This is a genomic window from Streptomyces sp. NBC_00057, from assembly GCF_045041165.1.
In the GTDB taxonomy this organism is placed as follows: Bacteria; Actinomycetota; Actinomycetes; order Streptomycetales; family Streptomycetaceae; genus Streptomyces.
The window spans coordinates 569,811-627,481 of record NZ_CP108256.1 but is presented as its reverse complement, the minus strand read 5'-3'; the positions used below and the strand labels follow the sequence as shown (position 1 = coordinate 627,481).

37 protein-coding genes and 10 pseudogenes (1 of these 47 only partly in view) are annotated in these 57,671 nt (G+C 68.5%); 12 read left to right on the top strand and 35 right to left on the bottom strand.

Translation table 11 applies throughout. The annotated features are described in order from the left end of the window. A protein-coding gene (locus OG953_RS03155; RefSeq protein WP_405682355.1) for an alpha/beta hydrolase crosses the window boundary here: on the bottom strand, positions 1–432 show its beginning. It extends 567 nt beyond the left edge of the window; 432 of the gene's 999 nt are visible here — the first part of the coding sequence; the start codon lies at positions 430–432; the stop codon falls past the left edge of the window. A 520-nt stretch (positions 433–952) separates the two neighbouring features. On the opposite strand from OG953_RS03155, the gene OG953_RS03150 reads away from it, so the two are divergent. Further along, on the top strand, positions 953–3,697 hold the full coding sequence (locus OG953_RS03150; RefSeq protein WP_405682354.1) for an AAA family ATPase: 2,745 nt from the start codon (positions 953–955) through the stop codon (positions 3,695–3,697). A 50-nt stretch (positions 3,698–3,747) separates the two neighbouring features. Here OG953_RS03150 and OG953_RS03145 read toward each other — a convergent pair whose 3' ends face one another. The 10 genes and pseudogenes from OG953_RS03145 to OG953_RS03100 form a co-directional block, all read right to left on the bottom strand. Further along, positions 3,748–4,395: a hydrolase gene (locus OG953_RS03145; protein WP_405682352.1), complete on the bottom strand. Its 648-nt coding sequence runs from the start codon at positions 4,393–4,395 to the stop codon at positions 3,748–3,750. A gap of 285 nt (positions 4,396–4,680) precedes the next feature. Then, on the bottom strand, positions 4,681–5,409 hold the full coding sequence (locus OG953_RS03140) for a hypothetical protein (protein ID WP_405682350.1): 729 nt from the start codon (positions 5,407–5,409) through the stop codon (positions 4,681–4,683). 286 nt (positions 5,410–5,695) lie between these two features. After that, positions 5,696–6,013: pseudogene (locus tag OG953_RS03135) on the bottom strand (lipase); the annotation flags it as partial. Positions 6,014–6,515: 502 nt separating this feature from the next. After that, entirely contained in the window at positions 6,516–7,382 is an 867-nt protein-coding gene (locus tag OG953_RS03130; protein ID WP_405682349.1) for an NAD-dependent epimerase/dehydratase family protein, read from the bottom strand. Positions 7,383–7,408: 26 nt separating this feature from the next. Continuing rightward, positions 7,409–9,631, bottom strand: coding sequence for an FAD-dependent oxidoreductase (locus OG953_RS03125; protein ID WP_405682348.1), 2,223 nt, complete (start codon positions 9,629–9,631; stop codon positions 7,409–7,411). Positions 9,632–9,643: 12 nt separating this feature from the next. Continuing rightward, the gene (locus OG953_RS03120) at positions 9,644–11,935 is read right to left on the bottom strand and encodes a hypothetical protein (protein WP_405682347.1); all 2,292 of its coding nucleotides are present in this window, start codon (positions 11,933–11,935) and stop codon (positions 9,644–9,646) included. 104 nt (positions 11,936–12,039) lie between these two features. After that, complete coding sequence (locus OG953_RS03115; RefSeq protein WP_405682346.1) at positions 12,040–12,918, bottom strand: carbohydrate ABC transporter permease; 879 nt, start codon at positions 12,916–12,918, stop codon at positions 12,040–12,042. Next, positions 12,915–13,865: a carbohydrate ABC transporter permease gene (locus tag OG953_RS03110; RefSeq protein WP_405682345.1), complete on the bottom strand. Its 951-nt coding sequence runs from the start codon at positions 13,863–13,865 to the stop codon at positions 12,915–12,917. The genes OG953_RS03115 and OG953_RS03110 overlap by 4 nt, the downstream gene beginning before the upstream one ends. A gap of 7 nt (positions 13,866–13,872) precedes the next feature. Further along, the gene (locus OG953_RS03105; protein WP_405682344.1) at positions 13,873–15,213 is read right to left on the bottom strand and encodes an ABC transporter substrate-binding protein; all 1,341 of its coding nucleotides are present in this window, start codon (positions 15,211–15,213) and stop codon (positions 13,873–13,875) included. Positions 15,214–15,327: 114 nt separating this feature from the next. Next, positions 15,328–16,329 carry a LacI family DNA-binding transcriptional regulator gene (locus tag OG953_RS03100; protein WP_405682342.1) on the bottom strand — a complete coding sequence of 334 codons (1,002 nt, stop codon included), beginning with the start codon at positions 16,327–16,329 and terminating at the stop codon, positions 15,328–15,330. A gap of 235 nt (positions 16,330–16,564) precedes the next feature. Here OG953_RS03100 and OG953_RS03095 point away from each other — a divergent pair, with 235 nt between their 5' ends. Next, positions 16,565–17,707, top strand: coding sequence for a mandelate racemase/muconate lactonizing enzyme family protein (locus OG953_RS03095; protein ID WP_405682340.1), 1,143 nt, complete (start codon positions 16,565–16,567; stop codon positions 17,705–17,707). Between the two features lie 574 nt (positions 17,708–18,281). Further along, on the top strand, positions 18,282–20,375 hold the full coding sequence (locus OG953_RS03090) for a DUF6351 family protein (protein ID WP_405682339.1): 2,094 nt from the start codon (positions 18,282–18,284) through the stop codon (positions 20,373–20,375). A 418-nt stretch (positions 20,376–20,793) separates the two neighbouring features. On the opposite strand, the pseudogene OG953_RS03085 reads toward OG953_RS03090, so the two are convergent. The 3 pseudogenes from OG953_RS03085 to OG953_RS03075 all read right to left on the bottom strand — a co-directional run. Beyond that, a pseudogene (locus OG953_RS03085) lies at positions 20,794–20,925 on the bottom strand (SDR family oxidoreductase); the annotation flags it as partial. A 110-nt stretch (positions 20,926–21,035) separates the two neighbouring features. After that, positions 21,036–21,195, bottom strand: a pseudogene (locus tag OG953_RS03080) (SpoIIE family protein phosphatase); the annotation flags it as partial. A gap of 85 nt (positions 21,196–21,280) precedes the next feature. Beyond that, positions 21,281–21,457: pseudogene (locus tag OG953_RS03075) on the bottom strand (enoyl-CoA hydratase); the annotation flags it as partial. A 732-nt stretch (positions 21,458–22,189) separates the two neighbouring features. On the opposite strand from OG953_RS03075, the gene OG953_RS03070 reads away from it, so the two are divergent. Beyond that, complete coding sequence (locus OG953_RS03070) at positions 22,190–22,600, top strand: RidA family protein (RefSeq protein WP_405682338.1); 411 nt, start codon at positions 22,190–22,192, stop codon at positions 22,598–22,600. A 286-nt stretch (positions 22,601–22,886) separates the two neighbouring features. Here the strand turns inward: OG953_RS03070 and OG953_RS03065 are convergent, their stop codons facing one another. The 3 genes from OG953_RS03065 to istA all read right to left on the bottom strand — a co-directional run bounded on the left by OG953_RS03065 (position 22,887) and on the right by istA (position 25,779). Further along, positions 22,887–23,195 carry a hypothetical protein gene (locus OG953_RS03065; RefSeq protein WP_405682336.1) on the bottom strand — a complete coding sequence of 103 codons (309 nt, stop codon included), beginning with the start codon at positions 23,193–23,195 and terminating at the stop codon, positions 22,887–22,889. 284 nt (positions 23,196–23,479) lie between these two features. After that, positions 23,480–24,271, bottom strand: coding sequence for an IS21-like element helper ATPase IstB (gene istB / locus OG953_RS03060; protein WP_266795039.1), 792 nt, complete (start codon positions 24,269–24,271; stop codon positions 23,480–23,482). Then, the gene (istA, locus tag OG953_RS03055) at positions 24,271–25,779 is read right to left on the bottom strand and encodes an IS21 family transposase (RefSeq protein WP_405691590.1); all 1,509 of its coding nucleotides are present in this window, start codon (positions 25,777–25,779) and stop codon (positions 24,271–24,273) included. Before istA ends, istB begins: the two co-directional genes overlap by 1 nt. Before the next feature lie 115 nt (positions 25,780–25,894). Between istA and OG953_RS03050 the strand changes: the two genes are divergently transcribed. Continuing rightward, the gene (locus OG953_RS03050) at positions 25,895–27,283 is read left to right on the top strand and encodes an IS1380 family transposase (RefSeq protein ID WP_405682334.1); all 1,389 of its coding nucleotides are present in this window, start codon (positions 25,895–25,897) and stop codon (positions 27,281–27,283) included. 708 nt (positions 27,284–27,991) lie between these two features. Then, positions 27,992–29,386, top strand: a complete 1,395-nt coding sequence (gene ltrA / locus OG953_RS03045) for a group II intron reverse transcriptase/maturase (protein WP_405681812.1) — start codon at positions 27,992–27,994, stop codon at positions 29,384–29,386. Between the two features lie 753 nt (positions 29,387–30,139). Here the strand turns inward: ltrA and OG953_RS03040 are convergent. Beyond that, positions 30,140–30,415 (bottom strand): annotated as a pseudogene (locus tag OG953_RS03040) (HAD-IA family hydrolase); the annotation flags it as partial. Positions 30,416–30,691: 276 nt separating this feature from the next. Here OG953_RS03040 and OG953_RS03035 point away from each other — a divergent pair. Further along, a complete protein-coding gene (locus tag OG953_RS03035; RefSeq protein ID WP_405682333.1) occupies positions 30,692–32,080 on the top strand; it encodes an IS1380 family transposase in 1,389 nt (462 codons plus the stop codon). Between the two features lie 673 nt (positions 32,081–32,753). Here the strand turns inward: OG953_RS03035 and OG953_RS03030 are convergent. Both OG953_RS03030 and OG953_RS03025 read right to left on the bottom strand, forming a co-directional pair. After that, positions 32,754–33,656, bottom strand: coding sequence for an IS5 family transposase (locus OG953_RS03030; RefSeq protein WP_405682330.1), 903 nt, complete (start codon positions 33,654–33,656; stop codon positions 32,754–32,756). A gap of 693 nt (positions 33,657–34,349) precedes the next feature. Then, positions 34,350–34,508 (bottom strand): annotated as a pseudogene (locus OG953_RS03025) (IS6 family transposase); the annotation flags it as partial. Between the two features lie 140 nt (positions 34,509–34,648). On the opposite strand from OG953_RS03025, the pseudogene OG953_RS03020 reads away from it, so the two are divergent. Further along, positions 34,649–35,889: pseudogene (locus OG953_RS03020) on the top strand (IS256 family transposase). A 58-nt stretch (positions 35,890–35,947) separates the two neighbouring features. Here OG953_RS03020 and OG953_RS03015 read toward each other — a convergent pair. From OG953_RS03015 to OG953_RS03005, 3 genes and pseudogenes are all read right to left on the bottom strand, one after another. Continuing rightward, positions 35,948–36,464: pseudogene (locus OG953_RS03015) on the bottom strand (IS6 family transposase); the annotation flags it as partial. A gap of 115 nt (positions 36,465–36,579) precedes the next feature. Further along, positions 36,580–37,251 (bottom strand): hypothetical protein, encoded by a 672-nt coding sequence (locus OG953_RS03010; RefSeq protein ID WP_093900453.1) that lies wholly within the window; start codon positions 37,249–37,251, stop codon positions 36,580–36,582. Between the two features lie 2 nt (positions 37,252–37,253). Further along, positions 37,254–42,098: a polymorphic toxin-type HINT domain-containing protein gene (locus OG953_RS03005; RefSeq protein ID WP_405691589.1), complete on the bottom strand. Its 4,845-nt coding sequence runs from the start codon at positions 42,096–42,098 to the stop codon at positions 37,254–37,256. A gap of 487 nt (positions 42,099–42,585) precedes the next feature. Between OG953_RS03005 and OG953_RS03000 the strand changes: the two genes are divergently transcribed. Next, positions 42,586–43,488: an IS5 family transposase gene (locus OG953_RS03000; RefSeq protein WP_405682330.1), complete on the top strand. Its 903-nt coding sequence runs from the start codon at positions 42,586–42,588 to the stop codon at positions 43,486–43,488. Here OG953_RS03000 and OG953_RS02995 read toward each other — a convergent pair whose 3' ends face one another. Both OG953_RS02995 and OG953_RS02990 read right to left on the bottom strand, forming a co-directional pair. Next, the gene (locus OG953_RS02995; protein ID WP_405682329.1) at positions 43,489–44,262 is read right to left on the bottom strand and encodes a PIG-L deacetylase family protein; all 774 of its coding nucleotides are present in this window, start codon (positions 44,260–44,262) and stop codon (positions 43,489–43,491) included. A 39-nt stretch (positions 44,263–44,301) separates the two neighbouring features. Further along, positions 44,302–44,577, bottom strand: a complete 276-nt coding sequence (locus OG953_RS02990; RefSeq protein ID WP_405682327.1) for a hypothetical protein — start codon at positions 44,575–44,577, stop codon at positions 44,302–44,304. Between the two features lie 322 nt (positions 44,578–44,899). Between OG953_RS02990 and OG953_RS02985 the strand changes: the two genes are divergently transcribed. Beyond that, positions 44,900–45,778: a hypothetical protein gene (locus tag OG953_RS02985; protein ID WP_405682326.1), complete on the top strand. Its 879-nt coding sequence runs from the start codon at positions 44,900–44,902 to the stop codon at positions 45,776–45,778. Positions 45,779–45,982: 204 nt separating this feature from the next. Here OG953_RS02985 and OG953_RS02980 read toward each other — a convergent pair whose 3' ends face one another. From OG953_RS02980 to OG953_RS02950, 7 genes are all read right to left on the bottom strand, one after another. Then, positions 45,983–47,332: a hypothetical protein gene (locus OG953_RS02980; RefSeq protein ID WP_405682324.1), complete on the bottom strand. Its 1,350-nt coding sequence runs from the start codon at positions 47,330–47,332 to the stop codon at positions 45,983–45,985. 364 nt (positions 47,333–47,696) lie between these two features. Continuing rightward, positions 47,697–48,812, bottom strand: a complete 1,116-nt coding sequence (locus tag OG953_RS02975; RefSeq protein WP_405682322.1) for a hypothetical protein — start codon at positions 48,810–48,812, stop codon at positions 47,697–47,699. A gap of 17 nt (positions 48,813–48,829) precedes the next feature. Then, positions 48,830–49,078 carry a hypothetical protein gene (locus tag OG953_RS02970; RefSeq protein WP_405682321.1) on the bottom strand — a complete coding sequence of 83 codons (249 nt, stop codon included), beginning with the start codon at positions 49,076–49,078 and terminating at the stop codon, positions 48,830–48,832. 211 nt (positions 49,079–49,289) lie between these two features. Further along, entirely contained in the window at positions 49,290–50,408 is a 1,119-nt protein-coding gene (locus OG953_RS02965; protein ID WP_405682319.1) for a recombinase XerD, read from the bottom strand. A 33-nt stretch (positions 50,409–50,441) separates the two neighbouring features. Then, entirely contained in the window at positions 50,442–50,750 is a 309-nt protein-coding gene (locus tag OG953_RS02960; protein ID WP_405682318.1) for a hypothetical protein, read from the bottom strand. Positions 50,751–50,850: 100 nt separating this feature from the next. Continuing rightward, positions 50,851–52,470, bottom strand: coding sequence for an MFS transporter (locus OG953_RS02955; protein WP_405682316.1), 1,620 nt, complete (start codon positions 52,468–52,470; stop codon positions 50,851–50,853). Next, entirely contained in the window at positions 52,467–52,694 is a 228-nt protein-coding gene (locus OG953_RS02950; RefSeq protein WP_405682314.1) for a hypothetical protein, read from the bottom strand. Before OG953_RS02950 ends, OG953_RS02955 begins: the two co-directional genes overlap by 4 nt. A gap of 513 nt (positions 52,695–53,207) precedes the next feature. Here OG953_RS02950 and OG953_RS02945 point away from each other — a divergent pair. Beyond that, on the top strand, positions 53,208–54,518 hold the full coding sequence (locus tag OG953_RS02945) for a hypothetical protein (protein WP_405682313.1): 1,311 nt from the start codon (positions 53,208–53,210) through the stop codon (positions 54,516–54,518). Continuing rightward, complete coding sequence (locus OG953_RS02940; protein ID WP_405682311.1) at positions 54,515–55,534, top strand: hypothetical protein; 1,020 nt, start codon at positions 54,515–54,517, stop codon at positions 55,532–55,534. The genes OG953_RS02945 and OG953_RS02940 overlap by 4 nt, the downstream gene beginning before the upstream one ends. A gap of 164 nt (positions 55,535–55,698) precedes the next feature. On the opposite strand, the gene OG953_RS02935 is transcribed toward OG953_RS02940, so the two are convergent. From OG953_RS02935 to OG953_RS02925, 3 genes and pseudogenes are all read right to left on the bottom strand, one after another. Then, the gene (locus tag OG953_RS02935) at positions 55,699–56,268 is read right to left on the bottom strand and encodes a DUF6262 family protein (RefSeq protein WP_405682309.1); all 570 of its coding nucleotides are present in this window, start codon (positions 56,266–56,268) and stop codon (positions 55,699–55,701) included. After that, positions 56,265–56,858: pseudogene (locus OG953_RS02930) on the bottom strand (site-specific integrase); the annotation flags it as partial. The gene OG953_RS02935 and the pseudogene OG953_RS02930, both read right to left, overlap by 4 nt. Before the next feature lie 124 nt (positions 56,859–56,982). After that, positions 56,983–57,158 (bottom strand): annotated as a pseudogene (locus OG953_RS02925) (ATP-binding cassette domain-containing protein); the annotation flags it as partial. Positions 57,159–57,671: the final 513 nt, after the last annotated feature.

Here is a 57,671-nt window from a genome sequence, read left to right as displayed (position 1 = left end):
GTAGGGGTGCTCCGGGGCGAGGCGGTATTCGACCGAGACGAGGACGACTTCGAGCTCCTGCACCCAGTCGAGCATCTCCCCGATGAGGCTGCGGTTGTCGCCCAGGACCATTCCGCCGCCGTGGGTGAAGTACACGGCCGGCCTGGGGGTGGCGACGGTACGCGGGCGGCAGATCAGCAGTGAGACGTCGGGGGCGCCGGGCGGCCCCGGGATCCGGCGCTCCTGCACCTCGATCGCCCCGCCGCGCGCAAGGTCTTCGTCCGATGGCCGCTGGCCGGCGATGGAATGACGCACGGAGGAGATCATGGACGGCAGGATCGCCGACGGCAGGACTTCCGCCAGTGGCGCGAGCGCCGGGGCGAGCTCGGGGTCGAAGGGCGGCGGCGGGCCGGGGTTCGTGGTCTGGGGTTCGCGGGGTGCGAGTGTCGTCATCGGTTCTCCTGGACATGCGCTGGGCGGCTCTGGCCGGGTGGCCGGGGCGTGGGTGTGTCGGCGCGGGGGCACGGGATGCCGGAGCGTGTGGACGTGGGTGCGTCGCGGCACATTCAGCCGGCCGTCCGGCCGCCGCCGGCCACGTACACGGGCTTGGGGTGTCCTCGACAGCTGCCTCCTCCAAGCGGGCGTACGACTGAGCGACAGGGCTTTCTCGGATGTCTCCGAGGTCCTTCGGCGTGCGTGCGACGACACGCGGACAAGATCATCACTGCTTGTTGACATGTCAACAAGGCCGGTGGGACTCTCAAGACGCGCCGGCTTGTGTCGCATTCGGGAAACGAGCAGGGAGTCCCATGACCAAACTCGCAGGCGGAGCCCGTGTTCGCGTCGGCAGAACCCACCTAGACGGCCGACATGGCGGCACATCGGCGAGTGCCCGCACCTGGGCCGAAAGGCAGTGCGCACCGTCAGACGCGCAGCCGATCGACATTGACGTGTGCACCGAACGGGCCCTCTGATGCGGGGATTTCGCCCGCGAACCGAACGCCCGGGGCTCCTCGGCCGACGGAGCGAGTCGGAGGTGTTGGACCGGCTGCTCGACGGCATCCGGTCCCGGCGCGGCGGCGCCTTGGTGGTGCGGGGAGAGCCAGGCATCGGAAAAACCGCGCTCATCGACCATGCTTTGGCGGCACCGGGCCTGAAGGTGCTGCGCGCCGTCGGCGCCGAATTCGAGTCGGAACTCGCGTTCGCCGCACTCCACCAGCTCTGCAAACCGACCCTGCGCTGGCAGGAACGGCTGCCCGCACCGCAACGCGAGGCACTTGACGCGGCGTTCGGGCGGACCGGGGACGGCGCGCCCAACCGCTTCCACGCAGGCTTGGCGGTGCTCAACCTCCTCTCCGAGGCCGCGGCCGAGCAGCCCGTGCTGTGCGTCATCGACGACGCGCATTGGCTCGACGAGGCGTCGACGCAGGCCTTGGCCTTCGTCGCGCGCCGAGTCCAGGCCGAACCCGTGGGGCTGCTGTTCGCCGAGCGCGATGCGAGCGAACGCCACGAACTGGCGTGCCTTCCTGAACTGAAGCTTCGCGGCCTGGCCGACGGCGACGCCCGTCGGCTCCTCGCGTCGCAGATCCACGCGCCTCTCGACGGTGCCGTAAGCGACCGCATCATCGCCGAGGCGCGCGGCAATCCACTGGCCCTCCTCGAACTGCCACACACCACCGACCTCGCGGGCGGGTTCGCTCTGCCCGCGGCGTCGCCCGCCTCGGGGAAGGTCGAGGCGAGCTACCGGGCGAGACTGGCCGAACTCCCCGTCGAGACACGGACCCTGCTGTTGATCGCGGCAGCCGAGCCGACCGGCTGCCCGATCCTCCTGCGCGCGGCGGCGGAGCAACTCGGCGTCCCCGACGACGCGGTGACGCTCGCCGAGGAGACCGGTCTGGTGGCCATCGGCGGCCGGGTGCGGTTCCGCCACCCGCTGGTGCGTTCGACCGTCTACCGGTCCGCTGCCCTCGACCAGCGCCGCGCGGTCCACCGCGCATTGGCCGAGACCATCGCGGACACCGAGCCCGACCGCAAGGCGTGGCACTACTCGCAAGGTGCATGCAAGCCGGATGAGGACGTCGCCGCAGCGCTGGAACGTTCGGCCGACCGGGCCCAGGTCCGCGGCGGCGTCGCCGCAGCAGCGGCCTTCCTGGAGAAGGCCGCGAATCTGACGCCGGATCCCACCCGCCGCGCCGTACGAGCCGTCGTCGCCGCCCGCGCCAAACGGGACAGCGGCGCCGCCGACTCCGCGTCGTCCCTGCTGTCCATGGCGGAAGCCGGACCGCTCGACGACCTCCAGCGTGCCACGGTGGCCACGCTGCGCGCACGGATGGCGTTCGACAGGAACCGGGACGACGCCGCGGTCGAGAAGCTGCTTCGGGCGGCCCAGCTCATGGCACCGCTCGACACCTTCTCGGCCCGCGAGACATTCCTCGAGGCCTTCGCCGCAGCAGTGTTCGTCGGCCGGTTCACCACCGCTGACCGCATGCTCGACATCGCCGAGACCGCCCGTGCCATGAGCCCCACCCCGTCGGAGCCGCGTCCGCTCGACCGGCTGCTCGACGGATTGACCACCCAGGTCAGGCACGGGTACACGGCGGCGGTGCCGGAACTACGGCAGGCCGTGGACGTCTACCGGGGCGGTGCGGGACGCGACGCGTACGACGTGGGCCAGTTATGGGTGGCCTGCGGTCCCGCGATGGACCTGTGGGACGACTCGGCGTGGCGGGCGCTGGCCGCCCGTCAGCTCGAACTCGTCCGCAGCGCGGGCATGCTGGCCGAACTGCCCGTGGCCTTGAGCTACCGCGCCCTCGCGCACGTCCACGCGGGCGAGTTCGCCGACGCCGCCGCGCTGGTCGACGAGGCGCACGCGATCGCGGCGGAACTCGGCACCCCGGCCATGCTCCACGTCGACGTCACCGTGGCCGCGTGGCGCGGCGACGAGGAACGCACCACCCGGCTCGCCCACATCGCCACCCGCGACGCCGACGCGCGCGGCGAGGGACGGCTCCTCAGTGCCACGGAGTACGCCCGGACCGTACTGCTCAACGGCCTGGGCCGCTACGACGCCGCCCTCGAGGCGTGCCAAGAGGCAGGCGATCTCGACGAGATCAGCTTCCACTCCTGGATACCCGTGGAGCTCATCGAGGCCGCGACGCACGCCGGACGTCCCGATCTCGCGGAGCCCGTCATGAAGCTCCTGTCCGAGCGCACTGCCGCGAGCGGCTCCGAGTGGGCGCTCGGGACCGAGCTGCGCTCGCGAGCCCTGCTCACCGAGGGGCCGGCCGCCGAGAAGCTGTACCAGGAGGCGATCGAGCGTCTTGCCCGCAGCGACGGCGCCCCCCACGTCGCGCGCGCCCGACTGGTGTACGGCGAATGGCTGCGCCGCGAGGGCCGGCGGTCTGAGGCGCGGGTGGAGCTGCAGGCGGCGTACGAGCAGTTGTCCGTGCTCGGGGCAGCGGCGTTCGCGGCACGGGCCGCCCGGGAGCTCGCCGCGACCGGCGCCCGCGCGCGGAAACGGGTCGGCGACGCGCCTACCCGTCTCACCGCGCAGGAGTTCCAGATCGCTCGGATGGTCGCCACGGGCGCGACGTCGAAGGAGGTGGGCACGCAGCTGTTCCTGAGCCCGCGCACCATCGACGCACACCTGCGGAACATCTTCCGCAAGCTCGGCATCACCTCGCGCCGCCAGCTGCGCGACCTGCCGCTGACCACATGACCACGGTGGGCGGCGTCAAGGCACCGTCCACCGCGCCCACGTGCGGGTTGTCAGTTCTTGCCGAGGAGCTGAAGCTCCCAGGCCAGGCTGGTGCCGAAGCTGCCGCCGTGGTCGAACATGATCTGGCTCGTGCCGGGGACGGTCGCCTCGCGCGCCCAGTCGCGCTGCCATTCCGAGATGACGGTCCCGGCGGTCATCGGGATGACGCCCGCCTGGATCATGCGCTGGACTCCGCGCTCATGTGCCTCGACCGTCGTCGCACCGGACGCGTCCGTCACCGCGTAGACCCGGTAGCCGTCGGCCATGGCGTGGATCGCCGGGAAGGCGAGGCAGATGTCTGTCCACAGGCCGGCTATGACGAGATCCTTGCGGCCGGTGGCAGCGACGGCGTCGACGACCCGCTGGTCCTCCCAGGTGTTGATCGTGGTGCGGTCGATCGGCTTCTGGTCGGGGAACACGTCCTGGATCTGCCGGATGATCCGGCCGCCGCGGTCCTCGACGACCGTGCTCAGGATCGTCGGTACGTCGAACAGCTTGGCGCCCTTCGCCAGAGCGGTCACGTTGTTGACCACGAGGTTGGGGTCCATGCTGTGCATCCCGGCGAACTGCGCGCCCTGGTGGTCGATCAGCAGGAGGACCGACCTTTCGGGAGCGAGCAGTGCGTCCAGGCCGGTGTAGGTGACGCCGTTGGCTGCCATGTATGAGTCTCCGGTATCGCTGGTTCCCCGAGAGGCCGATCGGCCCTCGCCGAACCGAAGCTCCCATCGTGGAGCGCGGCCTCGCATCGGCGATAGCTACTTAGACTCGTGTTACGTACTCGCCCTGGTCCGGCGCGACCGGGTTCCGCCGCGGCTGGAACTCCTGCTCGTTCCACACACCTTTGGTTTCCAGGTCGTCAGAGGGGTCCGCACATGTGTAACGGCGCTTGCCGTAGCGGGTGGCCACCGAGGACGTACGCGCGGATCGCTTCCACGTAGTCCGACTTACCAGACGACTGGGCCGGCCTGGTCGAAGAGGCCGCCGCTCGGGCCGTGGGCTCCGATGGAGGCCATGCGGACGATGATCTCGGCACCCCTCCGACGCTGTTGGTGCCCTGGTGCCCTGGCGGCCGTTGAGGTCCGTGGCGGTGTAGCCGGGGTCGACTGCGTTGAAGCGGATGGCGGGTACGCCTTGGCGTATTGCGAGGTGACCATGACCAGCGGCGTCTTGGAGGAGTTGTAGTCAAGCAGCGCCACGTGGAACTCGATGCGGCTCGGGTCGGCGGTCGCCGCCAGCGAGCCCGGACGGCTACTGACGTTGACGACGACCGGGGCGTCGCTACCCTCCAGGAGCGGCAGGAAGGCATGAGCGACGCGCGCCCGGCGTGCGAGGCCAGAGAGGTCGCGTACGTCTCGACGGCGGCGTGGTTCCGGCAGGCGCAACCGGATAGCCGCCCGCAAGACCCGCCCCACCAAGCCGCGGGCCCGCTCCCTACCGAGGCCCGCACCGAGCGCGGCCCGCGCCCGAGCAGCTGCTCCTCCTTGGCCGAGGCAGTCGAGCTGCTCGGCGGTCAGCTCAACGGCCTCCAGGTCGGTGTGCAGCGCAGCGAGGTCGACCGCTGGACAGGCCGTTGCCGCGGCCGGCTGCTCCTGGAGAACAGCCCGTGCTGCGGGCCAATGCCGACGGAGATCTTCGAGAGCGGCCGCTGGTTCACGCCCAGGGGCAACCGCCACGGAGAACAGATCACCGTGCGCATGAACAGCTGCTCGGTCCTGGTGCGGTTGATCGACCGGCAGGTGCGGGTACTGCCGCACGCCAACGACTGCGACGCACGTCGGTCAGCCGGTGTTCTGTGTGCCGAAACGCAGGCCGTCGAAGAGGATCCCCGTGATGCACACGGCTTCGTCCTGCCAACCCTCCGCGGCGTGCATTCCGCAGACGCCTCCCAGCGCGCCGCGCTCCGTGCCGACTCAATGGGCGCCGTCGGCCCCTGCGGCCCCCCGGACCGGAGCGATGTGGTCAGCCGGTCTTGGTGGCGAAGGGGCCGCCATCGCCGAACACGAGCCGCGCGAAGTTCTCGCCGATGCGGCGGTGAGCTGCGGGATCGGGGTGGACCTCGTCGGGCAGCGGGAATTCGGCGTAGTCCTTCTCGCCGTAGAGGTCACGGCCGTCGAGGTGATGCAGGTTCGGGTCGTCTGCCGCCCGTTGTTCGACGATCCGGGCGAGTTCGTCGCGGATGACGTCGAGCGTCAGGCGCCCGGCGGCGCGTTCCGCGGGATCGCCCGTGGCCTTGAACCGCAAGGTCCCGCTGTCGAAGTCGGGCATGAGGGGGCCGGGGTGTCCTCTGCGTGGCCTGGATCGGTGGCGCCGACCTCGCGGCCCCGGTAAAGCCCCGGAGAGAGCGGGGCCCTCGACCGGCTCCAGGGTCAATGGGTGCGGCCGAGGCGCAGGGGTGGGCGGTGGCGGAGTGTGATCCTGGCGAGCGGGGCGCCGGACGGGTCCTCGACGTGGTGGACGCCGATGCTCCCAAGTGAGCCGAGGGGCCGCCGGTCGTCACCCGCGCGATCGGGGTGCCGCCCGTCGGGGATGATGTGGAAGGTGCGCAGTGAGCGAGGGGCGTCACGCTCAGGGCCGCCTGGGTCACGGCGCAGGCGGCTGATCTCACGGGTCGCATCGATGGCAGAGGCGGCCGACCTCACGGGTCGCGTCGCGCCGTTCACCTTCGCCCCGGCTGACGACGACTGGTGGAGTCGTCGCGTATGCCACTCGGTACCTCACTCGGCCTCGGGGAACGTCCTCTTCTCTCCCGTTCTGCGGCGGCCCGGCGGCCGTCGTGATCTCAACTCGGGGTAACCGCCCCGCGGCCGAGGAGATTTTGTGCCGTGAATCCGAGCAGCCTGCGCGCAGCCGAGGTGTCGACCGGCGCCGCGCGACCCGGCAGCGGGCGCCGCAGAACGGTGGTGGGGTGGTAGCGGCGCAGCAGTTCCTCCGTCGGGTACGGCACGATGATCTCGGGGGCGCAGAGGTGTACCGCGTGCGCCGCACGGCCGGGTACGTCCAAGGCCAGCAGCGCGGCTCTCGCCGCGTCATGGACCTCGAGGTACGTCCACAGGTCCCTTGCCCCCGCCGCCGGGTCGGCCGTGAGCCGGGCGGCGTGTGCGTGCAGCCGTTCCTCGAATCCACCCACGTACGGATAGCGCAGGCACACCACGCTCATCCCGTGCCGCCGTGCCATCATCTGCGCTGTCAGCTCGTCGACCTGTTTGGAGAGGCCATAAGGGTCGGCCACCTGGGAGACCATCGCCTCGTCGACCGGTGCGTATGGCGGATGCGGATCCTCAACGTCCGTCCAGGGCAGGCCCGTGACACCCCAGGAGCTCGCCACCGCCGCATGCCGGATCCCGGCCCGGCCGGCCTCCTCCAGGACGGTGAAGGTGGAGAGGCTGTTGCCCCCGAAGACCTCCAGCGCGGTGTTGCGCTCGGGAGTCGGGATCGCCGCCAGGTGGATGACCGCGTCGGCGCCCTCCAGAGCCGCCCGCACGGTCTTCGCGTCGGCGGCGTCACCGGTCACGACCAGGCGCGCCGCCAGATCGCCGGGGTCGTCGAGGACCAAGGCGTTCGCCTCGATCCCGCGCTCGGCGAGCAGCGCGAGGACCGCTCGCCCGATCCGCCCGGCGGCCCCGGTGACCATCACTCTGCCGACCATCCAGTCACTCCCCTGCGTCGGTGCTTCTACTTGTAGGCGCGCACGGCGACGACGTGCGCCGACGCCGCCCCGTTGGTGGCTTCGACGACGACCCGGATCGCCGATGTGGTGAGCGGCTCCGCCGGCGTGTACGCCTCGCGTCGCCGCCGATTCTGCGCCGCACGGGCGATGACGCGCCAGGTGCCGTCAGCATCCAGTGCCTCGACGCGGTAGTCGCGAAGGAGGGTGGGGAGGGTGTCGAAGGGCGTGCGGTGGTGGTGCAGGTTGATCAGGTCCTCGTTGACGTCGTCGTCGGCTATGACCTCGATCCGGCCCAGGGCGACCGGTTCGGGCCAGGCCAACTCGAGCCAGGGGGAAGGGACGTCCGCCAGTGGTGCGGAGACCCACATGTGCGGTCCCGCGTACGGGCGGGCATAGCCGTCAGTGGCCTTGGCGGGGGAGTAGGCCGCGGTCTCTCCCGTGCGGAAGCAGAATGTGCGGCGCAGCAGACCCGTGTCCGTCCACTCGCGCAGCAACTGCGGTGATTCGTCCGACGGGCGCGGCGGGACGCGCGTGAAGCACAGGACGCCGGGGGTCGGGCGGTCGGAGCGGTGCAGGGCGAGGGCATCGTTGGCGCGGACGACCAGGAAGGCGTTGCGCGGGGTCTCGGGAGACCAGTCCAGTCCCGTCTTGAGCCACTGCCGGGCACCGGCGGCGACGGGCAGGGTGGTGGAGGCGACGAGGCGGCGCGGGACGTAGTTCTGGCCGAGTTCGGGGTCGTACAGATCGATCACGATCTCGGTGTCGCGGTCGGCGTCGATGAGTAGTTCCACCCCGGAGAGGTCCGGGTCCGCGGGGAGGACGAGTCCGGCGTCCGCCGCGAGCGGCCATCGCTCGTCGGGGTCCTCGACCGCCAAGCCGCTCAAGGTGGATGAGGCGGTGGCCGTCGCCCGCAGGGCCAGGTCCTCCGGGTCCGTCGAGGCGAGGCCGATGAGCGAGGCATCCTGGCGCAGCAGCGCCGTGTGCAGCTCGGGTACGGGGAGTTCGCGCGGGGTGACATCCCCGGTGGCGCAGAGTGCCGCCGCCGTGCCGGCCGCCTGGCCGATCGTGGCGCAGGTCGCCATGACGCGGGTCGAGCCGAAGGCGACATGGCTGGCGGAGATGTTGCGCCCGGCGAAGAGCAGGTTCTCGGTGTTCACCGAGTAGAGGCTGCGGTACGGAATGTGGTAAATGCCGTCCGCGTAGAGCTGCCTGGCCCCTGCCTCGGTGGCGTACATGCCCTGCGGCGGATGCAGGTCGATCGACCAGCCGCCGAAGGCGACCCGGTCGGCGAACTCGGTCTGGCCGAGGATGTCGCCCTGGTGCAGGACGTAGTCGCCGAGGAAGCGCCGGTACTCTCGTTTGCCGGGGACCGAGCCCACCCACTCCAGGGTCATGTTCGCCGCGTCGAACTCGCCGGAGTTCTTGATGTGGTCCCAGATGCCGTAGATCACCGACCACAGCTCGTCGCGGATGCGTTCGTTGTCGTGGACGGTGTCGAGCTCGCCGCCGAACTCGATCCACCAGTACGCGCAGCCGTTGTCGCCCGCCTTGATGATGCGGCGCTGCGGGATGGAGGTCTGAGTGATGTCCTTGGCGAAGTTCGGCGGCACGAACTTGACGGGGTGGCCGGCATCCTTCGTATAGAAGAGGAGAGTCGAGCCCAGGGTGATGCCGTCGGCCGTCTCCGGGGCCCATGCCTCGTCGTACTCGGCGCGTGATTCCCGGCCGATGCGGTGGTGGGCGCCCGCCAGGTGGCCGATCAGGCCGTCTCCCGTGCAGTCGAGGAACAGGGAGCTCTCGAAACGTATCCGCCGCTCCGAGCCCATCATCCAGCCGGTGACAGAGGTGATCCGCCGGGCCTCGTCGGGACCTTCGGCGTCGACCTCGCGCACGTCGGTGTTGAGGTAGAGCGTGATGCCGGGCTCGGCGCGCACGGCGTCCAGAACCACGGCATCCCAGTAGTAGGGGTTCCCGTCCGGGTTGCGGAACTGGTTCTCCACGAGCAGCTCGCCCATGATGCCGCCCTCACGGGCATGGTGATTCTTGCCGTGGCCGGTCGCGCCGCACACCCATACCCGGACCTCGCTGCTCGCGTTGCCACCGAGTACCGGCCTGTTGTTGATCAGCGCGACGCTCCGGCCGAGCCGGGCCGCGGCGATCGCCGCGCAGACCCCGGCCAGGCCGCCGCCGACGACGGTGATGTCGTGCCGTGCGGTTTCATTCCTCATGTCGTACGTCACTTACTTCCAGTCGGGATTGGCGGCGAGACCGTAGTAGATGCGCGGGGCACCGTCGAGGGTGAGGGTGATCTTGCCACCGGAGGCCTTCAGAGAGCGCTCCTGGCCGATGCAGTTCAGCTCCCGCACCGTGCCGTGGACCGTCCCCGAGTGGGCGACGACCGCGGTCCTGGTCGTCCAGGTGTCGATCCAGGGCTCCGGCGACGCGTACCAAGGATCCTCGCCGTGATCGGAGTTGAGGATGTAGCCGTCCTTGCGGCTCCAGATGATCGACACCGGTCCGCCGGGAGTGGTGAAGAGGAGCCCCTTGATGTCCTGGTCCGCGAAGGCGAGATGCCGGACGAACTCGGCCTCGTCCAGGACCCGGGCGGCGGTCGCGAAGGCGAGGAGCGAGGGCTTGGCGCTGGTGTCGCGGTTCATCAGGCCGTAGTGGTACTCGGGGTTGGCCGGGTCGGCCTCCTGGGGGTGGTGGATCGTCGAGTCGTGCAGCTGGTACCAGTTGACGGCGCGCACCTTCTCGGACTTGGCGAGAGCGAGCGTGAGCAGCGTGTTCTCGGCGGCGTGCCGGTAGGTGTCGCTCCACCATGCGTTGGGCCGGGTCGGTGCGTACGCCTCGGTGAGCCACAGCTCCTTGTCGCCGCCGTACTCCTGAAGGACCTGGTTCGCCTTGCGCAGCGCGCCGAGAAAGTTCCAGTACGAGCCGGACGACCCTTGCGTCCACTCCTCGGGCGGCGGGGCGAAGTCGGGCGTGAAGTTGCCGCGACCGGGGTGGAAGGCGAAGGCGTCGATGAGGTCCCAGCCGCCCGCGTCATGGAAGTTCTTGGTCCATACGTAGTCCATGCCGCCGAGGCCGGCGTTCATGACCTTCATCCGCGAGCCCGCCGCGTCGAGGCGCGTGGTGACCTGGCGCAGACCGTCCCGGACGTAGGCGTCGGCGCCGCGGCCGGACATCCAGGGCTGGTTGACCTCGTTGCTCACCTCGAAGTACGCGGCCTCGGCGTCCAGGGCCTTGGCGACATTCGTGTCGGCCCAGGCCGCGATCTGCTCCGGACTACCGCCCACGGGGATGCCGCTCAGCTCGACGTTGTGCCCGATGCCGTTCGCGTCCAGGGTCGCGGTGTCGATGCCCGGTGCGCCTGCGTAGGCGATGCGGATCCACTTGATGCCGAGAGTCCTGACCAGCCCGAGTACGGCGTCCTTGCCGGGCTTGAGCAGCCAGGGGTAGTTGGCGAGGCCGAACATCGACTCCTTGCCCGCCTTGTACGCGAACTCCGGGAGCACGCTCAGATTCGTGCGGGCCAGCGCCTTGTCACTGCCGCTGACCGCCTCCACCTCGGTGAACACGATGTTCTGTGACGGCGAGGTCACGGGAAAGGAGGCATTCCACGCGGCGCCCGCCGCGAGGCTCTTGCAGAGCGTTCCACCGGCGATCTTCTTGCCGCCGAAGTCCCGCGCCCACCACGTCAGGGTCACCTTCCTGGCCGTGGCGGAGCCGTTGACGACCTGCGCCTTGAGCGTCATCGTCTGCCCGGCCGCCTTGTAGAGGTTGAACGGCTGGTCGGTCCACACCTCCACGCCGAGGGGCCTCTTGGCAGCGAGCGCTCCCGCCCCGCGCGGCCGCAGATCGCCGAGGACCAGATCGGCCTCGGTGACCGCGGTGCTCGCGCCGGTCGAGGTGCCGGGGGAATGGACCCACGTGGCGTTCGTGTTCGCGGGGTTGGTGGACGAGAGGCAGAAGAAGCCCTTCGATCCCGCCCACGTCTCCACGTACGCGCCGCCCGCGTTCACCTCGTAAGGAATGCCGCCTCGGGCGTCCCGCTCCCAGACGGTCAGCGCTTCATACGACTCCGCCGCGCTCGCTTCGTACACCGTGCGGGAGAACATGAAGCCGGCCGGTGTGAGCGTGCTGGAGCCGCCGACCTCCCACTTCATGTGTGCCTTGCGAGGGGTGACGTCGAAGGTGCCGCGCACCGTGACTCCGGACGTGCCGCTCGCCATCGTGTATGTGACCTGAATCGCGGCCCGCCCGTCGGGGAGCGTGATCCGGGCGGGCGTACCGCCGAAGGTGCGCTGCTGGCCGAGCGCGGTGTCCTTGAACATGAAGTGGCTGAGCAGGATGCGGTCGGCGCCCGCACCGTCCTGTACGAGGACGCTGCCGTCGCTACGGCCGACCAGGGTGATGCCGTCGGCCTCGATGGTGACCGGGTCCGCGGCGTATGCGGGAACGGTCGGCAGCAGCGCGGCGCCGGTGGCGACGGCCGTGCCCTGGATGAATCTGCGGCGGGCGACTGACATGGAGGTGCCCTTCTCTTGGTCGGGGTGTTCCGGATGCTCCGAATGTTCCGAAGCGGAAGGCGTGGTGAGAGAGTTGAGGGTTCGGCCGTCGGCTCCGGTGGGACTCAGCCCTTGACTCCGGTGAAGCCGAGCCCGGCGACGATGTACTTCTGGCAGACGACGAAAACGAGCACCGGCGGGGCGACGGCGAGCACCATCGCGGCGATCAGCTGGTCCTGCGGAGCCTGCGTGGCGAGCTGGGCGAGAGCGACACTGATCGGCTGCTTCTCGGGGTCGGTGATGGCCACCAGCGGCCAGATGAAGTCCTTCCAGGAGTGCATCACCGCGAGCAGACTGATCACGGCGAGCACCGGCTTGCTCATGGGTAGCACGATCTTGGTGAGCAGTTGCCGGGTACTCGCCCCGTCGACCCGCGCCGCGTCGAACAGCTCCTTCGGCAGGGCGTCGAAGAACTGCTTGGCGAGCAGCACCGTGAAGGCGTTCGTGCCGGCCGGCAACCAGATCGCCCAGTAGGTGTCGCCCAGGTTGAGGTGCAGGAACGGCACATCGATCACGGTCATGAAGAGGCTGACCATGTTCACCGTGTACGGCACGAACATCGTGGCGAGGATCGCCCCGTAAACGGCCTTGCCGAACCTCGGCCTGAGTACCGAAAGGGCGAAGCCCGCCGTGGCCGAGACGAAGAGCTGCACGAACCACGATCCGCCGACCACCAGGAGGGTGTTCATCAGATAGTGGCCGACACTCAGATCGGTGTACGCCGTCGAGAAGTTGCCCAGGGCCGGCCGGTCCGGCCAGAGGGCCAGGGGCTGAGTGGTGAGCTCGGTGGGCGGTGAGACCGCGCCCTTGACCATCCAGTACAGCGGTCCGATGCCGATGAGCAGCAGCAGGATCAGGGTGAACACCTGGATGGAGCGCACCGCGGCGCGTACGCCGGGGCGTTGGCGGTCGCTGGTGGAGACGAAGGTGGTGAGCGTGGTCATGACGTGCTCCAGCTGCGGGTGGCCCGCAGATACACCGCGGAGAGCAGGGCGAGGGCGAGCACCATCAGGAAGGAGAGCGCGGCGGCCTGGCCGTACTCGCCGTCCTGAAAGGCGTACCGGAAGATCAGCAGCAGGACCGTGAGGGTGGAGTTCTCGGGTCCGCCGCCGGTGAAGACGTACGGCTCGGTGAAGACCTGCACCGTGTTGATCAGCTGGACGAGCAACAACAAGCCGATGACAGACCTGAGTTGGGGAAGCATCACATGCCAGATCCGCCGCCAGATCCCGGCGCCGTCCACCTCGGCGGCCTCATAGAGTTCGCCGGGGATGCCGACCATCGCCGCGAGGTAGATCAGGACCGCGCCGCCCATGCCCGCCCAGGTGGCCTCCAGGACCAGCGAGAGCATGGCGCTGTCGGAGGACTCCAGCCACGAGTACGGGCCGAGCCCGACCTTGCCGAGGACGTTGTTGAAGAGCCCGCTCCCCGGATCGTAGAACCACTTCCAGAGCAGGATCGCCACCACTGGCGGGATGACCACCGGCAGATACACCAGGAAGCGGTAGACGCCCGCGCCGCGCCGCACCGTCGACATGATCGCGGCCAGGATCAGCGGTGCCGGGAAGCCGATCAGCAGGCCGAGGACCACGAAGAACAGCGTGTTCCCGACGGCGGTGCCGAGCAGCGGATCGTCGAACAGGGCACGGAAGTTGTCCAGGCCGACCCAGACCGCGGGCTCGACGAGGTTGGTCTTCTGGAAGCTGAGCAACAGGCTGCGCACGATCGGCCACCAGGCGAAGAGCCCGAAGACCAGCAGCGCGGGGACGAGGAACAGCCAGGCCGTGAGCTGCTTGGGGGTGCCAGTACCACGTCGCCGCTGCGGCAGGGTTCGCGGCGTGGGCTCCTTGGACACAGCGGCCGGGCGCCGGGACGGAGTGAGCAGGGCCATGGGCCGGCTACTTCTGGTCCGCGGCGAGCTTGGCATTGACGTCCTTCTCGGCCGAGGCCAGCAGGGAGTCGATGTCTGCGTCGCGCTTGGTGAGCACAGCCTGGACCACCGGGTCGAGCGCGGTGTACAGCTTCTGCGCCTGGTACGGCGGCTCCGGCTTCAGCTTCAGCGTGGAGAGGCCGTCGATGTACGGCTTGAAGTTCCGCAGCTTCACATTGACGTACGGCTTGATCGCGGCGTCGATCTCGGTCTGACGCTTCTTGTCGAAGACCGGCAGCGTCGGCACACCCACCGCGGACTTCGGGTCGGCAGAGAGCGCCTTGGCCTGCTCGGCGGCGATGTCGGTGCTGTACTGCGGCTTGGCGTAGGCGAAGGTCAGCCACTCCACGGCGGCTGCCGCGTGCTTCTTGTCGGCGGACTTCGGGACCATGTAGATGTCGCCGCCGGTGAGTGTCGCGTCGCCGCCGGACTGCGGCATCGGGGCCACTCCGAAGGCGTCGGTGTTCTCCATGCCGAACTGCATCTTCGCCAGTCGGTACGTCCCCGGGCTGCCCATGAACATGCCGACCTGCCCGGCCGCGAACTGCTTGATCACGTCGTTCTGATTGTTGAGCAGGGTCTTGCCGAGCGAATCGTCCTTCCAGCGCATGTCCTTGAGCAGCCGCAACCCCTTCTTCGTCGGCTCCCCGGTGAGCGTGGCGGTGTACTTGCCACCCTGCTCCTTCTCCAGCTCGCCACCGAAGGCGTACGACAGCATCGTCAGCTGCCAGCCGCCCTGGTTGTCCTTGGACTCGTGGACGAATCCCGCCTTGCCGGTCCTGTCGCTGATCCTCTTGGCGGCGGTACGGACTTCCGCCCAGGTGGCCGGCGGTCTGTCCGGGTCGAGGCCGGCCTTCTCGAAGAGCTCGCGGTTGTAGACCAGGCCCTGGGCGTAAGGATTCTGCGGTACGCCGTACACGTCGCCGGTGCTGTCGGTCAGCGGCTGGAGGACCTGAGGGTTGAACTCCTTGAAGTGCTCCCACTCCTTGAGCTGCCCGGTGATCGGCTGCACCTGCTTCTGCTGGATGAGCCGCTGCGGCTCGGTCAGCGGCACCTTGATGACGTCCTCGACATTGCCGCCGGACAGCTTCGCGGAGAACGTCAGCGGGTCGAAGACCGTGGTTGAACCCTTGACCTTGATGCCCGGGTTGGCCTTCTCGAAGTCGGCCACCTGCTTCTTGAACAGGGCGACCCCCGGCTTGTCGGTGGCCGGCGGCATGCCCTGCACCCGCAGCACGAGATCACCGTCCCCGCCGGCGCTGCTCGGGGTGAGGGAGGAACAGCCCGCGAGGGTCGCGGTCAGCGCCATGCAGCCAAGTATGGCCGCACAGCGGGAGTTTCTGGGCATAACGGCTCCAAGAAGGGCAGGAGTGGGCTCGGTGCGGTGTGGTGCTTTGCTCGTTGTGGCGGTGTGCGCCGTGGATCAGTGGGCGGGTGCGGGGCCCGTCGAGGCGCGGGGGATCAGGCGGGAGCCGATCTCCACGAAGGGGGAAGTGACTTCAAGTCCTTTTCCAGTGCGGCCTGTTGTGCTCGCGATCGTCTCGATCAAGAGGTCCCCCGCGCGCGTGGCGATCTCTTCGGGGTCGATCCTGATCGTGGTGAGGCTGGGGGTGGAGACGGAGGCGAGCAGCGTGTCGTCGATGCCGATGACGCTGACGTCGCGCGGCACGCTCATGCCGAGGTTGGCCATCTGGTGCAGCACGCCGAGGGCGACCAGGTCGTTGTGGGCGATCACGGCCGTCGCTTCGTGGGCGGCGACGAGGGTGGCGGCGTGCACACCCGTCTCGAACCGCGGCTCGTACGGGCCGAGCTCGGACAGGGAGAGGTCGAGCGCTTCGAAGGACTCCTGGATGGATTTGCCGCGGCTCAGCTCGGCGCGGGACGCGTTGATGAAGACGCAGCGCCGATGACCGTACGCCTTCAACTGCTCGGCGGCCTGCGCGATGCCGGCGGACAGTGAGATCCGGACCTCGGGGATGCCCGGAACATGGCGGTTCACCACCACCAGTGGCATCCGGCCCGCGAGTTCATGGAGCCGGTCCTCGGTGAGGGTGGAGGCCCATAGGATCAGGCCGTCGACCCGCTTCGATACGGCCGCGATGGCGGCCAGCTCGTCCGCCTCGCGCTCGTCGCTGTCGGCGACCAGGACCGTGTAGCCCAGGTGCCGGGCGCGGGCCTGCATCGCCTTGATGATCGGCGGGAAGAACGGGTTGGCGATGTCCGGGACGATCAGGCCGAGCGTTCCGGTGCCGCCGCCGCGCAGTGAACGGGCCGCCGGGTTGGGGGAGTAGCCGAGCTTGGTCGCGGCGTCGAGGATGCGCTGCCGCGTCGTCGGCTGCACCTGGTCGGGTGCGGTGAACGCACGGGACACCGTCGACACCGAGACGCCCGCGGCGCTCGCCACCTCCCGGATTGTTACTGCCACGAACGGCCTCCTCGTCGTCTTGAGCCGGGGGACCCCGGTCGCCTCGCATCTGGACCCTGCGAATGCGGTTGATGCTTGCGAACGTTCCCAGGGCGTGTCAAGACGTGTGTCAGGAGTATTTCATCTAGGGAAACCTTCTGCATGCACGGGTCTTGCGCTTCGGCTCGACTACTGCCGATGATGTGTTCTCAAGAACGGCACTGAAATTGCGGGAACGTTTTCATAGAGGAGTGGAATGAAGATCACCGGCCTGGAAGTGCTGACTCTCCCCGACCACGGCGACAGCATGATGCTGGTCGTGGTCGACACCGACGAGGGCATCCACGGCCTGGGCGAGGTCGGCATCAGGTCGCGCCAACGGGCGGTCGCGGGCGGTCTCGAGCACCTCGCGGAGCTGATCGTCGGCGAGGACCCGCGACGGATCGAGCACCTCTGGCAGGTCATGTTCCGGCGCGGGTTCTTCCCCGCCGACCGCATACTCGGCGCCGCCATCGCTGCGGTGGACGTGGCCCTGTGGGACATCCGCGGCAAGGCGCTCGGCGTACCGGTGCACGAACTTCTCGGCGGCCGGGTGCGTGATCACGTACCCGCCTATGTGCATGTCGGCGACGGCTACCACGATCGCGCGTGGTTCCTGGACCGCTGCCGCGACCTGGTCGCCCAGGGCTGGCGCCATCTGCGGTTCGCCTCGCCGCACGACGCGGACGGCACGCTCGACGCCCGTCGGTGCCTGCGCGACTCGGTCGACCTTTTCCACCAGGTGCGGGACGCGGTCGGCGACGAGGTGGAGCTGATCCTCGACGTCCATACGCGCCTGGATCCGCCGGAGGCGCTCACCCTGTGCCGGGAGATCGAGGCGGCTCGCCCGTACTTCGTCGAGGACCCACTGCGCTGTGAGAACCCGGACAGCTACCGCATGCTGCGGGCCCGCACCGGCGTACCGCTGGCCGCAGGTGAACAGTACGGCTCCAAATGGGAGTTCAGGACACTCATCGAGGGCGACCTCATCGATTACGCGCGCGTGGACGTCGGGGTGGCCGCGGGCCTGACCGAGGCGAAGAAGATCGCGGCAATGGCGGAGACCCACCACATCAAGCTCGCCACCCACAACCCGCTCGGCCCGGTCACCGCCGCCTCCTCGCTCCAACTCAACCTGGCCTGCCCCAATGTGGCGATCCAGGAGCACCAGACCGACCCCGATCCGGCCATCGCCGCCCTCTTCACCGCGCGGCCGACGATTCTGCCGGGGCGGGTGGAGCTGAGCGAACTGCCCGGCATCGGCGTCGACATCGACCGGGAGGCGGCGCGCCGATACCAGGCCGCGGCGGCCGAGCGCCCGCACTTGCGCACTGCGGACGGGGCGTTCACCAACTGGTAGCCGCGCAGGGCCGGTCGGCCGCTCGGGCCCGCCCCTGGGGAATCGAAGGCCGCGTACAGCCCTTGGGCCCCATCCGGTATCGAACAGGACGCCGGACAAGGAGCGGGCCCCTTCCGGACAACACCCGCGCTTGTCGGTGGAGGGTGTATCCCCAGGCGATGTCCAAGGTGGTCAGCATCTCGCCGTCGCACAGGGCGACCTCGGATGGCGGCCCGTGACGATCTCGAAGCAGTCGGAGGGCCGCTTCGTCCCGAGGCGGGGGCTGATCCTCAGTCATTCCACCGGCATGCACGCTCTTACGGACCCCAGCCATCGAGCGAAGAGACGCAACCCGGAGACCTGCCTCGTCGGCGGGGATCGCCCGTACGCCGAACCAGGGGTGCCATGTTCATGCCGCTGGCTGGGCGGCCGGGCACCATGACAACGGGACATGCGCATCACCGTCCCGGCGGGCCCACAGCCCGCGTCTGCACACTGAGTACGAATTCCGACTCCAGGAAGTGAGGCGAGTTCCGTCGTGTCGTTCAGAGGAGCCGCGAGACCAGTCGAACTGGGCCTTGTCGGCATAGCGTTCATGGGCGTGCTGGTAGGCGCGTCAGCGACGCCGGCCGGCAGCCAGGAACGCGAGAAGCTGCAGGTGACGGCCGTGTCGTCGCGGCCCGGCTCGGTGTCGGGGGACGACGCCCTGATACGTGTCGAGGTGCCCGCATCCATAGCGGCCGACACAGTCCGGGTCGAGGTGGAAGGCCGGGACGTGACCTCGAGCTTCCGGCCCTCCGGCGACAACGCGCTGATGGGCGTGGTGAAGGAGCTGTCCAAGGGCGACAACAGGCTCACGGCCAGGGCTCAGGGCGCGGACTCCGGACAACTGACCCTGAAGAACCACCCCATCACGGGGCCGGTGTTCGCCGGGCCGCACGAGCAGCCGTTCGTCTGTGACACCGCCGAGTTCAAGACGGTCACCGGCGGCACCCTCGGGCAGCCGATCGACAAGGACTGCTCGGTCAAGACCCGCGTCGATTACATGTATCGCACCACGGCCGGCAAGTTCGTTCCGTTGCCCGACGAGAACGTCCGTCCCGCCGACCTGGCGACCGCCACGACGAGCGTGGGCAAGAAGGTGCCGTACATCGTCCGTGTAGAGACCGGCACCATCAACCGCGGCATCTACGAGACGGCCGTGCTGCACGACCCGAACGCCGGTACCCCCGACCCGCTGCAGCGTGGGCCGGGCTGGAACGGGCGCCTCGTGTACGGCTTCGGCGGGGGCTGTAACGGCGGCTGGTACGTCCAGGGCCGCAACACCGTCGGCATCATGAACGACACGTATCTGAGCAAGGGCTACGGCGTCGCATCGTCCACGCTGAACGTCTTCGGCAACAACTGCAACGACCTGCTGGCCGCCGAGACCATGAGCATGGTCAAGGAACGCTTCGTGGAGACGTACGGCGACCCGGCCTTCACCATCGGAAACGGTTGCTCCGGCGGCTCGTACCAGACCCACCAGATCGCCGACAACTACCCGGGTCTGCTGGACGGCATTCTCTCCGGCTGCAGCTTTCCCGACGTCGGCTTCGGGACGATTCAGACGCTCAGCGACGCCCAGCTCCTGAACCACTACTTCAAGGAAGTCGCGCCGGACGCTTTCACCAAGGAGCAGCAGAAGGCGGTCTCCGGGTTCGGCAAGTGGGAGAGCATCGGCAGCCTGGCCAGGGCCGGGGGCCGTATCGACCCCACGGTGTTCTGCCCGCCCCAGCTGCCCGAGGGACAGCGCTACGACCCCGACACCAACCCGGACGGTGCCCGCTGTGACGTCTACAGCCACACCGTGAACGTCTACGGCGAGGTACCGGAGACAGGGAAGGCGCGCAGGCCGCTCGACAACACCGGTATCCAGTACGGACTTGAGGCCCTGAACAAGGGGACCATCGACATGGACCAGTTCATCGACCTGAACCGGCGCATCGGCGGCCTCGACGACGATGCCAAGCCCGCCGCGGAGCGCACCGTCGCCGACCTCAAGGCGGTACGGACGGCCTACCGCACGGGCCGCATGCTGAACGGCGGTGCCGGCCTCGCCGACGTTCCGATCATCGACTACCGCGACTACACGGACGACGCGGCGGCCGGCGACATGCACATGCGCTTCCACTCCTTCTCCACCCGGGCGCGCTTGGACAAGGCCAACGGAACCCACGCCAACCAGGTCATGCTCACCCGCTCCAACGGGCACGGATTCACTCTCGCCGGGATGCTGTCCGACATGGACCGGTGGCTCACCGGCATCAAGGGGGACTCCGGCAACGACGCCCCCATCGAGAAGATCGTCCGCCACCAGCCGCAGGGTCTCACGGACGCCTGCTGGACCCGTGGCATCGGTGCGAAGAAGATCGCGGAGCCCCAGGTCGAGGGCATCGACAACACCGAGTGCAACACCCTCTACCCGGTGTGGACATCGCCGCGGATGGTCGCCGGAGCCGATGTGGCCAACGACATCGTCAAGTGCCGCAAGCGTCCCGTGATCCGCTCCGACTACCGAGTGCCGGTGACCGACGGTCAGTTCAAGGATCTGAAGGCGATCTTCCGGGACGGTGTCTGCGACTGGTCCAGGCCCGGGGCGGGGCAGCAGGACCTCGCCGGTACATGGCTCTCCTTCGACCGGAAGTGACAGGATCGCGGCAGGTGAGCTAAAACTGGGGCAACGCGACCTCTCGCAGTAATCGCACCACCTCGCCGGTTCCGGCCCGCACCTTGCGGGCCGGAACCGCAAAAGCCCGTCGCGGCTGGCCGCGACGGGCTGGTCAGCGACTCGGAAAGGCCGGCCTGGGATCCGCCTACGACGCCGAGCCCGCGCCGCGCACAGTGGACGATGTGATCGCCGACCCCGGTCGGCATGACGCCGCCCGTCCCGTGCCCCCGAGCGCTGCCCCGGGCCGAAGGCCAGGTCGAAGTGGTTGTGCGGCTCAGTGAACAGCACCGCCGCCGAGGTGGTGGCCGTCGTGTTCGACCAGGCCGGGCACCGCGACCCCGGGCACCGCCGACCCTGGGTCGCGCTGCGCACGATACCGATACGCGGGATCGGAGTCTCATTGGCGTCTGGCCGTCCCGGCGTCGACGATTCCGGGCGACACGGCGTTGCTGCGGATGCCCCGCGGGGCGAGTTCGCGGGTGAACGTGCGCATCAGCGATCGGACGGCGGCCTTGCTGGCCGAGTACGTGTGACGATCAGGATCCCCGGCCGCCTCGACCGCGAGCAAGCGCCGCGCGGCCTCCGACGCGACACGCCGCGGTCCTGCTGATGCCGACCCAACCGACGTCGGGCGCTGGCCCTGGGCGGGGCCGTCGGCGACGCGGGAGGCGGCGCTGAGGGCGCTGCGCAGCTGGCCCATGACGCAGGCAGCGGCCAGGCTGCAGCCGACGACATCGCCGACGGCCACCGCGATGCGGTCGCCGGGCAGGTCGATGAGGTCTGGGCGGGGCCCACAAACACCTGTCGGGCGGGGCTGGTGTCAAGCGGTCTCGCCAGTGCGGTGGGCGTCTTTCCGCGAAGGCATGGGCGCCCTCATGCGCGTCGTGGGACGCCAGAACCAGTGCGACGATCCGGTCCTGCTCGACGAAGGCGTCCTGATCGCTGAACGCTCGCCGTTCGTTGACGACACGTTTGACGGCTGCCACGGACAGGGGCGCGTTGCGAGCGATGCTGGTGGCCAGTTCCAGGGCTCGGCCCGATTTTGTGAGGTGGTTGACCAGGCCGAATCGCTCGGCGTGCTCGGCGGGCAGAGGCTCGAGCGCATGGGTTGGACTGCTTTTGCCGACCTTCGACCCGGACTACATCGAGCGCGCCGTGGTGCCCTGCCTCTCGAGCAGCGAGTACGTGGGCGAACGGCTTGCACTCCCCGTGACCCGGAAGCCGAGCGGGCGGCGCTGCGGAGTGCCGCGGACCGTCTCCTCGCTGGCACTCCGCTGCGGTCGGAGTCGGGGCGGCTCACCGCCACCGAGCTGCTGCGCGAGTCCGGCCTCCGGCGCGATGTCGCCTACGGCGACCACAAGGACCTCGTCGAGGAGTTCCAGGCCCGCGTCAAGGCGCAGAACGCCACACCGGCCGCCATGCAGGAACTGGCCGACAAGCACAGCGAAGTGAGGCGGAAGCTGGCGGCCGTCACGGAGAACCTCACGAAAGAACAGGCCGTCAGCGCCGCCCTGCGGAGGATTGTTGCTGAGCTTGACCTTGAAGTGATGCAAGCCCGCGAGGAACTTCAGCAGTCCGGGAATGTCGCCCGCCTCCCCGCACCGCGTCGAGGGGCGGCGCGCACATAGACACTGCTCCACAAGTACTGAGAACACGCCCATCAAGGGCACGATGCATTGCGTCCAGCACCGTGCCCGCATTGAGCTTGTTTTTAACTTTGGGCCGCTGCGGAGTGCCTGCCGGTGGGTGGAATTGAGGTGCATGCTGGCAGCGCACTGGTCAGACTCGCAGGCATGACTAAGAAGATCACTCGTATCAACCCCGAGCAGTTGCATCAGACGCCTGGCTACCACCATGTCACCGTGGTTGAGGCCGGCCGCACGGCCCACCTTGCGGGGCAGTGTCCACTTGATAGAAACGGTGCCCTCGTCGGAGCCGGCTCCTTTGAGACACAGGTCGACCAGGTTGTGGCGAACGCGTCCGTTGCTCTCGCAGCCGTGAACGCTCAGCCGCAACATGTGGTGCGGTCAGTGATCTACGTGCGAAGCGACGACAGGGACGTCCTGGGGGCTGTGTGGGATCGGCTCATCGACTCTGCCATCGGCCTGGCGTTCACCACCGCCAGCACGATGCTGGGCGTCACCCAGTTGGGCTTTTCCGGACAACTCGTCGAGGTGGATCTCACCGTTGCGCTGCCTGACTGATTCTGCTCGCCGACAGGTCTCGAACTGGGTAGCCCTGCTGGGGGTTCACCGGACGCGGGGGCGGCCTTCGTCTGATCCTGTGCCCGACCAAGGTGTCCCTTCTCGTTCGATCTTGCCGAGAGACAGCGTTGTGAGCTGGGCGGATACGACGACGCCTGAGACGGACTCAACGTCGCCGATCGTTATCTGGGGTTGAGTGGTTGCCTTCGCAGGTCAGCACCCCTGTGGAGGGGGCAGGCAAGTAAGCCACGCGTCCTGGAACCGCGGTGTTCCAAGTGACGGGTTCTCAGGAGCGCGTGTCGGCCATCTGGGCGGGCGCGGTGTAGAAGGGCACCTGCTGGTAGAGGGCAAGCGCCGGGTCGTCGGGCGCGGGCCGCAGCGGCGCGTGTGGGCACAGCAGCCAGGTACCCCGCTTCCGTTCCTCGCGGGCGAGCCACTGCGCCTGCCAGAGCAACCCACTGCCCGCTCCCGCCAGAGCAAGGCCCGCCGGGACGCCGGTGGTGGAGGCGATGAGCACGCCGAGCCCGAGACCGATTTCTACCGGCACGGTCAGCGGCCTGGAGACCGCCTCGAAGGTTTTCTCACGCGCGATCACCGGGGAACCCTGGGGCGCAGGGGTGGCCGCCTCCAGCCGGGTCCGATACCAGGCACGGCGCGCTATGGCGACCCAGGCGAATGGCAACCCAAAGAGCAGCACGGCCAGTACGGCGAGCGCCGGCCCCCCAAGCCCCGCTGTGCCGCCCATCAAGGCAGTCAGGGAGGTGACTGTCAATGGCCTCGAAGTTCTCCCCGTAGGCGGCCAGGAGTGCTCCCCGCTGGCGGCCTGCGAGATCTCCCCAACGGCGGCCAGATAATTCCCCGCCGTGGTGAGTGCTGTGATCAGCTGAAGGGCTTGACTCCCTGTCCGGAGGTGGCCTGGGTGAGCCGGAAACTGTCACCCTGGGTGACCACGATGTGAGCGTGGTGCATGAGCCGGTCGACGGTCGCGGTGGCCAGCGTCTTCGGCATGATCTCGTCGAATCCGGAGGGGTGGAGGTTGCTGCTGACGGCGAGCGCGCGTCGTTCGTAGGCGGCGTCGACCAGGCGGTAGAAGCCCTCGGCGGCGTCGGGGCTGACGGGCAGCAGGCCGATGTCGTCGACGATGATCAGGTCGGATCGGATCACCCGGGTCAGGGCCTTGGCGATGGAATCGTCGGCCCGGTGACGGCGGACGAGGGCGCCGAGGTCTTCGATGGAGAACCAGGCGACGGCCATCCCGGCCTCGACGGCGGCCTGCCCGAGGGCCTCGCACCAGTGGCTTTTCCCGGTCCCCGATGGGCCGACTACGCAGAGATTTTCCCTGCGTTGGACCCATTCGAGGGTCTTGATGGAGTCCTGGGTCGCGCGAGGTATGGAGGATGCCTGCTCGTCCCAGTCGCCGAACGTCTTCCCGGCGGGGAACCCGGCCCGCTTGCGTCGAGTGTGCAGGTTCGCTCGGTCGCGGCCGGCGGCCTCTTCGGAGAGGAGGACGCGTACGACTTCTGCGGGGTCCCACCTCTGGGCCTTCGCGGTGGGGATCACATCGGTCAACGCCTTGCGGATGTGCGGGAGTTTGAGCCGCTTGGTCAGTTCGATGGCCTCGGCGAGCTGGTCGCCGCTGGAGCCGGAAACGGTGCGCAGTGGGGTGGCCATCAGAGAGTGTCGCCTTCGTCTTCGTCGTCGTGTTCGAGCGGGATGGTGCCGAAGCGGGACCAGGCGGAGGTGCCGGGCTGCAGGCTGTGGGTTTCGCTGGCGCGGGTGACCTCGACGTTTTCCAGGCCGACCTGGTAGTCGAGGATGGAGATGAGGTCTTTCTCGGCGAACCGGCCGGTGACCGCGGCGGTGCCAAGGGCCCGGTCGACCTCGGCAGTGGAGTAGAGCTTGGAGAAGGCGACGGCCTCGGCCATCTTCGTCTTGACCTTGCGTGTTCCGGCGGTGGCGGCCTCGACCAGCCAGGAGGCGGCGCCGGGGCCGAGCATCAAGAACGCGGCCTCCTCCGCGCTGGTCGCCTTCGGGACGCGATCGCCTTCCTTGTTCTCGCGCGGCGGGTAGTGCGCGTCGTCAAGGACCGGGGTGCCAGCCGATCCGCGCGGGTGGCGGGCCACCTCGCGGGCATGACCGTCGGCAGGGCCGACGGCGGTGACGATCAGTTCGTCGCCGTGGAATCGGGCCCAGACCCGGGTGTCGATCAGCTGGTGCGGGACCGAATAGCGCACGGCCTCGACCGAGATCGTGGAGTCCCAGCAGACCCTGCGGGTGGTGCCGAACGCGACGGTGAAGGGCTGCTTGGGCAGCGGATGCAGCCGCTGGCGTTCCTCGGCGAGCATCTCGACGGGCCGTCGTTGGGTCTCGCGGTGGACCCGGTTGTTGACCTCCTCGCAGAAGGTGCGGCAGGCCGACTCAAGGGCGGCGAAGTTGCGGTATTCCTCAAGGAGGTTGACGTCTTTGGGGACCAGGTCGGCCTTGGCGATGCGGACGGTCGCCTCGCTCCCGCCCTTGGTTTCGGGGTCCGCCGGCAGACAGGTACGTATCGTCATGCCGTAGTGGCGGGCGACCTCAACGATCTCGGGGTTGCGGACCGCGATCCCGGCGATGTGGTCGGTGGTGACCGTCTTCTCGTTGTCGGTCAACGCGTAGGCCGGGACCCCGCCGATCCGCCGCAGCGTCGCGTCCAGACACGCGGTGATCGTCGGCAGCGTCTTGTCCCAAACCGGGATCACCACGCGGAAACGCGACCAGGCCACCCACGCGCACCACAAAGAAGTGCGTCGTCCGCCGATCTGCGGGCCCTCGCCCCAGTCCCATTGCAGCCATAGCCCCGGCTCGGTGATCCAGGGCCGGTAAACCCGACGCTGACCGGCCCTGAACTGGGCTTTTGCCTCGGCGACGGTGCGGCGGGTGGTGCGTTCCCCGCCCGTGAAGCCCATCGCGGTGATCCTCTTGTGGACCACATCCGCACGGATCCGCCCGTTCGAGCGGACCACCAGCTCTTCAATCTTCGGCAGGAACACGTCGATCGCACGGTCGCGGTGCCGACGGACGTCGGGGTGCTGTCCAGCGGCCCGCATCTTCACATATCGGGCCACCGTGTGGTGGTCGCACCGGGCGAGCTCGGCCGCCGCGCGGTAACTGCCCGTGAGGTCGTACGCCTCAACCTGGATCCACCGGCTTGATGTCTGTGGACAGTTTCTCGGGGAACGAAGAAGTGCCTTGTGACCTGCGATGATGGGGTTTCTCTAGGACCACATCAGGCACGATCAGCAAGGCACTTCCGAGATGCAATCTTCCCATGCCGCAGCGGCGGTCTCATCCGCGTTCGACGACCCGAACCTGATCGCGTACGGCGGCCTGGAGCCGGTGGTGCGGTTGGCCGAGCGGTGCGGTCTGCCCGCACTGGTCGGGGAATACATCCGTCTGCCGGCCTCGAAGGACGGCACCGGTGCCTTCCCCGCGGCGAAAGTGATGTCGCTGGTGGGCGGCATGGTCGCGGGCGCCGACAGCATCGATGACATGCACCGGCTACGGCACGGCGCGATGGGCCGCCTTTTCTCCGGTGTGCGGGCCCCGTCCACGCTGGGGTCGTTTCTGCGTTCCTTCACGCACGGGCATGTGAAGCAACTGCATGCTGTGGCCCGCCGGTTCCTTCCCGAACTGGCCCGTCACGCGCCGTTGCTGCCCGGCGCGGGCCAGGTCGCCTACGTGGACATCGATGACACCATCCGCCGCACCTACGGCTACGCCAAGCAGGGAGCCGGTTACGGATACAGCAAGGTCAAGGGCCTGAACGCGCTGCTCGGCATCGTCTCCACACCCCTGGCCGCCCCGGTGATCGCCGCCACGAGGCTGCGCAAGGGACCATCGAACTCCGCGCGCGGGGCGGCGGCATTCGTCGCCGAGACCATCCGCACCGCTCGCGCCTGCGGCGCCAGTGGCCTGCTGGTGATGCGGGCGGACTCGGCGTTCTACGGCGCCGATGTCGTCAACTCCTGCCGGGCGCTGGGCGCGCGGTTCTCCATCACCGTGCGGATGAATGCTTCCGTCAAGGCCGCCATCGCCCGCATCGATGAGGACGCCTGGACGCCGATCAAGTACCCCCAGGCGGTCTGGGACGAGGAGGGCCAGTGCTGGATCTCCGACGCCGAGATAGCCGAGACCGGCTACACCGCCTTCACCTCCAAGCCGAAGAAGCAGCAGGTCACCGCCCGTCTGATCGTGCGCCGCGTCAAACGCCTGAGCGCTGAAGCCGTCCCCGCCGGACAGGGCACGCTGTTTGACACCTGGCGCTACCACGCCGCGTTCACCGACTCCCCGCTCTCCTTGAACAATGCCGAGCGTGATCACCGACGGCACGCTGTCGTCGAGCAGGTGATCGCGGATGTCAAGAACAGCGCCTTCGCCCACGCGCCCTCCGGACATTTCCAGGCCAATGCCGCGTGGCTCGCCCTGGCAGCCCTGGCGCACAACCTGACCCGCGCCGTCGGCGCACTGGCCGGAACGTTCCATGCCAGAGCGACCACCGCCACCATCCGTGACCACCTGATCAACGTGCCCGCCCGCCTGGCCCGCTCGGCCCGCCGCCTCACCCTGCACCTACCCGAACGCTGGCCCTGGAGCACGGACTTCACCCAGCTCTTCAGCATCGTGCACGCGCCACCAGCCCTCTGACACTCCCTGACCGACCTGCCCAAAAGGGCCCGAGACCTGCGGAAAAGTGGAAAGCTGGACAGACCAGCGGCCACCTCACGCCCGAATCCGCAACTCAGCCCCGACACGCCCTGCACGACCCCGAACCGATCACACCACAATCAAGCCGGTGGATCCGGGCGTACGTCCAGCAGTCCGAAACGTCGGACGCGAAGGAGGTTCGATGTAATTCGGGCGACAAGTTCAGGGCAGCCAGCCGGTGCAAGTCCGGTCCGAGGAGACGCCAGAGTCCTCGGTAGCGGGGCTCCCGGCATCGGTCGAGAGGCCGGTGTCGAAGTGGAGCGACGATCACCCCTTGGGGGTGCGCAACCGGCCGGTCCGCAACATCAAGTGAAGCCTGCAGCGTCGTCAGCACCGACCCGCGTGAGCGGGGCCAAGGAGGAGCCGAGCCCGTGCCTTAGAGGGCGAAGGCCAGGGAAGACGCCTGGGAATCTGGAGCGGGCGTCGAAGAACCTCCCGGCGTAAGGGGCGTGGAACGGCCGGAAGGTTGTCCTGGGAACTGGAGAGGGCCTCCTCGGCCCCGGGTCTGCGGCCCGGGAAGCAGGGCCCGCCTATAACCGGTGGAGCCGGGAAGTGGCGGGCTGCCGAGAGGCAGTCGGAGGGGGTCGTAGTAGTGCCGATCGGCGGGACAACACAACCCGTCAGGAGCGAAGGGCCCCTGCTTCATCGATGCGTGTCGCGTGTGAGGAGGTGGCTCGGGTGAGTGCCGGAGTGGCTAGTTCCGCCCGCCGGAAGGAAGGCGTCGCACGACTGGATGGCCGGCCTTTGGACAAGGTCCGTGCCTTGCAGTGGACGCTCTACCGCTGTGCCAAGCAAGATCCTGAACGTCGGTTTCATTCCCTGTACGGCCATGTCTCCCGCAGAGATGTCTTGTGGCGGGCCTGGTCCGGCGTGTGTGCGAACCGGGGCGCTCCCGGCGTGGACGGGGTGACCGTCGATGCCGTGGCCGCCGCCGGGGTGGAGGAGTTCCTCAACGACTTGTCGCAGCAACTGCGGGCGCATACGTATCGCCCGTCACCGCTGCGGCAGGTCCTGATCCCCAAGCCGGGGCGGCCGGGAGAGTTCCGGCCGCTCTCGATCCCCACGGTGGCGGACCGGGTGGTGATGACCGCCGCGAAACTGGTTCTCGAACCGGTCTTCGAAGCGGACTTCCTGCCGGTCAGCTATGGGTTCAGGCCCAAGCGGTCCGCGATTGACGCGTGCGAGAGCGTGCGCGTGGAGGCGAACCGGGGCCGGGAGTGGGTGCTTGAGGCCGACATCCGCGACTGTTTCGGATCGATTCGGCATGACGCCCTCGTGGCCCAGGTGGCCCGGCGCGTCGTGGACGGCCCGATGTTGAAGCTGATCCGGATGTGGCTCCGGGCGGGGGTTCTGGAGGACGGGGCGACCGGCTCACCAGGAGCAGGGACCCCACAGGGCTCACCGATCTCACCGTTGCTCGCCAATATTGCTCTGCACGTCCTGGACGTGGCATGGCAGCGAGACGGGCACCGGCTCGGGGTGTTGGTGAGGTATTGCGACGACTTCGTGATTCTGTGCCCGACCAGGGAACGTGCCGTGCAGGCGCGGGAACTGGCCGGGACGGTGCTGGTCGGCCTCGGGTTGCAGCTGCATCCGGAGAAGACCGGCATCGTCCATCTCGCCAGGGGTGGGCAGGGTTTCGATTTCCTCGGCTTCCACCACCGGAAGGTGGAATCGTGGCGCCGCCGTGGCAGGTTCCACCTGCAACGATGGCCGTCTCAGCGGGCGATGGGGGTGCTGCGGGACAAGATCCGGGCGGCGACCGACCGTCGGCACGTGGGACGGTCGCTGTCGGCCGTGGTCGCCGACTTGAACCCGGTCCTGCGAGGCTGGGCGGCGTACTTCCGTAACGGCAATTCCGCCGGGAAGTTCTCCACGATCGACAGCTACGTCCACGAGCGTCTCGCGATCTTCGACAATCGCAAGCGCGGCATCCCGGGCAGAAAGTGGGGCAAGCGCCACGATGGCGCGTGGTTCGCCAGGCTCGGAGCCTTTCGCCTGTCTGGAAACGTGCGCAGGGTGGCGGTGCATGCCAGCCGGTGAACGATGTCGGTAAGCCGTGTGCGCGAGAAGCGCATGCACGGTTTGACGGGCGGGGGCTGGAAACGGAGCCTCACAGGCCACCGCGCCAGTCCCCGACCCTACTCAAGGATGTCCATGATCTCCCTGCTGTTCTTCACCCGCTCGAGCTTCGCCGACCGGGTACGTCTGGGGCGAGCGGGGAGATATCTGGCCGTCCGTGGGGAAATCCCTGGCCATCAGTGGGGCCGTAAATGGCCGCCTATGGGGAGTATGCCGAGGCCACGGTCAGGTGACCAGCCCTACCAGCAACGCGATGGTTCCCAGAGCGCGCGCAGTGGCCACCGCTCCTACCAGAGACGGCCGAGTGTCCATGAAATCCTGGTTCCCCCGATTGGTGTTCGAAGCACCAGCCTATCGGCCCTTGCACGGTCCCCCTCACCGAGTGCTGGCCCGTGCGGGCAGCGCGCCGCAGGCAGAGGTGTAACGCAAGCACACGCCAATCCCGTCACTTATACCTAGAAGGCATTCGTACAGGTCAGACACAGCTGTCTCGTGTCAAGTCAGGCAAGTAGGGCTTCGGAAACGATTGCCGACCCTACAAGGTCCGGAGCGTGAGCGATCATGAAAATACATGACCGTTCACACGGACTTGGACGGAGTTGTCTCACTTCCTGTTGTTGGCGAGCTGGTCGACTACGCCGCGCTTCCCGAGGTTGCTCGTCTGCTTTGCAGTGAGCTGTAGCGGTCCCGCACTGCCCGGTCGTTACGGCGCTTTCAGGTATTCGGCAGGAAGCTCAGCGCCTCGCGGAGGTCACCGGGCTGGCGGTAGTGCACGCCGGTCATCCCGAGCCCGACGGCGGCTTCGATGTTCTCCAGCCGGTCGTCCACGAAGAGGCACCGGTCCAGGGCGACCCCTGCCCGCCCGGCCGCGATCTCGTAGATTTCCCGGTCCGGCTTGGCCACCCCCACCCGGGCGCTGCTGACGACGTGGTCCGCGAGATCCGCCAGCCCCATCGAGGCCAGGTCCTTCTCCAGCTCTAGGGTCGCGTTCCGGCGGCGGGCGCCTGGTCCTGGCGGTCGATGTGACGCCGTGGCTTCGTTCGGACGTGCTGTGCTCGGCCGAGCAGCTGTTTTGCCACGTCTAAGGCCGGGCGAAGACGGCGTCGCAGTTCATTCCGGGCTGGCCCTGACACGTGGCCCTGAACCTGGATCCACCGGCTTGATGTCTGTGGACAGTTTCTCGGGGAACGAAGAAGTGCCTTGTGACCTGCGATGATGGGGTTTCTCTAGGACCACATCAGGCACGATCAGCAAGGCACTTCCGAGATGCAATCTTCCCATGCCGCAGCGGCGGTCTCATCCGCGTTCGACGACCCGAACCTGATCGCGTACGGCGGCCTGGAGCCGGTGGTGCGGTTGGCCGAGCGGTGCGGTCTGCCCGCACTGGTCGGGGAATACATCCGTCTGCCGGCCTCGAAGGACGGCACCGGTGCCTTCCCCGCGGCGAAAGTGATGTCGCTGGTGGGCGGCATGGTCGCGGGCGCCGACAGCATCGATGACATGCACCGGCTACGGCACGGCGCGATGGGCCGCCTTTTCTCCGGTGTGCGGGCCCCGTCCACGCTGGGGTCGTTTCTGCGTTCCTTCACGCACGGGCATGTGAAGCAACTGCATGCTGTGGCCCGCCGGTTCCTTCCCGAACTGGCCCGTCACGCGCCGTTGCTGCCCGGCGCGGGCCAGGTCGCCTACGTGGACATCGACGACACCATCCGCCGCACCTACGGCTACGCCAAGCAGGGAGCCGGTTACGGATACAGCAAGGTCAAGGGCCTGAACGCGCTGCTCGGCATCGTCTCCACACCCCTGGCCGCCCCGGTGATCGCCGCCACGAGGCTGCGCAAGGGACCGTCGAACTCCGCGCGCGGGGCGGCGGCATTCGTCGCCGAGACCATCCGCACCGCTCGCGCCTGCGGCGCCAGTGGCCTGCTGGTGATGCGGGCGGACTCGGCGTTCTACGGCGCCGATGTCGTGAACTCCTGCCGGGCGCTGGGCGCGCGGTTCTCCATCACCGTGCGGATGAATGCTTCCGTCAAGGCCGCGATCGCCCGCATCGATGAGGGCGCCTGGACGCCGATCAAGTACCCCCAGGCGGTCTGGGACGAGGAGGGCCAGTGCTGGATCTCCGACGCCGAGATAGCCGAGACCGGCTACACCGCCTTCACCTCCAAGCCGAAGAAGCAGCAGGTCACCGCCCGTCTGATCGTGCGCCGCGTCAAACGCCTGAGCGCTGAAGCCGTCCCCGCCGGACAGGGCACGCTGTTTGACACCTGGCGCTACCACGCCGTGTTCACCGACTCCCCGCTCTCCTTGAACAATGCCGAGCGTGATCACCGACGGCACGCTGTCGTCGAGCAGGTGATCGCGGATGTCAAGAACAGCGCCTTCGCCCACGCGCCCTCCGGACATTTCCAGGCCAATGCCGCGTGGCTCGCCCTGGCAGCCCTGGCGCACAACCTGACCCGCGCCGCCGGCGCACTGGCCGGAACGTTCCATGCCAGAGCGACCACCGCCACCATCCGTGACCACCTGATCAACGTGCCCGCCCGCCTGGCCCGCTCGGCCCGCCGCCTCACCCTGCACCTACCCGAACGCTGGCCCTGGAGCACGGACTTCACCCAGCTCTTCAGCATCGTGCACGCGCCACCAGCCCTCTGACACTCCCTGACCGACCTGCCCGAAAGGGCCCGACACCTGCGGAAAAGTGGAAAAGCTGGACAGACCAGCGGCCACCTCACGCCCGAATCCGCAACTCAGCCCCGACACGCCCTGCACGACCCCGAACCAATCACACCACAATCAAGCCGGTGGATCCGGGCTGAAGCAGCCGACACTGCAGTATCCGACAACGGACTTGCCTAATGAACGCCGGGCAGAGACCAGCGCCTCGGCCCGTCGGTGTCCTGATCCAGCACAAGGAGTCGGCCGTCCTGAACGACAATGCCCGTCACGCGTGTATGCATCCGCCACGCTAACCCCTGCGGGCGGATTGACGTACAGCGAGGCTCGCAATGAGGTGCATGACGTCCTGCTGGCAATGGCACACCCGCCGGTGTCGACCGCTGCCGCGTACGCCGAGGCGGCCGACCTGTGGAGCCGGGGCGCCCCCGATGGGCGAGTCGGTGGATCGCCTCGGTGAGCGGTATGCGGGTGCCGCAAGTTGGTGGCAGGACGGGATCCAGCGGTGACACGGCGGTGCTTCTCATTTCTGGACAAGGCGGGGGATGCCGGGTGGGTAGAGGAGTTCAAGAGGGCGCGAGGTCAGGCCGTCAGGTGCGGCAGGCCAGCCGGGGCTGGGGTGAGGCTGAGAGCCTGTCGGGTGGCCGATTGATTACGCTGCGATGTAGTCCTCGACGGTGTTGGCTCGTGCGGTCTTGCGGTGGGATTCATGGCTCCACCGCAAGGGCTGTCCGGCGAGCCGGACGAGCATCAGGCGGATCATTGCCACCTTGATCATGGCCTCGGAGGTCGCGGTCAGCCGTTCGTAGTCGCGGGCCAGCCGACGGTTTCGGACCAGCCAGCCGAAACTTCGCTCCACCACCCAGCGGCGGGGCAGGACCTTGAAGCCCTTGACGTCGTCGGTCCGCTTCACGATCTCGACGACGATGTTCAACGCGCCCCGGGCCCATGAAAGAAGCGTGGAATCAACGGAGTTGGCGTATCCGCCGTCGGCCCACACCAGACTGACCGTGCGGAATCCCTTCGCGAGACGGGCCAGGACGATGCGGCCTCCGGCCCGGTCCTGCACGGACGCGGAGGTGACCGCGACGACTAGCAGCAGGCCCATCGTGTCCACGATCACGTGTCTCTTCCGCCCTGTCGTTCGCTTGCCCGCATCGAACCCACGCGCCTCGCCGCCCTCGCTGGTCTTGATCGACTGGGCGTCGATCACGGCGGCCGACGGCTCGGGATCGCGTCCGGCCCCGATCCGGACCTGGCGGCGGAGCTCGTCGTGGACGCGGTCCCAGGTGCCGTCCCGGCGCCACTTGGTGAACCAGCGGTGGGCCGCGTCCCAGGGCATCAAGTCGCGCGGAAGCATCCGCCACTGGCAGCCCGAGCGCAGCACGTAGAAGACCGAGTCGAGCACCAGCCGGTCTCCGTACTTGCGTATCCCGCCGCCTTTTCGCAGGTCACGCGCGGGAAGGAGCGGCCGGACGATCTCCCACATCTCATCGGTCAGGCTGGACGGATAGCATGGGCCGCTGACGGCCTCGGAGTTGTCACACTGGCACACACCACGTGATCATTCCGGGGCCGTCGCCATGCCCGGAGGGCAGATCACGACCGTCACACTTCACGCATGATCAGCCACCCGACAGGCTCTCAGGGAGGCGACCCTATCACGTGAGCCTCGGAGCTTTCCGGCACCACCATCGTTCGGCGTGCCCGATTCTGCTCCCACTGGGCTCCACCCGTAGGGCCGGTGAGAGTGGGGCGGGGCAGTTTGGAGACGTTCCGGACGCGAGTCTTGCCCCGCTGACGTCCGTGACCGCGTCGCCATGCTGAGGGAACTCCGCCGTGTTCTTCAGCCGCGTGGCCGGCTCATCGTGTCCACGGGCCACCCCCGCCAACTGGCTCGCCAACGGCAACAGCTACTTCGACGCCCGCCACGTGGCCGAGACCTGGCCGGAGGGAATGACCCACCGTTACTGGCCGCCAGTCCCTCCAAGCGTGGATCGACGACTTCACCACCGCCGGTCTCAACCTCTGACAGATTGTCGAGCACCGCCCAGCCGCCTCGATGGCCCAACAACACCCGACTACGTACGACAAACTGACCCGCGGCGCTTCATCGCCTCGCCTTTCGGGCAGCCCGCCGAGGCTGTAGGCCAGCCCCTACCGCTCATGAGGGCGCTGTCAAGTTGTTGAGTATGTCGGTGCCTGACGGCGCGTTGGGGCATGGTGGGCTTGCGGTCCAGGCCTGTGGTCAGGCCGTGGTGGGCCGGCTGGCAGCTTGGGTGATCTGGTCCCAGATCGCGAAGCGGACGGTCATCTCGGCTCGGTGGTCGGAGGCTGTCATCAGGTGGCGGTGAGGGCGGAAGTGGGGCGAGCTGCCGCTGAACGCGGACAGGAACCGCTGGGCCCCGGGTTGCGTCCAGGGAAGTGGTGTACGGGTTTCCATCTAAATCGGGGGTTTGATCCCGTAGTTGGGTGAGAAGCCTGAACGTAAGACGGCCACCGGCTGATCCTTCGAGAACGACCAAGCTCTTGAAGGAGACCAGCACGATGACCGCACCGGACAGTCTGCCGTTTGCAGCCCTGTTGGAGGAGAACCTCGCCTCGGCGAGTCCCGATCTGCTGCGGCAGATGGTGAAGACCTTCGCCGACGCCATGATGTCCGCCGACGTCGACGCCGCTTGCGGCGCGTCCTACGGCATGCCGAGTGAGGAACGCGTCAACTCCCGCAACGGTTACCGGCACCGCCAGTGGGACACCCGGGCCGGCAGCATCGACCTGGCCATCCCCAAGATCCGCTCCGGTTCCTACTTCCCCGACTGGCTGCTCGAGCGCCGCCGCCGCTCCGAACAGGCCCTGATCTCCGTGGTCGCCACCTGCTACCTGCTCGGCGTCAGCACCCGCCGGGTCGAGAAACTCGCCGCCACCCTCGGCGTCACCCAGCTGAGCAAGTCCCAGGTCAGCGAGATGGCCAAGGTCCTCGACGCCCCGGGTCGCCGAGTTCCGCAACCGGCCATTGGACGCCCGGCCCCTACACCTTGGTATGGGTCGACGCCCTGACCCAGAAAGTGCGCGAAGGAGGCCGCGTCGGCAACGTCCACTGCCTGGTCGCCGTCGGCGTCAACAACGAGGGCAAACGCGAAGTCCTCGGCATCGACGTCGCCTCCAGCGAGGACGGCGCCGGCTGGCTGGCGTTCCTGCGCTCCCTGACCACCCGCGGCCTGACCGGCGTCGAGCTGGTGGTCTCCGACGCCCACGTCGGCCTGGTGGGCGCCATCGGCGCCGCTCTGCCCGGCGCCGCCTGGCAGCGCTGCCGCACCCATTACGCCCGCAACCTGCTCTCCCAGGTTCCCAAATCCGCCCAACCGTGGGTGGCGACCCTGCTGCGGACCGTCTTCGAACAGCCCGACGCAGCCGCCGTCCGCAAGCAGATGGCCGCCGCCATCGCCGGCCTGGACGAGAAGTACCCCAAGGCCGCCGAGCACCTCGAAGCCGCCCGCGAAGACCTCCTGGCCTTCGCCGCCTTTCCCCACGAAGTGTGGAAGCAGATCTGGTCCAACAACCCCCAGGAACGACTGAACAAAGAGATCAGGCGCCGGACCGACGTCGTCGGCATCTTCCCCGACCGAGGCGCCATCATCCGCCTGATCGGCGCCGTCCTGGCCGAGCAGAGCGACGAATGGGCCGAACAGCGCCGCTATATGGGACCCGAGATCCTCGGCCGCTGCCGCCTTCACCTGATCGAAGGAAACCCCGCCGAGACAACCGAGCCAGCAGCCCTCACTGCCTAACCTCACGATGGATCACCGCGTGGCCGTCGATACACCACGCCACCGGACGTGACCGGGCCCCGCCTACGGAACGGAATCCCTTCATCCCGCGTTCACGCTGCCGCCTGGGCTGGTGGGAGTTCTCCGCCCGGTTGTTCAGGCCCTCGTGGGAGCGGTGTTCCGCCGAGGGCATGACCTCGGCGGTGCGCCGCGCTGTAGGAGCGGAGCTTGCCGGTGACGACCACCCCCGGCACCGTACGGGTCTTCTTTATCAGGCGGCGGAAGAAGCGTCTTGCCTCGGTCTTGTCCCGCCGATTCTGGACGAGGATGTCGAGGACGTTTCCATTCTGGTCGACGGCCCGCCACAGATACTTCAGCTCGCCGTTGACCTTGATGAAGACCTCGTCCAGGTGCCACTTGTCCCCGGGCCGTGGCCGACGGCGGCGCAGTCCGTCGGCATAGGCCTGTCCGAACTTCAGGCACCAGCGGCGGACCGTCTCGTAGAAGACGATGATGCCGCGCTGCAGCATCAGCTCCTCCACCTCACGGAATGACAACGGGAAGCGGAAGTACAGCCACACGCAGTGGGAGATCACCTCGACCGGGTCCCGAAGACGGTGCCGGTGGACCGGATGGACGAGGCAGAGTCGGTGTACTGACGTCTGCTGCGAGGGGTGGGCGGGACGTGCGTCCCGCCCACCCCTCGTAACGTCAGTCCCTCTGAAGGCCCTGGTCGACTGCACCTTCCGGGTAGCCGAGACGTTCGCCGAGCGCCACCAGCGCTGCCCGGCACGGGCCGTCTAGCGGCAGCGCGTGGCGTTTGACCGCGCGCAGGAAGAGCCGGAAACCGAGGTCGGCACACGCCCCGGTGATCACCTGCTCCAGCGTTGGTACCAGGGGGGCGGGCAGCGGCAGCGGGTTGAACACCTCTCCTTCCTCGTGCGCCCGCGTCAGCGCGGCGGCCACCGCAGCCGTCGCCCTGTGCACCGCGGCGCACAGCGACTCGTCTGTCACGGGGTCGGCCGGGGGCGGGGTGAAGCCGGGGTCACGGTGGGATTCCGCCGCGAGCCAGGCCGATTCGATCCGCTCCAGCCACTCCCGCGCTCCGACCTGCTGCTTGGCCGGGTCGAACGCGTGGTCGGTTGAGCCGACCCAGGCCGTGCGGATCGTGTCGTCCGCCAGGCCGGAGTCCAGTAGCCGCCGTACGTCACGGCCCAGCTGCAGGGACGCCGGGTGGCCGAGCTCCCGGACCGACCGTTCGGTGATCAGGAGCATGGCCGAGACCGGCCCCCGCTCGATGAGGCAGTCCATCTCCGCAGGAGGCAGGTCCGCCAGCTCATCGCACTGCTCGGAGAGCCAGGTGAGGCCGGTCTCGTATGTCATGTTTACTCCGGGTAGGCGGTGTAGACGACCCAGGTCTTGGGCTTCATATGCCCCTTGGCGAACTTCAGCTGGATTACCACCGTGTTGCCGACGGCCTCGCCTGCCGAGCTGCCGCCTTTCACCCACTTCGTACCGAGCGAGGCGCCGTGCCCGGTGACCTGCAAGCGGATGGGCAGCAGGTCCTTTCTCGGGTCGAAGCCGATGCCCTTGCCGGCCCGCTGGGCCTGCCTGAGGCGCCAGGCCTCCAGCTTGTCCCCGTTGCCGGGCAGCTTGATCCAGTCTGCCATGGCCTGGTCGACCGCCGCGACGGCGATGTCCTTGCTGGCCCACTGCGTGGCCACGCCGTCCTTGGCCAGCTTGTCGGCCAGCTTCTGGGGGCTGAGGTCCACATGGTCCTCGAGGGTGTGCGCACCCTCGAGGCCCTCGTCGGCGAGGATGTTGGTGCAGTTGTGCACCAAGACGTCGCGGGAACGCTGCCCGGCGGTGCCGACGTAGAACGAGTGGAACCCGTCGACCGTGAGGTCGAACACCTCACGGGGCGCCAGGCTGGCGCGGTCCCGCAGGCCCTGCACCCGGTGCCGGCTTCCGTCGGGGGTGCGCAGGCGGTCGCCCACCCGCAGGTCCGAGACCAGCGTCCAGCCGCGCTCCGCGACGTAGAACCGGTGACCGGCCGTGCTGGTCAGGACTCCGCCGCTGACGGTGATGTCCACCAGCCGCGTGGTGTCGTGGCTGAAGGTCGCGGTCACCGGCTGGGCCGCGGACTGCCCGCTCTGCGGATCGGTGGCCAGCACCGTCTCACCGACGTGCACGTCGCGGATCGCCTTGTGGGAGCCGTCCGCCATGAGTACCTGGGTGCCTCCGGGGAAACTGTTCCGGATGCAGGTGGTAACCAAGTCCTCGTACGTGTCGACAGTGTTCTCGATCTTGGCGAGGGTCGCCGGGGCGATGTCCAGTGCCTTCAGCGCGTTGAACGCCTCCCGCACCCCGGTGCCCGTGCGCATGGCGGTCTTCAGGGCGTTGAGCCCCTCGACGACCTTGCCTAGCGCCTTACCCGGGATGAAGTTGGACGCCGCCCAGGCGCAGCCGGACACACTGCCGTGCCAGCAGTCCAGGAAGTCCTGGACCAGGATCTGCTTGCCGATCTCGAGATAGGTCTTGAGCAAGCCCTGCAGGATCTCCAACTGAGTGAATGTCTTGGTGATGTCCTTCTTCAGGCCGGTGAAGGGCTCTGAACCCAGGTGCACCGTGTCCACCGAGGGGCAGCCCGACTGGGTCGCCGGCACGTTGGAGTTGGTGCACAGGTAGTAGTCGACCTTGACGTCGAAGGTGTAGGTGAAGGTGACCGTGCAGCTCGTGCCGAGGCCGGGCGGCAGCTCGCACGGCTGGTGCTGCCTGACATCCGTGACCTTGACGCTGTCCTCGTCCACGACGAAGAACGTGCCGCCGCCGAAGCTGGTGCCGGCGCCGTCGCTGACCGTCTGGTTGGCGGCCTTGCGTTCGGCGGACTCGGCTGCCTGCTGTGCTGATTCGGCAAATGCCTGGGCGTCCTTGGCGGCTTCCTCCGCCGCCGTCGCGGCGGCGTCGGCCCGCTCGGCGGCGGCCCTGGCCTGGCTGGCGGACTCTTCCGCCTGCGTGGCGGCCGCGCGGGCGGCGTCGGCGTCGAGGGCGGCGGCGTCGGCGGAGGTGCGGGCGGCTTCGGCGTAGCCTTCGGCGCGGCCCGCGGCCTTGTCGGCGGCAGCCGCGTCGGCCGTGGCCTGCCGGCCGTACTCGATGGTGCGGGCCAGCGACTGCTGCGCCTTCGCCGCGGCGGTCGCCGCTGCGGCCGCGTAGGTCAGTGCCTCCTTCGAGTAGCCGCGGGCGTCCGCGGCGTGCTTGGCGGCGTTCGCCGCGTGCTGATAGGCGGCCTTGGCGTCGCCCTGTGCCTGGTCGGCGATGACCTGGGCGGCAGCCGCTTCCTCGGCCGCGTTGGTGGCGTGGGCGTCCGCGACGGCCTTCTGCTGCTCGGCGATGGTCTTCGCCGCCTGGCCGGACAGGACCACCAGAGAGGCGGCCGAGTCCTTGGTGACGTACGGCGAGCCGAGCTGGATCGCGTCGTTCGCGGGAGCCGCGACCTGCGCCGCCGAGTTCCCGGCGTCCACCGCCGCCTGCGCGGTGACATAGGCGAACCCCGCCGCCTTCGCCGAGGCGACGGTGGCCTTGTCGGCCTCGGCCTTGGCCGCGTCCGCCTCGGCCTTGGCCGTCTTGGCCTGCGCCTCGGCCTCGTTGGCCGCCTTGACCGACAACGCGGCCTCGGCCGAGGCGTGCTCGGAGGCGTCGATGGCGTCGGCAGCGGCGCTGGTCGCGGTGCGCACCGCGGCGTCCGCCCGCAGCTTCGCCGCCTGCGCCTCGTCCGCCGCTGCCCGGGAGCGCTTGGCGGCGGCCTCCGCGCGGGTCGCCGCCGCGTCCGCGTCCGCTGCCGCCTGGGTGGCCGCGTCGGCCGCGGTACGGGCCCGGCCGGCAGCCGCCTCGGCGTCGTCCGCGTGCCGGTCGGCCTCATTGGCCGCCGCCCGCGCGGCGTCCGCCGCATCCCCCGCTTCCAGAGATTCGGCGTAGGCCTCCTTGGCGTCGGCCTTGGCGCGTGCTGCGTCGGCCTTCTGCTGGGCGTCCCACGCGTCGTCGCGCAGTTCCCTGGCACGATCCTTGGCGGTTTCGGCGTCGTTCTTCCGGGCCACCGCCGTGGCTTCCGACGTCTCGGCCTTGCCCTTGGCGGTCTCGGCGTTGGCCGCTTCGGCTTCTGCGGTCTGCCGGTGTTGGGCCGCCTCCGACTTCTTGAGGTCGGCGGTCTCCTTCTCCTTCTTCGCCGTGGCCTCTTCGGCCTCGGCCTTCAGCCGCTTGGCGTGCGCGTCGGCCGCCGCCGCCTTGGCGTCCGCCTCCGCGACCAGGGACTCGGCGAGCTTGGCCTCGGCCAGCTCCTTGTCCTTCTTGGCGTTGTCACGGTGCAGCTTGGCCGCGTCCGCGGCCGCCTTGGCCTGTAGTTCGGCCCGGTAGGCCGCCTGCTTGCGGAACTCCGCCTTGGACTGCGCGGCCTGCGCCAGCGCCCGCTGGGCGATCGTGGCGCTGTCCGCGGCAGCCGCCCGGGTGGCCGCCTCGGCGGTCTCGCCGGCCTTCACCAGCGCCGCGACCGCGGCCGCTGCTCCCTGCGTGACCTGTGCCTTCTGCTGGCCTACCAGCAGACCGCGGCCCCGCGGCGCCCCGTTGGCGTCCGCGATCGCGTACGCCGCCTGTTCGGCGGTGGCGCTGGCGGTCTGGGCGGCCGTCGCGGCCGTCGCCTGGCGCTTGAGCTCGGCCAGCTCGGCCTGTGCTCCTGTGCGCGCGGCGCTCAGCCGCTGCGACGCCTTGGTGAACTCCGTCGACGGCGGAACGCTGCCGTTGTGCTCGGAGACCTTGAACAGCACCTTCTGCGTGGCAGCGTCGCTGCAGGCGGCCGCGAGCACCTGCTGTCCGGCGTCGTATATGGGGCTCAGGCACTTGTTCGCCCCCAGGTTCTGCAGGGTGGCGCCGGCCCGGACGCTGAACTTCCACACCTGCATGGGCGTGCCGTTGCAGGTCCAGATCTGGATCTTCTTCTGGTTGGTGGCGACGTCGAGGCACTTCTGCGAGTTCACGTTCTGCAGGCTGTAGCCCTCGCCGTAGCCCCCGTTGATCCTCCACTGCTGGGCGGCCGCCGTGGAGCAGGCGACGGCCTCGACAGCCGTGCCGTTCGCGGTGCCGGAACCTTGCACGCCCAGGCACTTGCCGGTCGCACCCGGGAAAGTCGCGCCCGGGATCTGGACGGCCATCGGGGAGGTGCCGATCCAACCGATGCCGCCCGAGGACCAGTAGTCCTGCCAGCGGGTGATGTGGTCGGCGACCCACGAGTGGCCGAGCATCTTGCCCATCGACTCGGAGGCCACGGTCAGCGCCTGGACGGCGTTCTTGTTCGCGGTCAGGATGTCGTTGCGCTTGGCGGCCTGCGAGCCGATCTCCTGCTGCCACTCTGCCGCGGCGGTTGCGGAGATGTCGCCCAGGACCTTCTCCGGGTCCATCGGATCACGCCACGCACAGGCGGCGAAGCGGGACTTGAGGTCCTCGACCGCGACCCGGTGCTCGGCGGTACCAGGCACCGGGGCCTTGTTCGGGAAGCCGCCCGAGCTCAGGAAGAGGCGGGCGTTGTCCGCGCCGGTCGGCTCCAGGCTCCAGTCATCCGTCAGGTGCTCGTAGGCGTCCCGCAGGGCGACCTGTCGGTTCCAGTCCGGCAGGGACGGATTGGGGTCGCTGCCGTACAGCGGCTGCCCCAGAGCCTTGACCGCCGCGACGGTCTCCGCGTCGGCCGGCGGAGTCGCGTCCTCGTAGAAGTCGCTCTCGTCCTTCCAGAACTGGTCGGCGATCCACGCCGTGAGGCCGGTCTGGGAGTGGAAGTCCTCACCGTCGTCACCGCTGGTTCCGGGCGGCCACTCGAAGTCGGCGACGGAACCGAAGCCGCCCGGCGTCTCGAGCCCGGATATCTTCCAGCTGTCGTGGAGCGCGTCGAGCCGGTCCAGCTCAGCAAGCGCGGCATCCTGGTCCGACTGGTACGCGGTGGCGAGCGGAGTGTTCTTCCAGTAGTCCCGGTCGGCCAGCTCCCGCAGCCGCTCTGGACTCTGGTTGAGCCCGTCCTTCGCGGTGGCGGCCATGGCCGGCCCGCCCAGCCGCAGTACGTCGCTCATCAGGCACTGGTCCTGCCGCAACTGCTCGGCGGCGGTGTCCTCGTACCAGTCGTAGTCGGCGGCCAACTCGGTCGGCGGTGCCGTGTACCCGTCGCTCACACCCGACCCGGCCAGTAGGGCCATGGCAAGCAACGGCGGGAGCAGACGGCCGGTCAAGCGGGAGTGTCGAAGCAGGGGTCTGGGAGACCCCGGGGGTCTGGAGCGCAATGGAATACCACTTCTGGTCAGGGAGCCGACCGAAGGATGCGGCGGGGCCGGCATGACTCAGCGGCCTCGCGCCCTCGAACCTGACGGTCGCTCAAGTAATGGGAACATAGAGCAAGAGCTCGAACCTGGGGACAGGATGGTACCCAGAGAGTGGCAGGCGTGGATAGAGAATGATCTTTCCCCGGCGGGGGAGTTGAGCAGATCAGAGGCGGCCCCGCGGTGCTGCCGAGAGCGGCAGTCTCTGCTCGGGCAGCGCAGCCATTGTCATCCCGAGCAGCCGGAGCGGCCCTCGTTCCCATTGGTCGGGAGGCTGAGAGCCTGTCGGGTGGCTGATCATGCGTGAAGTGTGACGGTCGTGATCTGCCCTCCGGGCATGGCGACGGCCCCGGAATGATCACGTGGTGTGTGCCAGTGTGACAACTCCGAGGCCGTCAGCGGCCCATGCTATCCGTCCAGCCTGACCGATGAGATGTGGGAGATCGTCCGGCCGCTCCTTCCCGCGCGTGACCTGCGAAAAGGCGGCGGGATACGCAAGTACGGAGACCGGCTGGTGCTCGACTCGGTCTTCTACGTGCTGCGCTCGGGCTGCCAGTGGCGGATGCTTCCGCGCGACTTGATGCCCTGGGACGCGGCCCACCGCTGGTTCACCAAGTGGCGCCGGGACGGCACCTGGGACCGCGTCCACGACGAGCTCCGCCGCCAGGTCCGGATCGGGGCCGGACGCGATCCCGAGCCGTCGGCCGCCGTGATCGACGCCCAGTCGATCAAGACCAGCGAGGGCGGCGAGGCGCGTGGGTTCGATGCGGGCAAGCGAACGACAGGGCGGAAGAGACACGTGATCGTGGACACGATGGGCCTGCTGCTAGTCGTCGCGGTCACCTCCGCGTCCGTGCAGGACCGGGCCGGAGGCCGCATCGTCCTGGCCCGTCTCGCGAAGGGATTCCGCACGGTCAGTCTGGTGTGGGCCGACGGCGGATACGCCAACTCCGTTGATTCCACGCTTCTTTCATGGGCCCGGGGCGCGTTGAACATCGTCGTCGAGATCGTGAAGCGGACCGACGACGTCAAGGGCTTCAAGGTCCTGCCCCGCCGCTGGGTGGTGGAGCGAAGTTTCGGCTGGCTGGTCCGAAACCGTCGGCTGGCCCGCGACTACGAACGGCTGACCGCGACCTCCGAGGCCATGATCAAGGTGGCAATGATCCGCCTGATGCTCGTCCGGCTCGCCGGACAGCCCTTGCGGTGGAGCCATGAATCCCACCGCAAGACCGCACGAGCCAACACCGTCGAGGACTACATCGCAGCGTAATCAATCGGCCACCCGACAGGCTCTGAGGCGGGTGAAGTACTCAGTTGCCAGCATCGTGGCCCGGATTTCGGCATCGAGGCGAGAGAGGAGTGCGGGCAGCGGCCGTTCGCCCTGGAGTTGGCTGCGGTGCGAGCAGATCGCGGCCCACTTCCGGTCGAGCCACTCCGTCACGTCCACGGCGGCGGTCGCGTACTCGTCCGGCACGCTCAGCAGCATCTTGCCGACTCCGCTCAGGAGCGGGCCCAGGTCGCCGATCCCGGAGTGCGGGTGGGTGGCCGCGTAGAGGGTGCCGGTCTGCCATGGCTCACCAGCCTCGGGGTGGAGGTGGGCGAGCCCGGCGGTCTCCACCGCGAGCAGGGTCACCTGGTGGGTGCGCCGGTGGTCCGGGTGGTCGATGAGCTGCCCGAGCACGTCATGGGTCACGACGACAGCAGGACGGAACTGCCTGATGTGCCCGGTCACTTGGGCGACGGCTTCGTCCAGGTTCACGTCGCACCACCGGGGCTGCCCGGGTGCCGATGTCTCGTTGCGGGCGTCGCTGAACCCGAGCATCCGCGGCGCGCCCGCGCCAAGGACAGCCAGGGCCTCGGCGAGCTCGGTGGCCCGCGGGCTGTCCGGGGCCCAGGTCGCGGTGACGACCGCCGTGCGGGCACCGGCGGCGGAGTGCTGCGCGAGCACGCCGCCGGCGAGAAGGCTCTCGTCGTCCGGGTGGGCGAACACTCCGAGCACCGACGGCAGAACAGACGGGTTGGATGGGGAAGTGGATGCCGTCACGATGGACCTTTCTCATGGTGGACAGGGTTGCGCCGGGGCTCAGATGACAGGTGGACGGCCAGCGGCGGTCAGCCGCCACACGGTGCGCCAGCTCATGGGTCGGCGCAGCTGCTCGGTGCGGCGGTCCCAGCCCTCCCGCATGCCACCGAAGGACTCGTGCACTCCGCCGCCGCGGAGGGCGCGCACCAGCGTGATGGCGGTCCAGACGGTCAGGTACAGCGGGATCAGCGGTCCGGGAAGGTTGCGGTAGGCGACCGAGACCCGGTTGCGAGCGGCGAGCCGGTAGAAGAGACGGTGCCGCGCCGGGCTGGTCACGGGGCGGTGCATGCGGATCTCGGCTTGTGTGCGCTCGGTCAGTGACCGGACGTAGCTATGGTCTGGTCGTGTTGGGGAGAAAGGGCTGGTCAGTCCATTGCAGCTCGCGGGAGCTTCCGAAGGTCGCTGAACCCGCTTGGTCGGTGTCGGGGTTGCCTCTGAGCTGGGATTCTTGGCTGGATGAGGCGGGAATCCCGGATGGAACGCCGTACCTGCTGTCGCCGATTTTTGCGTACGACGTCGCGCTGAACGCGTACTTCCATCGAGTGATCCTTTTGGAGTCCTCCTGGCACTCGCAGAACAAGCCGCCGAGGCGATGGCGATGTTCTTCAACTTCCTGTACTTCTCGCGAGGCGGGAAGGACTGGCGGCAAGCCACGGAGGACGACCACTTTGCCTTCCACCACTGGCGGCGCCGGGATGAGAGCGGGCCGACGGTTCAAGGGTCGACCTGGAGCCAGGAGGTCTCGCATGTCAACCAGTTCTACCAGTGGGCGGTCGGCGGGCAGTTGGTGGCCGAGGTCCCCATCCCTCAGCGGGATCGGCGGACGCCGCCGCCTGGGTTGACGGTCGCGCCGAGGGCGGCAGGTGCAGCCAGGACGGCGACGGTTCCGGCGACCTACGCCCACGACGAGGCCGGCGAGAGGATCGAGTGGCTGCCCGCGGCGTCCTACCGGCGCTGGCGGGACGTCGGAGTCCGCGGCTACGACATCACGGGCCTGCCGCGGCCGCGGTTCCGGGGCCGCTGGACCTCGCGGAACGCGACCTACTCCGACTTGATGGTCCGCACCGGGATGCGGATCAGCGAGCAGTCGCTCCCAGATGCCCTCGCGCTGATCCCTCAGATGAAGCAGATAGCGACCGAGGCCGTCGTGGATCAGGGCGGATGCGTTGACGGGTTCCGGCTGCCCGTCGAGGCCATGGGTCTCGGCGTTCAGGAGCTTGGCGCGCAGCGTCGGGGACCTGACGTCGGCGAACGGCAGCCACTGGGCGCCGGAGACCTCCTCCGCCGGGCAGATGCTCACCCGCAAGTACTCCGACGGCAACACGATCACGTCCACGTACGACGCCGACGGCCGCACCGCGACGATGGCGGCCGACGGCAAGACCACCACGTACACCTGGGACCCGGCGGGCAACCTGCTCACGTCGGCCCTGCTCCGTACTCCAGGAGAAGTCCAGCGCGACGAAACCATCGCTGACTTGCGCAAAAGGCACAGGCCGGGCGACTTTGGCGTTCCACTCGGCCAGGATCTCCTCGGCGCGGTGGACGGTGGCGTGGCTGACCTTTGCCTCTCGCGCCAGGTTCTCCTTGGTCAGCGCGCCGTCGGTGTGCAGCGGCTCACCGGCCAGCAGACGGGTCATGGCCTCGCGGAGTTTCGTCTCCGTGGCGGCGGACACCGGCATCAGGCGTTCTCCTTCATCTTGTCGCACTGCGCGGTTGCCGAGCGGACCTCGGCGAGGCGGGCCAGGGCCTGCTCGCGCCGTGGCTTGGACAGCTTGTTCTTCAGCAGCTTCAAGAGGTCGGCCTTCTCCATCCGCCAGATCGGCTCGTGGGCGAGTGTGAGTACCGAGTTGCGGCACCGGGACGGCTGGCAGGCGCCCAGCAGTGGTGCCTGGCCGCGCTGATCACGGGAGAGCTGGTTCTGGCACTCGGCCGTGGGGGCGTTCCACAGGCAGTGGTTGACCGTGCCGAGGTGGAGGTCGGCGAACTCGTCCCGCAGCAGGGTGATCTCCAGGCGTTTGTCGGCGACCTGAGCGCGAAGTGTCCCGGCCTGATCCATGACGTCGTTGACCTTGTCGAGTCCGGCGTGGAATCGCGCCGCGCCGGGGCCGACCGCGATGGTCTGACCGGCTCGGCGGGCCTGGAGCAGGGAGACCATTTTCTTGGCGGCGGCGACCTGCAGTTGGTTGTCGAACTCCTTGACCCACTTCGCGTCGGGCTTGCCGTAGGCGAGCGTGGTGCGGTTCGCCATCGCCCGCCGGGCGGCGTGCTCGAGCTGCAGCCCGAGCGCGATCTCGCCGTCGGGTTCCTGGGCCGCGGTGATCGACATGGTGTGACGGAACATCAAATTGTCCGGGTTGCCCAACCATTCGCGCAGAACTCGGTCGCTGTTGGCGAGCCGTTTCCCGGCGGGCGGAGCGAAGTACGGTTCCCGTACCGGGCCGATGTGACTGCGTCCGGTCTCCGCGAGCCAGTCGAGGACGCGCTGACGCCGCTTGAGACCATGACGTCTCTCGGCGGCGAACAGCACCGGGGTACGGCCGTCGGTCGGGATCCTGCTGGCCCGCCGCCAGTTCACCTCGCCGCGACGGGCCTCACCTCGGTTACGTGCGTTGAGCGGGATGCTCGTGCGCGGGTCCGCCAGCCAATCATCCAGTTCGCGGTCGCTATCCATCTGCGGGGGCAGCCCGCTGACCGGCTCAAACTGGCGGCGATCGCGTTCGGCGAGGATATCCTGGGCGAAGCGGTCGATGTAGGCCCATGCCGCCCGCAGCAGAGGCCACCAGACCTCGGGCGGGATCGCTGGGGTGGCCAGCTCGTCGGTCCACACCGATTCGGCAACCTGGGCGCTCGACTTCCCCGGCCAGGGGTCCTCCAAGGCGGGGACACCGGTGAGGACCGGCGAGAAGGTGATTAGGCGTCGTACCGAGGCGACCACCTTGCGCACTGTTGATGGCTCGGTGACCCGCGAGCGGGCATCGACGAACGCCTGCCAGTCCGCCGGCTCCCAACGGCCGAAGTCTTCGGGCATGCCTTGTTCTTGAACCAGCTGAGCAGTTTCACCAGGTCGAAGCAACACTGCGCAGTCGTCCGCAGTCCCCACTTGCTGGGCGGCAGGAAGATCCCGGCCTTCTGCAGCGCCGAGTGGGTGGGGTGGAGCATGCAGAACGCGACCTCTCGTACGAGGAGGTTCCATATCGGGTCTTCGGGGAAGCTGCACCGCCACTCGGCCCTGACCACGTTGGCTGGTCGTCTCACGTTGTCGCCCGGCCACATGTCGATGCGGCCGAACGTCGGCCCGGCCACGTCGGGGATCTGCCCGGAAAGCTCTGTGCAGACCGGCTCGTGATCGGCGAAGGTTGCGGACTTCAGCGCGAGCGGGCGGGCGGGGCTGGTCATCGGTCGTACTCCGTTCGCATGCCCAGCGGCAGGTTCAGGGTCAGGGCTTGCTCCTCGATGACCTTGCGTGCGGCGTCGATGTGGTCGGCGCACTCCTCGAAGACCTGCTTCAGCGCGGCCTCCTGCCGTGCCCACACGCTGTGCCAGGTCTTCGGCGGCAGCACGTCACGCATGTGCTGGATGTGATCGAAGAGCAGCAGCTGCTGGGGCAGCTGGGAGACGAAGACGACGGCGTTGTCGCAGATCATGCACATCGCCGGCGCGACGTGACAAAGCTTGCCGGGCACCGAGTGGGGGGAGTTGTGCGGGTCCTTGCAGTTGCTCACGCCCATGTCGAGCTCGCCGTCGCGCAGATCGGCGCCCTGTTCCGGGGTGACGCCGAGCGCGGCGGCGACCTCGGGCTCGCCGAGGTGCGCTTCGTCCTCGGGCCGCACCAAGGTCGCCTTTCCGGTGACCTTGGCGAAGACCTTGGACTGGGCGCGGTTCATCGCGGCCCCCGCCAGTACGTGTGCCGTGGTCCCGTGGGCGTAGTGCTGCTGGAACACGCGGACACTGCGATCGTCGCCGGCCAAGTCGGTCAGGGTGCCGCCGAGTGCGACCACCCGGGTCGTCCTCGCGGTCTTCCGCAGCCGCCGGACGTCGTGGGGCCGTGAGACACCCTTGGGGAACGGACGGCCCACACCGCTGTGGCGCTCGAGCCAGTGTGTGAAGCGCCGTCCCGGGTCCTGGAACGCGGCCAGCGCGGCATCCATACGCACGCTCCGGCGGGACTCCACTGCAGTGAACAGCCACGGTTGGCAGTTGAACACCTCGCGCGTCAGCGCGTTGACCTCCACCAGGCGCCGCAACAGGCCGGGCACATGCCACGCACCGCGACCCGGGTACACCTTGTCTCCGGGCTCGTCGGACGTGTCCTCGGCGGCGTCGACCAGGTGGAAGTCGGCGCGGACGCGCTCGGCACGCTCCTTGGTCTGGACGATGCGTACACCCTGGGCACTGAACTCCAGGTCCGGCACCTGGAGAGCGTGCAGTTCCTCGGAAGTGCAGTCGGTCATCCCGAGCAGAAGCAGGACCCGGAACGGGTGGAGATCGATCTCCCGGGGGAACAGCACGTGATGAAGACAGCCCATCAAGCCGATGCCCGGCCAAATGCCAGATTTTTGGGCGAACTCGCGATTTCAGGTGGCCAGTTGCGGCTCAGGGGAAGGTTGTCCGTCAGTGCCCGGCCGTCCACCAGACCGTGGCGGGTGGCCCAGATCAGATTCGGCAGTTCCAGCCAACCGTGCTCGCGCGGATCCCGTCCTGCCTCCAGGAGCTCACGCCCTTGGGCGAGCCGCCTTTCCAACGCGCGTACATCGTCCTGCGCGGTCTTGCGCATAGCGCGTTCTTACGGTGGTAGTCGACCCACAGATCCGCGAGCTGTCCGGCCAGGGTGGAACACGCGAACTCGGACGGGTCGAGTCGTGCGTGAACGGGGCGGTCGCGTTGACGGAAGACGACCTCGCGTATCCCGATCCGGTCGGGAGCGCGCTCGACGGGGCGGGGGCGTCGGGTGTCGGAGGTACCACGGCGTTCTCCTCGGCGGGGCATCAGCCGTTCCACCGTCCCCCGTGCCGCAACGCCAGTTCCGCGTACGTGCTGTCCTGGTCGTTCCACTCCTTGATGGCCTGCGCGACCAGCAGGTTCGAATTCTTCTTGTACGTCAGATACCGCATCGTCGACTCTGGGCGTCGGTGCCCGAGCAGCCCCATCACGGTCAGGAAGGGGTTGCGGGACTGGTGATCGGCCGCGTAGACCGGAACGCGGCCCGAGCGCGCGTACTCCTCCGCGTCCTGCTTGCGCAGCAGCTCGGTCAGCAGCTCCAGCATGTAGTCCGCGAACGTGTGCCGAAGATCGTGAATCCGGACCTGGCGCGGCATCTCCAGCTCGAGGTCGCGCTCCTCGATGATCCGCAGCGTGCGCGCGTGCGCGTCGAGGAATACCTGCTCCCACCTCTGGCTGGTGAGCATCCGCCCGTGGCGGCCGACGAACAGCGCCATCGGCTCCAGCCCGTGCTCGCCCTCGATCATGGTCCGCGCTCGCAGCTCCGCGTCCATCGCCTTGACGCTCCAGGTCCGGCGCCTTCCGTGATCGACGCCGCGCAGTTTCATCTGGCGCATGTTGACGTCGTCGACGACGAAGAATTCCTCGCGGCGGCGCCACAGGCTCTTCGACGCCCTGCGTACCGTGGCGGCACGCTCGGTCCGCCGATACCAGTCGATGTCCCGCAGCGTCGCATCCTGGACCTCGACGGTCCGCGGCAGACCGAACTTGGCGATGGCCTGGAGCTCTACTTTCTTCGCGGTGCCATCGCGGCGCGGTGGGCCGACCTCGATGTCGAGCAGGGCCCTGAACTCGCGCAGCCGCAGGCCGGTGGTGATGGAGAGATTGCCTGCCGCACTGTCGCGGAGTGTGTGCGCGGACCGGAACGAAGGGTCGGCCGTGCCGTCCGGGAGCAGTCCGCGAAGTCCGACGTGGTCCAGGAACCGCCACTGCTCGTACGTGAGCTGCCGCACGTCGAGTGCAGCGGTGGCGCCCCAGCTCAGCACGTCCCGCCCATTGGGCCGCCGGTAATACGGCCGTCTGGCCAGCAACTTGGCCTCGTCGACGGCCCAGTCGTAGAAGCTGCGGATCGTCACACGGCGGCGCTTCCAGGTGGCCGGCGACATGGGCTCGTCCCGGTGCTCGGTGCAGTGCTCGCGCTAGGCGAGCAGGTCGTCCTCCGTTGCGGACAACACGTCGCTCGGCGGGGCGAGGCTCTCGAGGAAGTCGCTGTAGTCGAGGAAGTCGTAGGTGTAGTCCTGCAACGACTTCGCCTTGAGCGTCTTGGCCAGGTCGAAGAAGAAAGAGCAGTGCGGCTCCAAGGGCCGCATGTCCGAGCCGAGGAAGAACGGGGTGCCGTCCTTGAGCGCCCGCTCCCGGGTCACGTACCGCAGGCCGTCAAGGTCAGTGCCGTCGAGTGTCGTGCCGAAGCGGCGGACCTTGTCGCGGGAGGCAAAGAAGTAGTCCACAGGGCTCCTTGAGACAAGCGAAGAACCCCGAACCTAACCGCTCTCCGGACACAAAGGAACCCTCCGCGAAGGGAGGGTGAGACAGTCTCAAATTCTTGGCCTAACCACCTGGAGCGAGTAGCTTCCGCGATGCCTTGTGGCCGATGTGCAGCACGCGTCGATCACGGTCGATCACCGCGGCGCTGCACGTGATGTGTCCGGGCAGCGTTGCGCGGCTGGTGGGTTCGGCCTCGGAGTCGAGCGCGGCGACGAGCGGCTCGAGTTGCTCCCGCGCTGCGGGGTGGTGCTCCAGGTATTCCGTGAGGAGGTTGCGGATGTCGGATCGGGCGGGCGGCATGGCGGCACCTTTCATGTGGCGGATGCAGGCTCCGACGGGCTCGGTGGGAGACGGGCGGTGGGGGTCGCTGCGTGAAATGGCGATTGTGATGCGATCTGCTGCTGGGCGGGGCATCAGGCGGCGCCTCGGACGGCGTCGGGTGCGCGGGCGCCGGCGGTGTGCAGGACACGCACCGGTGAGCACCACAGGATCACGAACGGTGCGCAAAGCAGACAGGTGATTGCGCCGAGGGTGGGGCGCAGCCCGACGAGGGTGCCGAATGCCCCGGCGAGGAACGCGGGGACGCAGGCCGAAGGCGAGCCATGCACCGGTTGCCTGGGCGCGGCCCTGCAGATGGTCAGGGCAGAGCTCTTGGCGGACGCTGCGCTGCAATCCGCCGTGTGCAACGGCGGCACAGGTCTGGATCAGCATGCCGCCGCCGATGGCGATCTGTCCGGTGACCCCAGGGCCGACGACGATCAGTGGGATCTGGGCTGCCGGGTTGAGGGCCAGGGCGGTGAGCATGACGGGCCCGGTTCCCCAGCGCCGCTCCAGGGGTCTCCACAGGACGGCACCGAGGAACCCGCCGACCCCGCCGACCCCCATGACGATGCCGAGCACAGCGGGACTCCAGTCCAATTCACGCAAAAGGTACAGAGGCCAGAGTGCTGAGCTGGCGGCGAGGGCGAAGGACGTGGTGGCGTTGGACAGGGCGATGGACCGAACGAGGGGTGCTTCGAGGGTGTAGTCGAGGCCTTCGCGGATCTCCGTCCACTGGCTCGTGCCCGCGGGCCGAGGTGCCGGTTCGGGTTCACGGTGGCGGATGCGGAGCAGGCAGAAGGCGCAGATCAGGTAGGAGACCGCGTCCAGCGCGATTGCGCGGGCGGCGCCCAGCGCGGTGACCAGGAGGCCGCCCAGGTTGTTCCCGGTCAGGTCGGCGAGCCAGTTGGTCGCGCCGAGCTTGGAGGTTCCCTCCTTGAGCTGCTCCCCGCGCAGCAGGATCGGGAGGTAGCTGATCGAGGCGTTGCTGCCGATCACCTGGAACGCGGAGACGAGGAACGCGACCGCGTACAGCTGTCCCAGGAGGATCTCGGCGATCAGCTGAGCGAGGGGGATGCTGGTCAGGGTGACGGCGCACAGAACATCGCAGCTGATGATGACCGGACGCTTGCGGTAGCGGTCGGCGAGGACGCCGGCGTGGAGGGAAAGCAGCAGCGGGGGCAGCTTTCCTGCGACGGCGATCAGTGCCACGTGCATGGTCGAGGCGTGCAGGTCCACCACGGCGATGACCGAGATGCCGATGGTGGTGATCCCGAAACCGGCAACCGTGACGGCCTGCCCACCCCAGTAGCGTCGGAAGTCCGCGTGCCGCCACAGGCTGGCAGTGGGCGCAGCAGCGTTCACTGCGGGCCGCCCTTCACCGGGTTCGGTGCCGGGGCGTGCCCGTGCTGCGAGGGAACGGCAGGCGCGGTGGCCCCGTATTGGGCGGCCTGGGCGGTGAACATCGACCGGTAGATGCCGTCAGGCCGGGCCATGAGCTGCTCGTGGGTGCCTTCTTCGGCTACTCGGCCCTGGTCGAGGACGTAAATGCGGTCGGCGTTGGCCGTGGCTGCCAGGCGGTGAGTCACGAGAACAACCGCGTGGCCTTCGTCCGCGAGGGACCACAAGCCCTCGAACGCGGCAATCTCCGCGTGCGGGTCGAGCGCTATCTGGGGTTGTCAAGTAGCTGCCCAGGTCAGGACAGTCGGTACGACCGAGGCATGTAAGTCAGGGCGCTGCCAAGTTAGTCCGGCAGGTTGGTGGTCGGCCGAAGAACTGTCAGCTGATCGTGTGAAGGTCCGCCGACGAAGGGCTCGGTTGCCAAGACGAGCCGTATTGGGCACTATCCACGTCATGACTACACGAAAGGGCAGCCAGCCCTCCGGTCGTTGACCGGCTCGCGGTGGGTGCGCAACGGCGGCGTCGCCAGCACGAGTCCCACCTTTCTCGACCATGCACGGACCCTCCGTGCTCGCTACGGTCCCGGCTCGTGGCCCGGGTTTGGCGATCCGCTTCCCGATGCACGCCCGGACAGCACTCGCCTCGCCTTCGTCGGCGGCGGTGAAGACGCTCTGGTACGCCGTACTCCGGACGGCGACGGCGTGGTTCCTCCCTCCGGTGCCGAACTCGCCAGCCACCTCGAACACCTGCTGTCGGCACTGGTGCCCGGCCTCAGCGGCGACAAGCTCAAGGGTCTCCACGACCTCCTCACTGCTTGCTCGCCGATCGATGTCGCCGACGACCTCAGCACCGAGGTCCGCCGCCGAGGTCTGCCGTCCGACGGCCTGCGCCGAGTCGGCCGGCAGTTGGCAGAGCACGGTACCCACCGAGCCCCGGTCAAGATCGGCCTGGTGCTCCTGGGCCTGGGCGGGGACATCCGCGACCGAGAACTGCTGCTCCTGCTCGGCACCCTGGATGAGCTCACCCTCTACGCAGCCATCGCACTCCACCGCTCCCAGCCCGACGGAGACCTGGCCGTTCATGCCCTCGCCCAACAAGTCGCGGGCTGGGGACGCATCCACGCGGTCCGAACGCTGCGCGATACCAAAGAACCCTCCATCAGGGCGTGGCTGCTGCGCGAGGGCTTCCGCAACGCCATCATGGACGAGTACCTCGCCCACCTCGCCGCGACCACCGGCGACCTGCACGGCGCCCTGAACCACCCCCACGTCGACACTCCGCTCCTGAACGGCGGCGGGGGCATCCTGGCCGCAATGGCCGACGGCCAGGGAGGTCCCGCACCCGGGCTGGCCGAATACTCGCACGCCGTACCCGTGCTGCACCGCTATGCCGACCTGGTCCACGCCCGGACGCCCACCATCGCCATGCTTCGCGACCTGATCAGCATCACCATGTTCTTCCGCCACCCGCCCCAGGAACTGCCCTGGCGGCCCGCCGACATCGCCTGCCTGACAGCACGCTACGAGGGCCTGCTCCACGAACCCCGGTGGCGTGCGCTTGTCCTGGACCACCTCGCCGACCCCCAGCGCCCCCACTTCCACCTCGCTCTGCAACCTGCCGAAGCCCTGGGCCTGAGCCCGACGGCCCAATGCTTGGCACATCTGGAAACCGGACCGTCCCTGCTCGACCCGACCTGGGCACATGCGCTGTGCAACAGCGACCGCCGGCACGTCGCACACATCCTCGACCTGGCCGAGCGGCGCCTCGCCACGACCCCCCGACCCGAACGCGACCACGCTCTCCTGCTGTTCGCGCACTTCCTCCGACGCCATCCTGAACACGGATGGCCCTTGCTGCGCTCCGCACTCACCAGCAGCACGCCCGAAGCGCGGCGTACCGCGTTGACCACCCTTGCCGGATGGCCTGCCGACACCCTCACGCAGGAGGCCGCCGACCATCTGCGCACCGCCCGGACATCCCAGCCGGCCAATCCCCAGGAGACCCGCCCGTGACCACAGCTCCCCATCGGCTCGAACCGTACGCCCAACTGCCCGACCGCTACCTCGACCGACAGGTCGCGGCGTCGACCGTCGACGCACTCGGACGCGTCGTCACACTGCTCGTCCCGCCGGAGGCCACCTGCACCCGTCGTGTGCCCCCGGCCCAACGCTCCCGCTACGACGCGCTGGTGGTTGTGATGGACGGCACCGACGTCCAGGAAGTAGGTCTGGCCGACCTCGACCTGCACTTTCCCAGGATCGACTCGCTGGACAGCGGCTTCGTCCTGGCCTCCGCACGCTGCCGCATGCCCTCCGGGCCACCGGCATTGACCTTCGAAGCCCTCGAAGGAGAAATCCCCCACAACGCACTCGTGGTGGGTCACGACGGCGCGCAGCTGACGACCTTCCATGCGGGCGACGACATCCAACACCTGCTCACGGACACGAACGGCGACATCTGGATCGGCTACGGCGACGAGGCAGCCATCTGCGCGCAACGCCCTGCGAACCACCGACGTACCAGTAGCTCCGGGACCAAGCCTCAGCCCGCCCCACGGATGACCATGTCGATGCCCGGTCTCATCCGCTGGACCAGCGCCGGCGAGCCCGCCTGGTACGCGACGTTCGACCGCATAGGTCCCGGCAGCTGGGTCGACTGCTACGCCCTCAACGTCGGCGCCGACCAGACCTGGGCCTACCCCTACACCGGGTTCCCTTTGGTGGAGATCGATGCCACCGGCATCCGTTGGACCCGGCGCACACCGATCCACTTCGCCTCAGCCGTCCTGGTCGACGGCGACAACGTCGCCTTCCTCGCAGCTGACACCGGCCCTCGCAAGATCCCCGGCCACTACACCGTCGCTCTCACCCGAGGCCAGAACGGCCCCCTCGAAAGTGTGGCCTCAGCCTCGCTCCGGCTCCCGGACGGAACGCGGCCCTCCACATGGGCTCGCCGCACGGTCTGCCGCGGCAATCAGGCTTGGCTGCAGTTCCACGACGACCACACCTGGTACCGCTTCGAACTGTGACCACCGGTATGCAAGGTGGAACCGGCAGCCGGCAATTCCGTCGCAACCGGCCGTTACATCAAGATTGCGGAGGACCGTCGCGGCGAGGCTCGGACGATTCCCTTCCACTACGTCTGGCCCTCCGAGCTGGACCTCATGGCCCAGCTCGCCGGCCAGCGCCGATCTCACATGCTGCGGTTCTCGCTTCGGATCATCCGTCGGAGGCTCGCGCGGGCCGCGTTGAGATTGTCCTCAGTCTCGGCCAGTTGCTGCTGGAGGTGCGCGTGCGAGCGCGTAAGCTCATCCAGCTCACCGCGTAGGGAACGGTTCTGGCATGTGAGCTCCTCGACGCGCTCGGCGAGGTCGGCGGCGCCCAGTTGGTCCAGTTGCTGTCCCATCTGACGCTGGACGGTCCGTCGGAGGGTGGCGACTTCGGTCCGCAGTCGCTGGTTGTCGGCCTTCGCGATCTCTAGGTCAGTGGCCAGACTTGCTTGACTGGGTGCCAGTCCGGCCTGGTCGTCGCGGTGGCTCCGCGTGGCCTGCCGGCTGCGAGCCTGTTCGATGTGCACGCGGACTCCGTCTGCGTAGACCAGCCAGCTGGAAACACCGGCCGCCTTGGCCACAGCGGTGAAGGTGACGGGCTCGCCGCGCTCGACCATGCCATCGACGGTTGCGAGCACCTTCGCTCGCTTGTCCCGACTGTCCTTGCGGCGAGCCTCGCGAAGAACCTCCCCAGAAGTTCGACGCGCACTCATTGGGCTTCACCGGGGCGGTGGATCACGCTGAGTGGCAAGAGGGTCCTGCCGTCGGCGAGGCGGGCCTTGCGCAGGGTCCGGCTGGCCTCCTCGACCTCGGCACGACGGTCCGCGGGCATCTCGTCCAGGCGTTGGCGCATGGTGTCGGCGACCTCCTTGAAGGCGTCGATCTGATCGGCGAGGTTGCGCACGACGAACGGAGCGGCTTCCATCGCCTGTGCGGTCTCGCGGTCGGCCCGCAGCGCGTGCAGGTGTTCCTCGATCGCAGGCAGGTAGGACGGGTCGGGCCGGTAGAACCCGCAGCCAGCGCACTGGAACCGCAGGGCACAACTCTTGCCCCCGGCTTTGACGTTGCTAGGCTCAGTGCAGTTGCCGAACGGGACAACTACCGATCGGGCCTCGTAGGCCGTGGCTGAGGACATCGGGGCCGGCTTCCCGGTGCGGTCGACTACCTCGAGCCGGATGGCCTTGATGGCCGCGCGCTTCCGCTCCAGAGAGACCTTGTAGTACCCCATCGTGGTGTCGATGGATTTGTGGTCCATCAAATCGCGCAGCACGTCGGGTCGCACTCCGGCATCGGCATGTCGCTGGGTGGCCGCAGCGCTCGTGATCATAAACATACCTGACATACCTATGACCCCTCAGATACTGCAGAGGCACAGGACCCGAGGACCGGATCTCTCGTGTGCCTTGCAGGCTTCGGGAGCTAGAGATATCGAGCGCCGAGGTCGGCTCGTCGACCAGGAGGAAAGGGGCCCCTCGATACAGGCTTCGCGCCGTGCCGAGTTTCTGCCACTGCCGCCCGACAGCTGGACACCGCGCTCGTAGCCCTTGTAGACGATGGAGTCCCAGCCGTGACGCAAGCCCTCGATCAGCTTGAGGACGCCGGCGGACAGCGTGGGACCAGAGACCTTCCAGCGCTGAAGTGTGGCCAGCACCAGATCCGGCTGCGTCACGGACAGGTCGTGCAGATGGTTGGCGACCGACGTGCGGACGTAGGTGCTGGAGTCGCCGTAGAGCTGCTCGGGGAAAGGCAGCGCCACGTCGTCAGGCAGGGAGATGCGCGGGGCACAGGGCAGCAGCGGGCGGGTGGCCTCACTCGCGAGCCGACGGGTCCGGTGGTCCTGGTCTCGGGCCCAGGCGTCGACGGCCTTCATCGTCTCGTCGGGGAAGTCGTTGAGGGAGTCCCGCACGGCGACCTCTGCCGAGAAGTACCGGGTGAAGCGAGCGAGGGCTTCGAGGGCCTGGTCCAGGTACTTGCCGGTGCGCAGGTAGCGGGCGACGAAGTCGGAGTGCGGCGAGTAGGTGTGCCACCCGAAATCGTTCGTCACGCCGGCGGCAGCGTGGGGCGCACGCTGCGGCAGCCCCTGCCCCTCCCCGTCCGCCGCAGCGAGGACTGCACC

Bases quoted from the DNA above. Each gene is read 5' to 3' on its own strand.
- OG953_RS03125 (WP_405682348.1), bottom strand. From the start codon at position 9,631: ATGAGGAATGAAACCGCACGGCACGACATCACCGTCGTCGGCGGCGGC.
- OG953_RS03130 (WP_405682349.1), bottom strand. From the start codon at position 7,382: ATGGTCGGCAGAGTGATGGTCACCGGGGCCGCCGGGCGGATCGGGCGA.
- OG953_RS02985 (WP_405682326.1), top strand. From the start codon at position 44,900: ATGTTCTTCAACTTCCTGTACTTCTCGCGAGGCGGGAAGGACTGGCGG.
- OG953_RS03090 (WP_405682339.1), top strand. From the start codon at position 18,282: ATGGGCGTGCTGGTAGGCGCGTCAGCGACGCCGGCCGGCAGCCAGGAA.
- OG953_RS03110 (WP_405682345.1), bottom strand. From the start codon at position 13,865: ATGGCCCTGCTCACTCCGTCCCGGCGCCCGGCCGCTGTGTCCAAGGAG.
- OG953_RS03035 (WP_405682333.1), top strand. From the start codon at position 30,692: ATGCAATCTTCCCATGCCGCAGCGGCGGTCTCATCCGCGTTCGACGAC.
- OG953_RS02980 (WP_405682324.1), bottom strand. From the start codon at position 47,332: ATGCCCGAAGACTTCGGCCGTTGGGAGCCGGCGGACTGGCAGGCGTTC.
- OG953_RS03005 (WP_405691589.1), bottom strand. From the start codon at position 42,098: ATGGCCCTACTGGCCGGGTCGGGTGTGAGCGACGGGTACACGGCACCG.
- OG953_RS02970 (WP_405682321.1), bottom strand. From the start codon at position 49,078: ATGCGCAAGACCGCGCAGGACGATGTACGCGCGTTGGAAAGGCGGCTC.
- OG953_RS03150 (WP_405682354.1), top strand. From the start codon at position 953: ATGCGGGGATTTCGCCCGCGAACCGAACGCCCGGGGCTCCTCGGCCGA.
- OG953_RS03050 (WP_405682334.1), top strand. From the start codon at position 25,895: ATGCAATCTTCCCATGCCGCAGCGGCGGTCTCATCCGCGTTCGACGAC.
- OG953_RS03105 (WP_405682344.1), bottom strand. From the start codon at position 15,213: ATGGCGCTGACCGCGACCCTCGCGGGCTGTTCCTCCCTCACCCCGAGC.
- OG953_RS03010 (WP_093900453.1), bottom strand. From the start codon at position 37,251: ATGACATACGAGACCGGCCTCACCTGGCTCTCCGAGCAGTGCGATGAG.
- OG953_RS03095 (WP_405682340.1), top strand. From the start codon at position 16,565: ATGAAGATCACCGGCCTGGAAGTGCTGACTCTCCCCGACCACGGCGAC.
- OG953_RS03120 (WP_405682347.1), bottom strand. From the start codon at position 11,935: ATGTCAGTCGCCCGCCGCAGATTCATCCAGGGCACGGCCGTCGCCACC.
- OG953_RS03145 (WP_405682352.1), bottom strand. From the start codon at position 4,395: ATGGCAGCCAACGGCGTCACCTACACCGGCCTGGACGCACTGCTCGCT.
- OG953_RS03070 (WP_405682338.1), top strand. From the start codon at position 22,190: ATGACTAAGAAGATCACTCGTATCAACCCCGAGCAGTTGCATCAGACG.
- OG953_RS02935 (WP_405682309.1), bottom strand. From the start codon at position 56,268: ATGAGTGCGCGTCGAACTTCTGGGGAGGTTCTTCGCGAGGCTCGCCGC.
- ltrA (WP_405681812.1), top strand. From the start codon at position 27,992: ATGCGTGTCGCGTGTGAGGAGGTGGCTCGGGTGAGTGCCGGAGTGGCT.
- OG953_RS02965 (WP_405682319.1), bottom strand. From the start codon at position 50,408: ATGTCGCCGGCCACCTGGAAGCGCCGCCGTGTGACGATCCGCAGCTTC.
- OG953_RS03115 (WP_405682346.1), bottom strand. From the start codon at position 12,918: ATGACCACGCTCACCACCTTCGTCTCCACCAGCGACCGCCAACGCCCC.
- istB (WP_266795039.1), bottom strand. From the start codon at position 24,271: ATGGCCACCCCACTGCGCACCGTTTCCGGCTCCAGCGGCGACCAGCTC.